The organism is Nocardioides plantarum (genome assembly GCF_006346395.1).
GTDB lineage: Bacteria > Actinomycetota > Actinomycetes > Propionibacteriales > Nocardioidaceae > Nocardioides > Nocardioides plantarum.
In genome coordinates this window covers 392477-448826 of the sequence record NZ_VDMS01000004.1, presented here as the reverse complement: position 1 = coordinate 448826, position 56350 = coordinate 392477, and the positions used below count along the sequence as shown (strand labels likewise).

At 72.0% G+C, this 56350-nt stretch carries 52 protein-coding genes (2 of these 52 cut by a window edge); 21 read left to right on the top strand and 31 right to left on the bottom strand.

The genetic code is table 11. The features are described from left to right. The 3 genes from FJQ56_RS18315 to FJQ56_RS18305 form a co-directional block, all read left to right on the top strand. On the top strand, nt 1-820 hold the 3' portion of the coding sequence (locus FJQ56_RS18315; RefSeq protein ID WP_140011020.1) for an EamA family transporter. It extends 170 nt beyond the left edge of the window; 820 of the gene's 990 nt are visible here — the last part of the coding sequence; its start codon lies beyond the left edge, outside the window; the stop codon is at nt 818-820. A gap of 75 nt (nt 821-895) precedes the next feature. Then, complete coding sequence (locus FJQ56_RS18310; protein ID WP_140011019.1) at nt 896-1453, top strand: SigE family RNA polymerase sigma factor; 558 nt, start codon at nt 896-898, stop codon at nt 1451-1453. Next, nucleotides 1453-2574 carry a hypothetical protein gene (locus FJQ56_RS18305; RefSeq protein WP_140011018.1) on the top strand — a complete coding sequence of 374 codons (1122 nt, stop codon included), beginning with the start codon at nt 1453-1455 and terminating at the stop codon, nt 2572-2574. Before FJQ56_RS18310 ends, FJQ56_RS18305 begins: the two co-directional genes overlap by 1 nt. Nucleotides 2575-2694: 120 nt before the next feature. On the opposite strand, the gene FJQ56_RS18300 is transcribed toward FJQ56_RS18305, so the two are convergent. From FJQ56_RS18300 to ccrA, 3 genes are all read right to left on the bottom strand, one after another. Then, nucleotides 2695-3867, bottom strand: a complete 1173-nt coding sequence (locus FJQ56_RS18300) for an AI-2E family transporter (protein WP_246084238.1) — start codon at nt 3865-3867, stop codon at nt 2695-2697. Beyond that, nucleotides 3864-5219: a coiled-coil domain-containing protein gene (locus tag FJQ56_RS18295; protein ID WP_140011017.1), complete on the bottom strand. Its 1356-nt coding sequence runs from the start codon at nt 5217-5219 to the stop codon at nt 3864-3866. Before FJQ56_RS18295 ends, FJQ56_RS18300 begins: the two co-directional genes overlap by 4 nt. Nucleotides 5220-5345: 126 nt before the next feature. Further along, nucleotides 5346-6698 (bottom strand): crotonyl-CoA carboxylase/reductase, encoded by a 1353-nt coding sequence (gene ccrA / locus FJQ56_RS18290; RefSeq protein ID WP_140011016.1) that lies wholly within the window; start codon nt 6696-6698, stop codon nt 5346-5348. A 204-nt stretch (nt 6699-6902) separates the two neighbouring features. Here ccrA and FJQ56_RS18285 point away from each other — a divergent pair, with 204 nt between their 5' ends. Continuing rightward, nucleotides 6903-13070: an Ig-like domain-containing protein gene (locus tag FJQ56_RS18285; RefSeq protein WP_140011015.1), complete on the top strand. Its 6168-nt coding sequence runs from the start codon at nt 6903-6905 to the stop codon at nt 13068-13070. Nucleotides 13071-13201: 131 nt separating this feature from the next. On the opposite strand, the gene FJQ56_RS18280 is transcribed toward FJQ56_RS18285, so the two are convergent. The 3 genes from FJQ56_RS18280 to FJQ56_RS18270 all read right to left on the bottom strand — a co-directional run bounded on the left by FJQ56_RS18280 (nt 13202) and on the right by FJQ56_RS18270 (nt 15063). Next, nucleotides 13202-13585: a hypothetical protein gene (locus FJQ56_RS18280; protein ID WP_140011014.1), complete on the bottom strand. Its 384-nt coding sequence runs from the start codon at nt 13583-13585 to the stop codon at nt 13202-13204. 14 nt (nt 13586-13599) lie between these two features. After that, nucleotides 13600-13989: a hypothetical protein gene (locus FJQ56_RS18275; protein WP_140011013.1), complete on the bottom strand. Its 390-nt coding sequence runs from the start codon at nt 13987-13989 to the stop codon at nt 13600-13602. A gap of 150 nt (nt 13990-14139) precedes the next feature. Further along, nucleotides 14140-15063 (bottom strand): LysR family transcriptional regulator, encoded by a 924-nt coding sequence (locus FJQ56_RS18270; RefSeq protein WP_140011012.1) that lies wholly within the window; start codon nt 15061-15063, stop codon nt 14140-14142. A gap of 75 nt (nt 15064-15138) precedes the next feature. Between FJQ56_RS18270 and FJQ56_RS18265 the strand changes: the two genes are divergently transcribed. Continuing rightward, nucleotides 15139-15402: a hypothetical protein gene (locus FJQ56_RS18265; protein WP_140011011.1), complete on the top strand. Its 264-nt coding sequence runs from the start codon at nt 15139-15141 to the stop codon at nt 15400-15402. 61 nt (nt 15403-15463) lie between these two features. Here FJQ56_RS18265 and rpmG read toward each other — a convergent pair whose 3' ends face one another. The 8 genes from rpmG to FJQ56_RS18225 are packed head-to-tail and all read right to left on the bottom strand — an operon-like array spanning nt 15464 to nt 18197. Further along, nucleotides 15464-15634 carry a 50S ribosomal protein L33 gene (gene rpmG, locus FJQ56_RS18260; protein WP_140011010.1) on the bottom strand — a complete coding sequence of 57 codons (171 nt, stop codon included), beginning with the start codon at nt 15632-15634 and terminating at the stop codon, nt 15464-15466. A 30-nt stretch (nt 15635-15664) separates the two neighbouring features. Beyond that, on the bottom strand, nt 15665-15976 hold the full coding sequence (rpsN, locus tag FJQ56_RS18255; RefSeq protein ID WP_140011009.1) for a 30S ribosomal protein S14: 312 nt from the start codon (nt 15974-15976) through the stop codon (nt 15665-15667). Further along, nucleotides 15976-16212: a 50S ribosomal protein L28 gene (rpmB, locus tag FJQ56_RS18250; RefSeq protein WP_140011008.1), complete on the bottom strand. Its 237-nt coding sequence runs from the start codon at nt 16210-16212 to the stop codon at nt 15976-15978. The genes rpsN and rpmB overlap by 1 nt, the downstream gene beginning before the upstream one ends. A gap of 1 nt (nt 16213) precedes the next feature. Then, nucleotides 16214-16336, bottom strand: a complete 123-nt coding sequence (ykgO, locus tag FJQ56_RS18245; protein WP_140011007.1) for a type B 50S ribosomal protein L36 — start codon at nt 16334-16336, stop codon at nt 16214-16216. Between the two features lie 49 nt (nt 16337-16385). Beyond that, on the bottom strand, nt 16386-16634 hold the full coding sequence (gene rpsR, locus FJQ56_RS18240; protein WP_140011006.1) for a 30S ribosomal protein S18: 249 nt from the start codon (nt 16632-16634) through the stop codon (nt 16386-16388). Continuing rightward, a complete protein-coding gene (gene rpmF / locus FJQ56_RS18235; RefSeq protein WP_140011005.1) occupies nt 16631-16813 on the bottom strand; it encodes a 50S ribosomal protein L32 in 183 nt (60 codons plus the stop codon). Before rpmF ends, rpsR begins: the two co-directional genes overlap by 4 nt. A gap of 35 nt (nt 16814-16848) precedes the next feature. Next, a complete protein-coding gene (locus FJQ56_RS18230; protein ID WP_140011004.1) occupies nt 16849-17925 on the bottom strand; it encodes a GTP-binding protein in 1077 nt (358 codons plus the stop codon). After that, complete coding sequence (locus FJQ56_RS18225) at nt 17922-18197, bottom strand: type B 50S ribosomal protein L31 (RefSeq protein WP_140011003.1); 276 nt, start codon at nt 18195-18197, stop codon at nt 17922-17924. The genes FJQ56_RS18230 and FJQ56_RS18225 overlap by 4 nt, the downstream gene beginning before the upstream one ends. Nucleotides 18198-18600: 403 nt before the next feature. Here FJQ56_RS18225 and FJQ56_RS18220 point away from each other — a divergent pair, with 403 nt between their 5' ends. After that, nucleotides 18601-19317, top strand: a complete 717-nt coding sequence (locus tag FJQ56_RS18220; RefSeq protein WP_140011002.1) for a TIGR02391 family protein — start codon at nt 18601-18603, stop codon at nt 19315-19317. Between the two features lie 250 nt (nt 19318-19567). Here FJQ56_RS18220 and mce read toward each other — a convergent pair whose 3' ends face one another. Further along, the gene (mce, locus tag FJQ56_RS18215) at nt 19568-20023 is read right to left on the bottom strand and encodes a methylmalonyl-CoA epimerase (protein ID WP_140011001.1); all 456 of its coding nucleotides are present in this window, start codon (nt 20021-20023) and stop codon (nt 19568-19570) included. A gap of 143 nt (nt 20024-20166) precedes the next feature. Between mce and FJQ56_RS18210 the strand changes: the two genes are divergently transcribed. Together FJQ56_RS18210 and meaB are read left to right on the top strand one after the other, a co-directional pair. Then, entirely contained in the window at nt 20167-21357 is a 1191-nt protein-coding gene (locus FJQ56_RS18210; protein WP_140011000.1) for an acetyl-CoA C-acetyltransferase, read from the top strand. Further along, nucleotides 21341-22309 (top strand): methylmalonyl Co-A mutase-associated GTPase MeaB, encoded by a 969-nt coding sequence (gene meaB, locus FJQ56_RS18205; protein WP_140010999.1) that lies wholly within the window; start codon nt 21341-21343, stop codon nt 22307-22309. Before FJQ56_RS18210 ends, meaB begins: the two co-directional genes overlap by 17 nt. Before the next feature lie 208 nt (nt 22310-22517). Here the strand turns inward: meaB and FJQ56_RS18200 are convergent, their stop codons facing one another. Beyond that, entirely contained in the window at nt 22518-23774 is a 1257-nt protein-coding gene (locus FJQ56_RS18200; protein ID WP_140010998.1) for an endonuclease/exonuclease/phosphatase family protein, read from the bottom strand. A 108-nt stretch (nt 23775-23882) separates the two neighbouring features. On the opposite strand from FJQ56_RS18200, the gene FJQ56_RS18195 reads away from it, so the two are divergent. Together FJQ56_RS18195 and FJQ56_RS18190 are read left to right on the top strand one after the other, a co-directional pair. Next, nucleotides 23883-24827 (top strand): tetratricopeptide repeat protein, encoded by a 945-nt coding sequence (locus FJQ56_RS18195; protein ID WP_140010997.1) that lies wholly within the window; start codon nt 23883-23885, stop codon nt 24825-24827. Between the two features lie 34 nt (nt 24828-24861). Then, entirely contained in the window at nt 24862-25626 is a 765-nt protein-coding gene (locus tag FJQ56_RS18190) for an EI24 domain-containing protein (RefSeq protein WP_170215463.1), read from the top strand. 100 nt (nt 25627-25726) lie between these two features. Here the strand turns inward: FJQ56_RS18190 and FJQ56_RS18185 are convergent, their stop codons facing one another. From FJQ56_RS18185 to FJQ56_RS18170, 4 genes are all read right to left on the bottom strand, one after another. Beyond that, nucleotides 25727-27352 carry an RCC1 domain-containing protein gene (locus tag FJQ56_RS18185; protein ID WP_140010995.1) on the bottom strand — a complete coding sequence of 542 codons (1626 nt, stop codon included), beginning with the start codon at nt 27350-27352 and terminating at the stop codon, nt 25727-25729. 258 nt (nt 27353-27610) lie between these two features. Then, nucleotides 27611-28027 carry a universal stress protein gene (locus FJQ56_RS18180; RefSeq protein ID WP_140010994.1) on the bottom strand — a complete coding sequence of 139 codons (417 nt, stop codon included), beginning with the start codon at nt 28025-28027 and terminating at the stop codon, nt 27611-27613. Between the two features lie 5 nt (nt 28028-28032). Continuing rightward, nucleotides 28033-29565 (bottom strand): APC family permease, encoded by a 1533-nt coding sequence (locus FJQ56_RS18175; RefSeq protein WP_140010993.1) that lies wholly within the window; start codon nt 29563-29565, stop codon nt 28033-28035. 79 nt (nt 29566-29644) lie between these two features. Next, the gene (locus FJQ56_RS18170; protein ID WP_140010992.1) at nt 29645-30559 is read right to left on the bottom strand and encodes a LysR family transcriptional regulator; all 915 of its coding nucleotides are present in this window, start codon (nt 30557-30559) and stop codon (nt 29645-29647) included. 73 nt (nt 30560-30632) lie between these two features. On the opposite strand from FJQ56_RS18170, the gene FJQ56_RS18165 reads away from it, so the two are divergent. Further along, nucleotides 30633-31598 carry an EamA family transporter gene (locus FJQ56_RS18165; RefSeq protein WP_140010991.1) on the top strand — a complete coding sequence of 322 codons (966 nt, stop codon included), beginning with the start codon at nt 30633-30635 and terminating at the stop codon, nt 31596-31598. A 128-nt stretch (nt 31599-31726) separates the two neighbouring features. On the opposite strand, the gene FJQ56_RS18160 is transcribed toward FJQ56_RS18165, so the two are convergent. From FJQ56_RS18160 to FJQ56_RS18135, 6 genes are all read right to left on the bottom strand, one after another. Then, nucleotides 31727-32380: a hypothetical protein gene (locus FJQ56_RS18160; RefSeq protein WP_140010990.1), complete on the bottom strand. Its 654-nt coding sequence runs from the start codon at nt 32378-32380 to the stop codon at nt 31727-31729. Nucleotides 32381-32889: 509 nt separating this feature from the next. Then, the gene (locus FJQ56_RS18155; protein ID WP_140010989.1) at nt 32890-33915 is read right to left on the bottom strand and encodes an NUDIX hydrolase; all 1026 of its coding nucleotides are present in this window, start codon (nt 33913-33915) and stop codon (nt 32890-32892) included. Further along, the gene (gene glgB / locus FJQ56_RS18150) at nt 33912-36239 is read right to left on the bottom strand and encodes a 1,4-alpha-glucan branching protein GlgB (protein WP_246084237.1); all 2328 of its coding nucleotides are present in this window, start codon (nt 36237-36239) and stop codon (nt 33912-33914) included. The genes FJQ56_RS18155 and glgB overlap by 4 nt, the downstream gene beginning before the upstream one ends. Next, a complete protein-coding gene (locus tag FJQ56_RS18145) occupies nt 36236-37621 on the bottom strand; it encodes a maltokinase N-terminal cap-like domain-containing protein (RefSeq protein ID WP_140010988.1) in 1386 nt (461 codons plus the stop codon). Before FJQ56_RS18145 ends, glgB begins: the two co-directional genes overlap by 4 nt. Continuing rightward, complete coding sequence (gene treS, locus FJQ56_RS18140; RefSeq protein WP_425464900.1) at nt 37618-39363, bottom strand: maltose alpha-D-glucosyltransferase; 1746 nt, start codon at nt 39361-39363, stop codon at nt 37618-37620. The genes FJQ56_RS18145 and treS overlap by 4 nt, the downstream gene beginning before the upstream one ends. A gap of 23 nt (nt 39364-39386) precedes the next feature. Further along, entirely contained in the window at nt 39387-41381 is a 1995-nt protein-coding gene (locus FJQ56_RS18135; RefSeq protein ID WP_140010987.1) for an alpha-1,4-glucan--maltose-1-phosphate maltosyltransferase, read from the bottom strand. Nucleotides 41382-41560: 179 nt separating this feature from the next. Here FJQ56_RS18135 and glgP point away from each other — a divergent pair, with 179 nt between their 5' ends. Continuing rightward, on the top strand, nt 41561-44161 hold the full coding sequence (glgP, locus tag FJQ56_RS18130) for an alpha-glucan family phosphorylase (protein WP_140010986.1): 2601 nt from the start codon (nt 41561-41563) through the stop codon (nt 44159-44161). A 151-nt stretch (nt 44162-44312) separates the two neighbouring features. On the opposite strand, the gene FJQ56_RS18125 is transcribed toward glgP, so the two are convergent. From FJQ56_RS18125 to glgX, 3 genes are all read right to left on the bottom strand, one after another. Continuing rightward, nucleotides 44313-45137, bottom strand: coding sequence for an N-acetylmuramoyl-L-alanine amidase (locus tag FJQ56_RS18125; protein ID WP_140010985.1), 825 nt, complete (start codon nt 45135-45137; stop codon nt 44313-44315). After that, on the bottom strand, nt 45115-45285 hold the full coding sequence (locus tag FJQ56_RS22255) for a hypothetical protein (RefSeq protein ID WP_170215461.1): 171 nt from the start codon (nt 45283-45285) through the stop codon (nt 45115-45117). Before FJQ56_RS22255 ends, FJQ56_RS18125 begins: the two co-directional genes overlap by 23 nt. Before the next feature lie 86 nt (nt 45286-45371). Further along, a complete protein-coding gene (gene glgX / locus FJQ56_RS18120) occupies nt 45372-47561 on the bottom strand; it encodes a glycogen debranching protein GlgX (protein ID WP_140010984.1) in 2190 nt (729 codons plus the stop codon). Between the two features lie 72 nt (nt 47562-47633). Here glgX and FJQ56_RS18115 point away from each other — a divergent pair, with 72 nt between their 5' ends. The 4 genes from FJQ56_RS18115 (at nt 47634) to FJQ56_RS18100 (ending at nt 50818) form a co-directional block, all read left to right on the top strand. Next, nucleotides 47634-48413 carry an enoyl-CoA hydratase/isomerase family protein gene (locus tag FJQ56_RS18115; RefSeq protein WP_140010983.1) on the top strand — a complete coding sequence of 260 codons (780 nt, stop codon included), beginning with the start codon at nt 47634-47636 and terminating at the stop codon, nt 48411-48413. A 2-nt stretch (nt 48414-48415) separates the two neighbouring features. Further along, a complete protein-coding gene (locus FJQ56_RS18110; RefSeq protein ID WP_140010982.1) occupies nt 48416-48877 on the top strand; it encodes a hypothetical protein in 462 nt (153 codons plus the stop codon). A 194-nt stretch (nt 48878-49071) separates the two neighbouring features. Next, the gene (locus FJQ56_RS18105; protein ID WP_246084235.1) at nt 49072-49845 is read left to right on the top strand and encodes an electron transfer flavoprotein subunit beta/FixA family protein; all 774 of its coding nucleotides are present in this window, start codon (nt 49072-49074) and stop codon (nt 49843-49845) included. A 19-nt stretch (nt 49846-49864) separates the two neighbouring features. Continuing rightward, nucleotides 49865-50818: an electron transfer flavoprotein subunit alpha/FixB family protein gene (locus FJQ56_RS18100; RefSeq protein WP_140010980.1), complete on the top strand. Its 954-nt coding sequence runs from the start codon at nt 49865-49867 to the stop codon at nt 50816-50818. Nucleotides 50819-50896: 78 nt separating this feature from the next. On the opposite strand, the gene FJQ56_RS18095 is transcribed toward FJQ56_RS18100, so the two are convergent. Beyond that, nucleotides 50897-52768, bottom strand: coding sequence for a sensor histidine kinase (locus FJQ56_RS18095; protein WP_140010979.1), 1872 nt, complete (start codon nt 52766-52768; stop codon nt 50897-50899). Nucleotides 52769-52910: 142 nt separating this feature from the next. Next, nucleotides 52911-53354 carry a hypothetical protein gene (locus FJQ56_RS18090; RefSeq protein ID WP_140010978.1) on the bottom strand — a complete coding sequence of 148 codons (444 nt, stop codon included), beginning with the start codon at nt 53352-53354 and terminating at the stop codon, nt 52911-52913. 79 nt (nt 53355-53433) lie between these two features. Here FJQ56_RS18090 and FJQ56_RS18085 point away from each other — a divergent pair, with 79 nt between their 5' ends. From FJQ56_RS18085 to nadD, 5 genes are all read left to right on the top strand, one after another. Then, on the top strand, nt 53434-54690 hold the full coding sequence (locus FJQ56_RS18085) for a glutamate-5-semialdehyde dehydrogenase (RefSeq protein WP_140010977.1): 1257 nt from the start codon (nt 53434-53436) through the stop codon (nt 54688-54690). A gap of 104 nt (nt 54691-54794) precedes the next feature. After that, nucleotides 54795-55415 carry a CDP-alcohol phosphatidyltransferase family protein gene (locus FJQ56_RS18080; protein ID WP_246084234.1) on the top strand — a complete coding sequence of 207 codons (621 nt, stop codon included), beginning with the start codon at nt 54795-54797 and terminating at the stop codon, nt 55413-55415. Between the two features lie 6 nt (nt 55416-55421). After that, nucleotides 55422-55901, top strand: coding sequence for a VTT domain-containing protein (locus FJQ56_RS18075; protein ID WP_140010975.1), 480 nt, complete (start codon nt 55422-55424; stop codon nt 55899-55901). Between the two features lie 22 nt (nt 55902-55923). Continuing rightward, nucleotides 55924-56088 carry a hypothetical protein gene (locus FJQ56_RS22250; RefSeq protein ID WP_170215460.1) on the top strand — a complete coding sequence of 55 codons (165 nt, stop codon included), beginning with the start codon at nt 55924-55926 and terminating at the stop codon, nt 56086-56088. A 69-nt stretch (nt 56089-56157) separates the two neighbouring features. Next, nucleotides 56158-56350, top strand: partial view of a nicotinate-nucleotide adenylyltransferase gene (gene nadD, locus FJQ56_RS18070; RefSeq protein ID WP_246084246.1) — the beginning only. It continues 398 nt past the right edge of the window; only the first 193 of its 591 coding nucleotides appear in the window; its start codon is at nt 56158-56160; its stop codon lies beyond the right edge, outside the window.

Genomic DNA, 56350 nt, shown 5'->3' with positions numbered 1-56350 from the left:
GTGCCGGATCGCCATCGGCGCCCTGGTCGTGGTGCCCTTCGGCGTGCGGGCGCTGGGCGGGCGATGGCACCTCGTGCGCGCCAACGCCGGGCTGATCGTCCTCTACGGACTGCTGGCCGTCGCCGGCGCCCAGTTCGGCTACTTCTCCGCGGTCGCGCACATGGAGGTCGGGCCCGCCCTCCTCATCGAGTACACCGCGCCCGCCGCGGTCGTCGTCTGGTTCTGGCTGCGCCACGGACAGCGCCCCGGTGCGGTCACCCTGGGCGGGGCGGCGCTCTGCGCCCTGGGTCTCGTTCTCGTGCTCGACCTGCTGTCGGGTGCCGACCTCAGCACCACCGGCGTGCTGTGGGCCCTGACGGCGATGGTCGGCTGCGCGACGTACTTCATCATCAACGGCGACGACTCCACCGGGCTGCCGCCGATCACGCTGGCCGCCGGCGGCCTGCTCGTCGGCGCCGTGGCCCTGGCCCTGCTCGGCGTCGTGGGGCTGATGCCGATGCGCGCGACGTCGGTCCAGGTCGCCTACGCCGGGACGAGCGTCGACTGGTGGCTGCCGATGCTGGCGCTCGGCCTGGTCACCGCGGCCATCGCCTACGTCACCGGGATCGCCGCCGCGCGCCGGCTGGGCTCGCGGCTGGCCTCGTTCGTGGCCCTCAGCGAGGTCGTCGCCGGGGTGCTCTGGGCGTGGCTGCTGCTCGACCAGCTGCCGGCCGCCGTCCAGCTGCTCGGGGGAGTGCTGATCCTGCTCGGGGTGGTCGGGGTCAAGCTCGGCGAGCGGGACGTGCTCGCCGGGGCGGACGAGCCCGAGGTCAGGGTCTGAGGGGTCGTCCGAGAAACCTCCGCCTGAGTGCAACACAGGCCCGCACCCGGGCGTGTGTTGTGCGTGGATGTGAGGATGACCGATCGCGGCCCCGGCTCTCCGGACGCGCGCGCCACCCTCGGCCCGGACGCGCCGACCTTCGAGGACTGGGTCGAGGTGCGGTTCGCCAGGCTGGTGCGCTTCGCCTACCTGGTCACCGGGTCGCAGCAGGCTGCTGACGACGCCGTGCAGACGGCACTCGCCCAGGCCTGCGCGAGATGGTCGAGGGTCGGGCGTACCGATGACCCGGACGTCTACGTCCGCCGGATGGTGGTCAACGCCCACGTGTCGGCCTGGCGCCGGAGCGGCCGTCGCGAGCTGAGCGTCGCGGAGGTCCGTGACGGCGCGTCGAGCGTCGGCGGAGACCCGGGCGACGACGTGGCCCGTGACGACGCCGTGTGGCGGGTCTGCCTCGCGCTGCCGCCCCGTCAGCGGGCCGCGGTGGTGCTCCGGTTCTACGAGGACCTCGACTACCCCGAGATCGCACGCGTCCTCGACGTCGCGGAGGCGACCGTGCGCTCGCACGTGCACCGCGGGCTGACGGCGATGCGCCTCGAGCTCACCCATGACCCCGACAACTCCGAGGAGCACTGATGGACGACGACGAGCTCGAGCAGGTCGTGCGGACCGACCTGGCGAAGCAGGCCGCCCGGGCGCAGGTCGACACGCTGGTGGTCTCGCGAGCCAGGGGCCAGGCACGCAGGCGGCGTACGACGAGGGTGAGTGTGCTCGGTGCCGCCGCGGCGGTCGTCGCCGTGGCGGGGGTGCTGGTGGCCGTGGTCGACCGGGACGAGACCCGCCCACCGTCGGCGACGGACTCCGCGGCGACGGACCCGACCCAGTCGCCCCCGGCCCCCGCGGACTCCGCGGCGACGGACCCGACCCAGTCGCCCCCGGCCCCCCTGACCGGACCGGTCCGCACCGAGTACTGGCGCGGGGTGCAGGTCGACGTGCCGGCCGACTGGGGTTACGGCAACCCGGTCGCGTGTGGCGACGCGCCCGTGGGTGAGTCCTACGTCGGACGCCCGATCACGACGACCGACGTCTGCGGTGTCTTCGACCCGGACACCACCCCGACGGCGCCGTACCTGTGGTTCGACGTTCCCGACGTGGCTGTCGGCACCGTCGACCTCGGCGGGGGCTGGGAGCGCACGACCATCGAGCAGGCGGGTGTGCGAGTCAGCGTGGCGGCCCACGATCCCGGCCTTGCCGCGAGCATCCTGGGCACCGCCACGGCCGGCGACCTGTGCTCTCCGACGATGGCCTCCGTGCCCGACCCTCGCTACGACAACACGGTCGAGGGCAACGGACCCTTCGTGCGTGCGCGACTGTGCGCGTACGAGGCCACGGAGGCCGGCACGTACGAGCTGCACTACGCGGCCTCCATCGGCCGGAGCGACTTCGAGACCACGTTCGACGAGGTCGACCAGGCGCCCGTCGCCGAGTCGTGCGGGCGCACCTCGTCCGAGGTCGTCGTGCTGACCGGCGGCTATGCGGATCCCTACGGCCCGGCCCATGAGGTCGCCCTCGAGCGGGACGTCGTCTACCGGCTGAGCTGCGGCGTGGTGAGCGTCGCCCACCCGTTCGACCGGGCACCCTCGAGCCGCCGGGTCACCGCGGCGACCGTGCCCTGGGCGGGCCCGGAGTTCGAGCGGCTGCTCACCGGCCCGCCGGAGGCCTGGGCCTACGACCGGTTCATCGGTGTCCAGGGGTGACGCACCCCATGGTGGGCCCGGGTGGGTCGGCTGCGGTGGTCTCGAGGCTCGTCGCTGGGGCTCCTCGCACCTCGACCGACGTGGTGTCGGGTGCGGCTCCTCGCACCTCGGCCGACGTGGCTAGCGCTCGTCCTGGCGCTTGACGACGACCTCGCGTGAGATCAGCAGGATCGCGGCGGCCGTGGGGATGGCGAGCAGGGCGCCGACGATGCCGAGCAGGGCGGTGCCGACGAGGGCGGCGATCACGGTGACCGCACCCGGGACGTCGACCGACTTCTTCATCACGCGCGGGTAGATGACGTAGTTCTCGACCTGCTGGTAGATCACGTAGAACACGATGCAGGCGATCCCGGCGTTGACGTCGGTGGCGAACGCGATCGCGGTCACCACCACGGCGCCGATGGTGGCGCCGATCATGGGGATGACGTCGAGCACGGCGACGACGAAGGCCAGCGCGACGGCGTACTCGCCCAGGCCGATGACGATCAGGAAGACCAACGACGTCAGGCCCGCGCACAGGGCCACGACGAAGGCGCCGGAGACGTAGCCGCCGATGTTGACGATCACCCGGTCGCCCAGCCGGGCGACCCGGTCGCGGCGCGAGGCGGGGGCCAGCTTGTAGAGGGCGTTCTTCGTGGTCTCCAGCGAGGCCAGGAAGTAGAGGGTCAGGACGACGATGATGAAGGCGTTGAAGAGCGCCGAGAGGATCTTGAGGCCGAAGCCGAGCGCCCCGCCGAACAGGCCCGACACGAAGTCGCCGTTGGCGACGAACTCCTTGAGCTTGGCGATGACGTCGTACTCGTCGTCGAGCTCCTGGACCTTCTTGTTGGTCTGCAGGTCGTCGAGCCAGCCCGGCACGTTGTCGGTCAGCCGGGTGACCTGCTCGGTGATCACCGGCACGATCGCGACCAGGAACAGGGCGACCGCCCCGAGGAAGGCCACGATGACCACGGCGCAGGCCCACGAGCGGCGCAGGCCGCGCCGCTCGAGGAACATCACGGCGGGGTTGAGGCCGCAGGCCAGGAACAGCGAGACGACCACCAGCATCAGCACGGAGCCGATGCCGGTGATCGCGACGAACAGGAACCAGGCCGTCAGCGCCCCGAGCGCGCCGACGAAACCGAGGTAGAACGGGCTGCGCTTGTCGAACGGCGCACCCTGCCGGCCGAACTCGCCGTCGCCGACGGGTACGCCGTCACCCTCGGCCGCCGCGTTGCTGCGGTGTGCCTCGATCAGCGGCGCACCCGGCTCGACCGGACCGGCCTGGTCGGAGCCCTCGGCGGGCTGGCTCAACTGTCGGACCCGGGGTCCTCGTCCGTGGAGTCGTCGTCACCGGCGAAGCCGGCGACCACGTCGCGCAGCGAGGCGAGCTGGGCGGTGATGGAGTCGCGGCGCCGGACCAGGCGGTCGAGCTCGGCCCGGGTCGCGGCGACCTCGCGCGCCGCGGCGTCGTCGCTGCTGGCCAGGACCGACTCGGCCTGCTGGCGGGCGGCGGCCACGATCTGCTCGGCCTCGCGCTTGGCCCGCTGGACCACGCCCTCGGCCTCACCGGCGGCGGCGGCGCGGCTCTCGGTGGACTGCTTGGTCGCAGCGGCAGCTCGCTCCTCGGCGGCCGACGCACGGCGCTCGGCCTCCTCGACCAGCCGCTTGGTCTCGGCGACGGCCGTGTTGTGGTGGTCGGTCGCCTCGCGGGCCAGCCGCTCCTTCTCGACGGCGAGGGTGCGCCGGGCCTCTTGGACCTCGCGGTCGGCAGCAGCGCGAGCCTGCTCGACCTCGCGGGTCGCGCCGGTGCGCATCTCGCTGGTCTCCTGCTGGGCCGCGAGCCGCAGCTGGTCGGCCTCACGCTGGGCGCCGGCGACGATGTCGGCGGCCTCGGCCCGCGCCAGGGTGCGCTCCTGCTCGGCGTCGGCGGCCAGTCGGGACCGCGTCTCGTCGAGCTCGCGCAGCTGCACGATCTTCATGTCCTCGACCTCGCGCGAGGCGTCGGCGCGGACCGCCCGCGCGTCGCGCTCGGCCTGGGACCGGATCTCGGCGGCGTCGCGCTGCGCGGCGCCACGGATCTCGTCGGCCTCCTCCTCGGCCAGGCGCAGCATGGTGCTGGCGCGCCCGCCGAGTCCGGCGTAGGAGGGGGACTTCTGCTCGGCGAGCTGCTCGCGCAGGTCGTTGATCTGCTTCTCGAGCTCGAGGGCCCGGCGCTCGGACTCGGTCAGGCTGGCGCTGAGACCGGCCTTCTCGCTGCTGAGCTGGCGGACGCGCGCATCGACCGCGGCGCGGTCGTAGCCGTTGCGTCGCGTCACCGGGAAGGTGCTCTGTGCCGCGGTGGTGGCCGGCGGGGCGGCCGGGGCGCCGGGGCCACCGGACGTCGGCGCGGCCGGGGGCATCACCGGCCGACCCGAGGGAGGGGTCTGCGCGGGCTGCGCGGCCGACGTACGGCCGGAGGCGCCCTGGCCGGACCGGCCCGACTGGCTGCCCCGGCCGCCCTGGCTGGTGACCGGGATGGACGGGATGGCCGGGATGACCTGTGTGTCTTGGGAATCGGGGTCGGGCGACCCTGCCGGACCCCCCTTGCGGACGGCGGAGGATCCCTCGCGGGCCTCGGTGTCGTCCGGCTCCTCGTCGAAGATGGACAGGCCTCGGTCAGTCATCCGGTGAACCTCACTGGGGGTTGGGGGTGGGGAAGACTGCCCATCCTCCCTGATCCGGCGCGCGGTTCCCAGCCCGGCACGGCGCGTCTCAGCGTGTCGTGGGCGACCCGCCCGACCGGGCGCGGCTCAGACGCCGCGGAAGCGGTTGATGGCGTCGAGGTGCTGGGCGCGCAGCTCGTGGTTGCGGACGCCGAGGCCCTCCTCGGGAGCCAGGCACAGCACGCCGACCTTGCCCTGGTGCTTGTTGTGGTGCACGTCGAGCGCGGCCTGGCCGACCTCGTCGAGGGTGTAGGTGCGCGAGAGGGTGGGGTGGATCTTGGCCTGGGCGACGAGGCGGTTGGCCTCCCACGACTCGCGGTAGTTGGCGAAGTGGGAGGAGATGATCCGCTTGAGGTTCATCCACAGGTAGCGGTTGTCGTACTCGTGCATGTAGCCCGAGGTCGAGGCGCACGTGGTGATGGTGCCGCCCTTGCGGGTCACGTAGACCGAGGCGCCGAAGGTCTCGCGGCCGGGGTGCTCGAAGACGATGTCGATGTCCTCGCCACCGGTGAGCTCACGGATCTTGGCGCCGAACCGCTTCCACTCCCGGGGGTCCTGGGTGTGCTCGTCCTTCCAGAACCGGTAGTCCTCCTCGGCGCGGTTGATGATCATCTCCGCACCCATGGAGCGGGCGATCGCGGCCTTCTCGTCGTTGGAGACCACGCAGACCGGGTTGGCGCCGCCGTTGACGGCGTACTGGGTCGCGAAGCCGCCCAGGCCGCCGGAGGCACCCCAGATCAGGACGTTGTCGCCCTGCTTCATCTGCCCGCCGTTCTTGCTCACCAGCTGGCGGTACGCCGTGCAGTTGACCAGGCCCGGCGAGGCGGCCTCCTCCCAGGTCAGGTGGGCGGGCTTGGGCATCAGCTGGTTGGACTTGACCAGCGCGATGTGGGCCAGGCCGCCGAAGTTGGTCTCGAAGCCCCAGATCCGCTGCTGGGGATCCATCATCGTGTCGTCGTGGCCGTCGGAGTCCTCGAGCTCCACCGACAGGCAGTGCGCGACGACCTCGGTGCCGGGCTTCCACTTGGTCACACCGGGCCCGGTCTTGAGCACGACGCCGGCCAGGTCGGAGCCGACCACGTGGTAGGGCAGGTCGTGTCGCTTGGTGAGCTCGGAGAGCCGGCCGTAGCGCTCGAGGAACCCGAAGGTGGAGACGGGCTCGAAGATCGAGGTCCACACGGTGTTGTAGTTGATCGCCGAGGCCATCACCGCCACGAAGGCCTCGCCGGGGCCGAGCTCGGGCAGCGCGACGTCCTCGACGTGCAGCGAGCGACGCGGGTCCTTGTCGCGCGAGGCGACACCCTCGAACATGCCGGCGTCGTCCTTGTGGACCGTCACGGCCCGGTAGTGGTCGGGGAGGGCCAGCGCGGCGAAGTCCTCACTGGAGATGCTGCTCGGATCTGCGCTGGCGGCCTGGATGGCGTCGAGGATCTGCTGCACGGTCTCAAGTCTCCTGTGGATGTCGACGAGGCGGTCGGGGCGCGACCAGCCCGCAAGATACCGGCCGGTAACCGGGTGTCGCCCCGAGTGTGCCGGACGTCACGGTCGGGCCGGGCGTGGATGTTCGGCATTCCCCCGCGCGAGGTTCCCCCGCCGGGCTACCGTCGACCGGCCCGTCCGGGCCCGGTGACTTGGGGGAACGGCATGGCACAGCGGCGCTCGGGCACGCACGGACGACGGATCGCAGCCGCGCTGGCCCTGGGGGCCGTCGCCGCGTCGCTGCTCACGGTGGCGGCTCCGCCCGTCCTCGCCGCTCCGGCGGCCGCGGCCGTGGCGACCGCTGCGGTGGAGCCAACCACGACCTTCACCGCCTCCGGCGCGTGCCAGGTGTACGCCGTGCCCGCGAACGTCGGCCAGGTCGACGTCGAGCTCGTCGGCGGCGCCGGCTTCGCCGGCGGTGGACCGGGCAGCCCCGGGGGCCGGGGCGGGAAGGTCACCGCCCGTCTCGACGTGGAGCCCGGCCAGTACCTCTACGTCGTGGCCGCGCCCGCTGCCGGTGGCTCCAGCCGCGAGCAGGTCGGCGGTGGTGCCCGCCACGTCGGCGGCGGCGGCGGAGACGCGCTCAAGGGCTGGGGACTCTGGGACTCCATCGACTACGGCGGGGGCGGCGGTGGGGCCTCCTGGGTGAGCACCGACGGCTCCTCCTGCAACGGGTCCGGCACGGCGGTCAACGGCGACGCCGTGCTTGCCGTCGCCGCCGGTGGCGGCGGTGGCGGCTCGGAGGCCAACGGGAGCAACGGTGGCGCCGGCGGCGACGCCGGGCGGCCGGGCGGCTACTCGCGCTTCTGCTGGCCGATCTTCGGCGGCTGCTCCGACGGCCAGAACGGCGGCGGTGCCGGTGGCCTGCACGGTGGCGGGCTCGGCGGCAGCCCGTTCGCGTCGAGCGGCGCCTACCTCGGCTCCGCCCCGACCGGCACCGGCGCGGCCGCGCTCTACCGCAACGGCGGCGGCGTGACGTCCGACGGCGAGTGGGGCGGCGGCGGTGGCGGCGGCTGGTTCGGCGGCGGCCAGGGCGGCAACTACCAGACGACGTACGGCGGCGGTGGCGGTGGATCCAACTACGTCGACCCCGGTCGTGCCGCGGCCGGCACCACCCCCGACCTCGCCGTCGAGACCGGCGGTCGAGCCCCGTTCGTCAGCATCACGCCCGCCGCGACGCGCAAGCTGAAGGTCGCGGTCGACGGCACGGGGTCCGGCGTGGTGACCGCCGACTCCGGCGGGATCTCCGGCGCGATCTCCTGTGGCACCAAGGCGACCGTCTGCGCGGCGACGTACGCGACCGGCGCGACGACCACGCTGACCGCCACCCCCGGCAGCCACCAGCGGTTCGCCGGCTGGGGCGGCGCCTGCTCGGGCACCACCCCCACCTGCACGGTCACCCTCGACCAGGTCCGCGCCGTGACGGCCACCTTCAACCAGCTGCGCCGGCTCACCTGGAGCATCACCGGCAACGGGTCCGGCACGATCGCCACGGATCCCGCCGGCTTCCCGTGCGGCTCCGGCTGCGTGGACGTCGACACCGGGACCAGGGTCACGCTGACCCAGACGCCCGACGCCTCGTCGGTCTTCCGGTCCTGGGACAACGGCTTCGGCACCTGCCCCGGGCTCGGCAGCTGCTCGATCACGCTGAGCGACCGTGACGTGCACTTCTACGCCAACTTCCGGCAGAACGTCCTGACCGTCCGTACCGGCGGCGCCGGCAGCGGCACCGTGACCGGCACGGTGGACGGTGTCGCGTGCGCGACCGACTGCTCCGGACGGCACCCGTACGGCGCCGAGGTGGTGCTCACCCACCATGCGGCGTCCGGGTCGACCGGCCAGTTCTGGAGCTATCCCTGCGAGCAGTCGGCCGCGACCTGCGCGTTCACCATGGAGGGCTCGCGGAGCATCACCGCCGGGTTCACCAAGAACTCGCGACGTCTCGACGTCGAGAAGCACGGCTCGGGCGGTGGGCTCATCACCAGCGACACCCCCGGCATCTCGTGCGGCGACGGTTGTGTGGACCGCTGGTTCAACGTCGAGCAGTTCACCACCGTCACCCTCACCGCCACCGGGCTGTCCGGGACCCCGTCGTACGACAGCACCTTCACCGGCTGGACCGGGGCCTGTTCCGGCACGGGCACCTGCACGGTCACCCTGGACCAGGCGCGGACCGTCGGCGCCACCTTCACGCTGGTGCCGCGACACACCCTGACCGTGCCCGGCTGGACCGGCTCCGGGACCGGCACGATCCTCACCGACGTCGACGGCCTCGTCTGCACGACGTCCTGCCAGCGCGACTTCTACACCGGCACCCAGGTCACCCTGACCGCGGTGCCCGACCCCGAGACCTCGGTCCTCGAGGGCTGGACCGGTGCCTGCGTCACGCAGGGCGCCACCTGCACGGTCACCCTCGACCAGTCCCGGACGGTGTCGCCGGTGCTCACCCTGCGTCGCCACCAGCTCAGCGTCGGCCGGACCGGCACCGGTAGTGGCTCGGTGACCAGCGAGTTCGTCCGAGCGGGCGCCTTCCCCGAGGACATCTCCCTGGACTGCGGCGGCGTGTGCGCGGCCGACTACCCGCACGGCGCGTCCGTGCTCGTCGAGGCGCACCCGGCGGCCAACGCGCTGTTCACCGGCTGGAGCGGCGCCTGCACCGGCACCGGCCAGTGCCGGGTCGAGCTGGACCGAGCCCGCGACGTGACCGCCGAGTTCACCCGCGACGTACGCCACCTGGCGGTCGCCACCGCGGGCTCCGGCACGGGCACGATCACGGGCGACGTGATCGGTGTCGGTGGCACCGACCTCGACTGCGGCACCGTGTGCGAGGCCGACTTCGACCGGTTCACCAGCGTGTCGCTCACCGCCGTCCCGCGGCAGGCCGACTCCCGGTTCGTCGGCTGGACCGGCGCCTGCGTCACCACGGCGGTGGTGTGCACGACCCAGCTCGCCGACGCGGCCACCGCGACGGCCCACTTCGAGCTCAACACCCTCCGGGTCGAGCGAGCCGGCGGCGGCACCGGAACCGTCACCAGCAGTCCGTCCGGCCTCGCGTGCGGGAGCACCTGCACGGCGTCGTACCCGGACCTCGCCCGGGTCGTGCTGACCGCGACGCCCGCGGCGGGCTCCACCTTCGCCGGCTGGTCCGCCCCGTGCGCCACCGAAGGGACCGGCACCTGCGCGGTCACCATGGCCGGCGCCCGGACCGTCACGGCCACGTTCATCACCACCCCGGGGATCACGGTGTCCATCGCCGGCACCGGTGCGGACCACGGCACCGTCGCAGCGTCGAGCGGCGGGATCTCCTGCGGCTCCGCGGGCCTCGCGGGCTGCTCGGCGACCTACTCCCCGGGGCAGACGGTCACCCTGACGGCCTTCTCGGACAGCGGCTCGAGCGTGCGCTTCGACCACTGGTCGGGCGCCTGCTCCGGCTCCGCCACGACCTGCACCCTCACCCCGGCCGACGCTCTCGAGGTGACCGCGGTGTTCGCGCACCGCACCCGCACGGTGACGGTCACCCACGCCGGCAGCGGCGACGGCGCGGTGGTGAGCACCCCCGCCGGCTTCTCGTGCACCGAGAAGGTCTGCGACGTCGAGCTCGGCATCGACGACCACCTCAGCCTCGGTGCGACCGCCGACGCGGACTCCACCTTCGCCGGCTGGTCGGGGGACTGCTCCGGCTCGGGCCAGTGCAACCTCACCGATCTGGCGGCCGACCGGGCCGTCACCGCGACCTTCACGGCGAAGCCGACATACGGCCTCGCGCTGACGCCTCGCGGCGACGGTCACGGCTACCTCACGACCGACATCGCAGGCGACAGCCAGTGTGCCGTCGGCGACACCTGCTCGACCCGACACCAGGCGGGCAGCCTGGTCTGGGTGACCGCCCACCCCGGCCCCCACACCGTCTTCGACGGCTGGACCTCGGGGGTCTGCCGCGCGACGAGCGGCAGCTCCTGCCAGGTGTCCGTCGACGACGACGTCACCGTGGGCGCGGCGTTCGGGCTCGAGACCGGCTACGTCTACGTCTCGTCGAACGCCTACGACACCGGCGCGGGCACCGTGACGAGCAGCCCGGCCGGGATCGCGGACTGCCTGGACTGCGGGGCCAGCTTCGAGGTCGGCACGACGATCACGCTCACCGCGACCCCGGCGGCTGCCTCGACCTTCACGAAATGGACGCCCGGTGTGTGCACCAACGTCGGCTCCGACCAGACCGGTGTCTGCGAGCTCGCCGTCGGCTACGTCGCCCGGGACGTGACCGCGACCTTCACCCACGACAAGGTGCGTCTGACCGGGTCGTCGTCCGGCGGGTCCGGCGCCGGCTCGCTGACCTTCTCGGGCACGTCGCCGTCCTTCGACTGCGCCGCCACCTGCACGGCGTGGTTCCCCTACCGGTCCGACACGAACGTCACGCTGACGCCCAAGCCCGCCGCCAACATGCAGTTCGTGCGCTGGGCCTCGTGCTCGGGGCGGGTCGCGGCAGGGAGCTGCTACCTCAGCATGTTCGAGACCGACCACTCCGCGGTCGCGGTCTTCGAGCCGATCCGGCGGACCCTGACGACCGTGGTGCAGGGCATCGGCACCGGTACGTCGACCGGCTCCGTCGTCGTCCCGGCCACGGGCACGTCGTGCACCTCGGGGACCTGCACGCCCGCCTTCGACCAGGGCGACCCGGTGGCCCTGGTCGCGGTGCCCGGTCCGGACAGCCGCTTCGACAGCTGGTCCGGCGCCTGCACCGGCACCGCGACGACGTGCGTGCTGACCATGGACGCGGCGAAGAACACCACGGCACGGTTCCGCGGGGTGTCGCGCGCGCTCGCCATCACCAACGACGGTCGGGGATCGATCACCTCGACGCTCAACCCCGCGAACTGCGCGGTGGCCTCGTGCGCGGCGACCTTCGACAACGGCACCACCGTGCGGCTCTACGCCAATCCGAGCCCCGCCCACCACTTCGTGCGCTGGACGGGCGCCTGCGCCGGCCAGGCCCAGGCCTGCTCGTTCGTCCTCGACCGCGACTCGACGGCGACCGCCGTCTACGCCCACGACCCCTACGCGCTGAACGTCGCGCGCGGCGGCGCGGGCTCCGGCACGGTCAGCTCCGACGTCGCCGGCATCGACTGCGGCGAGACCTGCTCGGCGTCGTACGACGCGGGCTCGACGGTGGTCCTCACGGCGACCGCGAACGCGCCCGGCTCGACGTTCGCGGGCTGGGACGGAGCCTGCTCCGGCACGGCGCCCACCTGCACGGTGACCATGGACGACGCCCGTGACGTGACGGCGTCGTTTGCCCTGACGTCGCGGCACCTCGACGTCGCCCTGCGCGGATCCGGCAAGGGCGCCGTCACGACCGACCCCGCGGGCATCGACTGCGGGGAGACCTGCGGGGCCGACTACGCGCACGGCACCTCGGTCACCCTGACCGCCACGCCGTCGGCCGGCTCGTCGTTCGGTGGCTGGGGCGGTGCGTGCGCCGATACCGCCGAGCCCGTCTGCACGGTCACCCTCGACCGGGCCACCGAGGTGGCTGCGACCTTCGACCTGCTGCCGCTGCGGACCCTGAAGGTCACCCGCACCGGCCTGGGCACCGGCTCGGTGGTCTCCGACCCGGCCGGCATCGACTGCGGCGGCACCTGCACCGTGGACCTGCCCTCGGACGCGGTCGTCACGCTGACCGCCACGCCCGGCGCGACGTCCACCTTCACCGGCTGGTCCGGCGACTGCACGGGCACCGAGCCCTGCCAGGTCACGCTGGGGGAGGCCCGCACGGTCAGCGCCGACTTCGCCGCGGTCGCCCAGGCCTCCACGACCACGCTCGCCGTCGCGGCGACGACCCCGTTCGCCAAGGCGGTCTCCGCGACGGTGACGGTCACCGGACCGACGGCGCCGAGCGGCACCGTGACGATCAAGGACGGCACCCGGGTCGTCGGCACCCGCACCCTCGTCGGGGGCCGGGCCACGCTGGCGCTGCCGGCGAGCCTGACGGTCGGCCGCCACGTCCTCACCGCGTCGTACGGCGGGTCGCCGTACCTCGGCGCCTCGCAGTCCGCGGCCCGCACCCTGACGGTGACCAAGGCGACCCCGACGGTCACCGTCAAGGCCGGCACCAGGGCCGTGACCGTGACGGTCCGGGCGACCGGGGTGGTCCCGACCGGAACCGTGCAGGTCAAGGAGGGCACCAAGGTCGTCGGCACCGGCATCCTGCGCAACGGCGTGGTGACGGTCCGGATGACCAAGCTGAAGAAGGGCACGCACAAGCTGGTCGTGCGCTACCTCGGCTCTGCCACCGTCGCTGCGGCGGCGAAGTCGATGACGCTGAAGGTGAAGTGACGCGCGCTGGCTGAGACCCCGCTGACGTGCGACGGATGGGTGTCGGCCACGGGCAACCGGGCAGGTGTCGACGACGAGGGCTCTCCAGCATGGCTGGAGAGCCCTCGTCGTGCGTGCGGTCGGCTACCGGCTCAGATGCCGGGCAGGATGCCCGAGTTGCAGTTGTTGAGAGCCCCGTTGCGGATCTCGCATGACCACAATCGCAGCTGGGCTCCTTCGCGGTTGACCCCTACCGTCTCGCCCACGCAGCTGCCGTCGGCGTTTCCGTCCACGACCCAACCGCGTCGTAGCCACGACCCGTCGGCCTGACGGACATCGAAGAACGCGACGGCTGCTTCGCCGTTCTCGGCGCGATCGCATGCCTGGAGGCGGTCGGTCTGGTCGTTGAAGTAGCTCCGGGCGTTCGCTCCGACCGAGTAGACCTCGCCGCTGGCGGCGAGAGCGGGCGATGCAGTAGTGAGGGCGAGAACGGTGGCCGAGACCACGGAACCGGTAGCCAAGATCAGTGTGCGCATGATGGATGGTCCTTTCAGCCGTCGAGCTGGATGTAGCGGCACGCGTTGAGGGTGCCGTTGATGGTGATCTCGCAGGACCAGAGTCGGAGCGCTGCCCCCTCGCGGCTGACGTTCCTGATCTCCGTGTTGCAGGTGCCGTCGGCGACGGTGTCGACGACCGAAGGTCGGCGTAGCCAGGACCCGTCGGCCTGACGGACGTCGATGAAGGCGACGGCGTACTCGTTGTTGGCCGTCCGGTCGCACGCAGAAACCGCATCGTTCTGGTCGTTGAAGATGCTCTTGGCGTTCTGGTTCAGGGACAGCACGGACCCGCTGGCAGCGAGCGCTGGTGTCGCCGAGGCGATGCTGATGACGCCGACGGCGGTGGCTGCGCCGAGGCGAGCTGCCCATTTCTTCAATGTCATGGTGTCTCCCGAGTGACGATGGATGGACTCGGATATTCACATGTGGCGTACGTCACGTCTAGTGGTCAGTGCATGACGTTCACGTGTCGTGGCGACGCGCATGGACCGTGGAGTGCTGTTGGTCGTCGTCCTGCAGTCCGACCACACGACCTAGCGCGTGCGCTCGGGTGAGACCTGTGGCCAGGCAGGACCCCCGGCTCTCATGACGTGCTCGCGGAACAGCTTCGCCGACGGGAGCAGGCGTCGGCTCCGAGACCAGGCCAGCCCGACGTCGCGGTGGGCGCCCGCATCGGTCAGTCGAATCAGTCGTCCGGTTCCGTGGGGTGCGGACTGCGACGTCGGTTCCTCGGCGGGTACGACGGCGACGCCCAGGCCGGCTGCGACGAAGCCCTGGACGACGGGAAGGTCGTGGCCCTCGAAGGCCACGCGGGGGGAGAAGCCGGCGGCGGCACACAGCGAGTCCGTGAGGGAGCGCAACTCCCAGTCCGGACGCAGCATGACGAAGTCCTCCGTCGCCACCTCAGCCAGCGAGACCTCGACGCGGCCGGACAACCGGTGCTCGGGAGGCACCGCGAGGCAGAGGGGCTGGGCGAAGAGCGGCGCCCAGCGCACGTCGGGGTTGCGGGGACGGCGTGCGGTGAACTCGAGGTCGGTCCGACCCTGGGCGACCAGGGAGGACCCGAGTGCGTCGTGGGACGACTCAAGAAGGAACTGGACCCGCGGGTGGGTGGTCCGGAAGTCGCCGATCATCCGGGGGACGAGCCAGGTGCCGAGCGACAGCTGGAACGCGATGGTGACCGTGCCCGCCTCAGGGTCGATGAGCTCGTTGACCGCCGCGAGGCCGTCGTCGAGGTCGTGGATGAGGGCGTCGACATGACGCTTGAAGACCATCCCGGCATGGGTCGCACGCAGGGCACGGCCGTTCTTGTGGAGGAGCGGCGTGCCGAGATCCTGTTGCAGCCGCGTGAGGGCTCGCGAGACGCCGGGCTGGCTGACGCCGTAGATGTCGGCGACCTCCGTGACCGTGACCCCGTCGACCACGTGCTGGAACCATCTCAGGACGTCCGTCTCCATCCCATGACGCTAGTGCATGGACCAGTGCGCTCAACGCTATTGGACGCATGGCCTGGATCTGCGGACACTGAAATCATGAACTCGCACTCGCACGCCGACACCACCACCGCTCTCGTCCCGCGCCTGGCCGGTCTCACCGACGAGCTGCGCGAGCGCCGTCGCAACCGTGCCGCCCGCGTCGCGATGCGCCGTGAGCTGGCGACGTACAGCACCCCGGCCGAGGTCAGGGACCTCCTCGGTGCGCTCCCGGAGCGCGACGACGCCGCGGCGGAGGAGATCCGCAGCATCCTCGACACCAGCGTCGCCTCACGCCCGGAGATGAGCCACCTGGCGGGTTGAGCACCTGATGGTCGCGCGGTCGAGCGACGCAGGTGCCTCGTCCGCCGGGATCGCGTCGGTCTCAGCGCTCCTCACGGAACATGACGTGTCGACGTACCCGCGGGTCGTACTTGCGCAGCACGATCCGGTCGGGGCTGTTGCGCCGGTTCTTGGTGGAGACGTAGGTGTAACCCGTCCCCTCGGTCGAGCGGAGCTTGATCTTGGGACGGACGTCGGAACTCTTCTTGGCCATGACGGCTCCTTCGGGGGCAGGTGAGGGTCCTCACCACGAGGACTTGGTGATCCCGGGCAGCTCGCCTCGGTGGGCCATCGCGCGCAGGTTGATCCGCGACACCCCGGCCTTGCGCAGGTAGCCGCGCGGTCGTCCGTCGACCTGATCGCGGTTGCGGACCCGGCTGGGGCTCGCGTCGCGGGGGAGCTTGTTCAGCGCACGTACGGCGCCGTCGCGTGCCTCGGTGTCGCCGGTGGCGACGGCGTGACGCAGGGTCTGCTTCAGCGCGGCACGGCGCTCGGCGTACCGGGCGACGGTCTGCCGACGCCGTTCGTTGGCCGCGATCTTGGACTTCTTGGCCATCAGACCCTCCCGCCCCGGGCGACGATGTCGGACACGACCCGCTCGATGCCTCGCTGGTCGACCGTCTTGACGCCGCGTGCGCTGAGGGTCAACGTGACGTGGCGCCCGAGGCTGGGCACCCAGTAGCGCTTCTTCTGCACGTTGACGTCGAACCGGCGCCGGGTGCGCCGGTGGGAGTGGGAGACGTGGTTGCCGAACTGGGGCGTGGTGCCGGTGACCTGGCAGACGCGCGCCATCTCAGCCCTGCCGCGTCTTGAGCCGGGGGTTCAGCTTGTTGATGACGTAGGTCTTGCCGCGTCGGCGTACGACCTGGGAGCCGGGTTGGTTCTTGACCGAGCGGATCGAGTTGCGGACCTTCATCTGGTTCCTCCTGGGGATGGTCGGTAGCGGGTAGTGGTCTGAGCTGTTGTCAGCGGTGGCTGGAGTAGGGGAGCAGGGCCATCTCCCGGGCGTTCTTGATCGCGCGGGTGACCATGCGCTGCTGGCGAGGCGTGACCCCCGTGATGCGGCGCGCGCGGATCCTGCCGCGGTCGGAGACGAACGTGCGCAGCAGCGCGACGTCCTTGTAGTCCACGCTGGCCACGCCCGGGTGGAGCTGGGGTGACCTGCGCTTGCGCCGGACGACGGGCGCGCGGGACCTCGTCGTGCGGTCGCTCATCGCGCGGACCCCGTGACGGGGTCGACGAGGCCGCGCTGGACGGCTCGCACGAGCCTGCGGGGGACCCGGTGGACCTCGCCGGCGACGACCACCGGCACGAGGTCGGTCGGGGTCGACTTCCACTGCGAGCGTCGGTGTCGGGTGTTGCTGCGCGACGTGCGTCGCTTGGGGACGGCCATGGGGACTCCTCTGGTGGTCGGTGCGTGGAAGTGGGTCAGGCGGCGTCGAGGACGTCGCCGAGCCACGGCTCCAGACCGTCCTCGACGACGGCCCAGGTGCGCTGGTCCTCCAGACCTTCCTGCGGGGTGAGCAGGAGGTCCTCGAACGCACGGGGCAGGTCGCTGGGCGTCGGGCCCAGGCCGGTCAGGACGATCCGGGTGAGCGGGGTACGCCGTCCCCACCTGCCCGTGGTGCCGATGCTGAGCTGTCCGCCGGCTCCCGCCCAGTGCTGGAGGGCTCCGGGCCGCGTCGGGACCCAGAAGCAGCCACGGGAGCGGTGTGGTCCTGCGCCGAGCGACTCCACGTTCTCCAGCAGGCGCTCGGGATGGAAGGGGCGGGGCGAGCACAGGTCGAGGCGCCAGGCCAGGCTCCCGGTCAACGTCGCGAGCGGGGTCTCGTCGATCGGGAACGACCAGGCCTCGGCGGCCGCGGGCGAGTGACGGCCCGCCAGCAGGGCAGTGGGGTCGAGCGAGTCGGCCCCCGAGGCGATGTGGGCGGTGGGCCGAGCCAGTGCCCGGACCAGGTCGAGCCCCTCCGGACCCGGGTCGCGGTCGAGCACCACGAGGTCGCAGGCCTCGACCAGCGCGCACGCCACCTCGCCGACGCCGCGGTCGTCGTCGGGACCGGTGTGGAGGCCACGCTCGGCCAGTGCCGCGTCGGAGAGGAGGGTGTCGACGACGTCGGCTGCCGCGACCGCGCTGACCAGCTGGGCCAGCCGGAGGCGACGGGCCAGGCGCCGGTCGCGAGACACCGCTCGGGTGACCTGCTGGGCCTCCATCGAGAGCGGCAGGCCGACCACGATGGCACTCCAGCGGTGCTCCCGTGCCAGGCGCTCGAGGGTGGGCAGCACGTCCTCCCTCAGCGCGCAGCTCGTGCAGGCGTGCTCCAGCGCGGTGGTCTCGTGCTCGATGACGCCGGTCGCGTCGCTGACCACGCGGGACAGCACCTGGTGCAGCGGGTCGATCCGGTGGCGGACCACGACGGCGTTGGCCAGGTCCCACGACAGGCTCATCAACGCGCTGTCCATGGCGGTCTCGTCCACTCCCGTCACGACGATCAAGGGCGTTCTCATCGCGACTGCTCCCCGGCGCCCGCCCGCTTGCCGTAGCGCCGTTGGAACGCCTCGACGCGACCCTCGGAGTCGAGCGTGCGCGCGGTCCCGGTCCAGAACGGGTGGCTGTCACTGCTCGTGTCGACGTCGACGACGGGGTAGGTCGCCCCCTCGAGGTCGATCGACGGCAGGTCCGCGCGCGAGGACAAGGTCGACTGGGTGAGCACGACGTGGCCCGTCGAGCGGTCGCGGAAGGCGACCGGCCCGTAGGCGGGGTGGATGGTCTTCTTCATAGATCCGCCTCCTAATAAGAATCGTTATCAGTATGCATGACGGTGGTCGGGCTGTGAAGCCGGGCTCGTCCTGTGGTCGCGCGCGGGCGGGCGAGACCGAGGGTGCAAGGGCCATCCGGGTCGTCTGGGACGTCCTGTCCGCGGTCGAGTCACCGGGAGGGCGGGGCTCAGGGCTCGAGGCGGCAGCAGGTGAGGCGTGAGCCGGGGAGGGCACGTACGCACCCAAGACAGTCGGGTCCACGTTGGGCCGTCCCGTCTGGCCAGCCCCTGCAAACGCAAGGTCGATGGTCCTCGTTGCGACAATCGCGTCCATCGGTCTTCGCAGTACGCCGAATGAAGGGCTGTAGAGCGGCGCAGTCCGGCGCTGCCGTGCGTGTCCGTGCCAGCAACTAGCGTGACCGCCATGAATGTGGAGTGGATGCGCGGGATCCTCGACGAGTACGTCCGCCTGTCCAACCTCATCAACATGGCCGAAGAGATGCAGGTCCCGGAGGAGGCCCACGAGCAACATGACGAGCTGCAACGCCTCGTCTACGCAGTGAACGCCATCTTTGCGAAGCTGAATGAGCCCCCGATCAGCGCCGGCCTCGGTGACCACGACCGCTCCGACCCGGCCTGGTACTGGGTGAGGAACGGTCAACACGCTCAGGGCGTCCTCACGCACCTCGATGCGGTCGCTGAGATGAACCGCACCGAGTCCCCGACGCTAAACGCCAAGTCGCTCCACCCCTGGGTTTGGGATGCCGCAGCCGCATTTTGGACAGCCGGACACTTCGCCGCTGGCGTCGAAACCGGTGCGAAGGCCTTGACCGCCTTTGTGCAGACGAAGTCCGGGAGCAGGCTAGCCGACCGGGAGATGGCTGCAGACCTGTTCTCGCAGAAGGCAAAGGCCGGGGCCACCCGCCTCTGGCTACCGGGCGACCGAGACCAAGACACATGGAAGTCCCGTCAGGACGGTCTGCACAACCTCGCAATGGGTGCGTACGCCGGTATCAGGAACGTCGCGGCGCATTCAGTTGAGACGGGGTGGACTGAACAAGAGGCGCTCGAGTACCTGGCGGTACTCTCGACGGTCGCTAGGTGGGCTGAGGAGACCGAGGTCGTCGTCTGCTCGGAGTAGAGCTAGAACCAGTCAATCCAGGGACGTGTATAGACCTGACCGCCCAGCGTGAGCGCCACGCCGCTCATCATCAAGGACCGGCAGTGCAAACGCGGTGGAAAGTGGCTGTCGCCCAGGAGGGATCAGCCCCGGTTGGGTCTGCTCGAGCTGATTGAGCCGGGCGGCGCCCGCCGCCGATGGGCGTTCGCGGCTGTGTCACCCGAGCCGTCGGGCGCCCCGCGCCCCAGAGACCGGCCGCACGGCCGATCCGTCAGTAAGTGGTCGGCGCCGCCGGCTCGACCAGCTCGACGAGGATGCCGCCGGCGTCCTTGGGGTGCACGAAGTTGATGCGCGAGTCGGACGTGCCGCGCTTGGGGGCGTCGTACAGCAGGCGCAGGCCGCGCTCGCGCAGGATCGCACTGACCGCCTCGACGTCGGTGACGCGGTAGGCGACCTGCTGGCAGCCGACGCCGTTGCGCCCGATGAACTTGGCGATCGTCGACTCCTCGCTGAGCGGGGCGAGCAGTTGCACGTGGGAGCCGGAGTCGCCGACGGCCATCATCGCCTCGCGGACGCCCTGCTCGTGGTTGGTCTCCTCGTGCGCGAGGCGCATGCCGAACGTGTCGCGGTAGAACGCGATCGCCTCGTCGAGGTCGGGCACGGCCATCCCGACGTGGTCGATCGCAGTGAAGAGGTGGTCGGGGATCTCGAGCGTCATGGCGGCCATTGTGCTGTTCTCCGGGCTGTCGACCTCCGGGCGTCCGTGTGACCCTCGCCTCACTCGCGGGCCGTCGTACCCTCTGCCCGGATCAGGTGAATGATCGGTAACCTCGCGGACAGACCACCCTTTCCCACCCGCGGAGGCACCTCATGTCCGGATCCGTCATCGTCGCCGGTGCGCGTACGCCGATCGGCCGCCTGCTCGGCGGCCTGAAGTCGCTCAAGGCGACCGACCTCGGTGGCGTCGCCATCGCGGGGGCGCTCGACAAGGCCGGCGTGACCGGCGAGCAGGTCGACTACGTGATCATGGGGCAGGTCATCCTGGCCGGCGCCGGCCAGAACCCCGCCCGCGAGGCGGCCGTCGCCGGTGGCGTCCCGATGGACGTCCCCTCGATCACCATCAACAAGGTCTGTCTCTCGGGGCTCAACGCGATCGCGATGGCCGACCAGCTGATCCGCGCCGGTGAGTGCGAGATCGTCGTCGCGGGGGGCATGGAGTCGATGACCAACGCGCCCCACCTGCTGATGGGCTCGCGCGAGGGCACGAAGTTCGGCGACACCAAGCTCGTCGACTCGATGGCCTACGACGCGCTGTTCGACCAGGTCACCCAGCAGGCCATGGGCCTGCTGACCGAGGAGATCAACGCGGCCGGCACCAACCTGACCCGCGAGGAGCAGGACGAGTTCTCCGCCCTGTCGCACCAGAAGGCTGCCGCTGCCTGGAAGAACGGCGTCTTCGACGACGAGGTCGTCCCGGTCTCGATCCCGCAGCGCAAGGGCGACCCGGTGGTCGTCAGCCAGGACGAGGGCGTGCGCGGCGACACCACCGCCGACTCCCTCGCCAAGCTGCGCCCCGCCTTCTCCAAGACCGGCACCGTCACCGCGGGGTCCTCCTCGCAGATCTCCGACGGCGCGGCCGCGGTGGTCGTGATGAGCAAGGCCAAGGCTGAGGAGCTCGGCCTCACCTGGCTCGCCGAGATCGGTGCCCACGGCATGGTCGCCGGGCCCGACTCCTCGCTGCAGCTGCAGCCGGCCAACGCCACCGCGCTGGCCTGCAAGAAGGAGGGCATCGAGCCCGCCGACCTCGACCTGGTCGAGTTCAACGAGGCTTTCGCCGCCGTCGGCATCTCCTCGGCCCGCGAGCTCGGCCTGCCCGACGACAAGGTCAACGTCAACGGCGGGGCCATCGCGCTCGGCCACCCGGTCGGCATGTCCGGCGCGCGCGTCGTCCTCCACCTCGCGCTCGAGCTCCAGCGTCGCGGCGGCGGCGTCGGTGCCGCTGCGCTGTGCGGTGGTGGCGGCCAGGGCGACGCGCTGATCGTGCGTGTCCCCAAGGCATAGCGGTCGGCGTCGGGTCGACGTACCCGACCTCGTCGCACGGGCCCGGGGTGGCGAGCCCCGGGCCGTCGCCCGGTTGATCTCCCTCGTCGAGGACGAGTCGCCCGCGCTGCGCGAGGTGACCGCGGCGCTGGCCCCGCACACCGGCCACGCCCAGGTCGTCGGCATCACCGGCGCCCCCGGTGTCGGCAAGTCCACGACCACCAACGCCCTGGTCGCGGCGCTGCGGGAGGCCGGCCGACGGGTCGGCGTCCTCGCGATCGACCCGTCCTCGCCGTTCTCGGGCGGCGCGCTGCTGGGCGACCGAGTACGGATGGGCGACCACGCCGACGACCCCGGCGTCTACATCCGGTCCATGGCTGCCCGCGGCCACCTCGGTGGGCTGTCCTGGTCGACGCCGCAGGCGATCCGTGTCCTGGACGCCGCGGGGTTCGACGTCGTCCTCGTCGAGACCGTCGGCGTCGGGCAGAGCGAGGTCGAGGTCGCCGGCCTCGCCGACTCCACCGTGGTGCTGTTGGCCCCCGGCATGGGTGACGGCATCCAGGCCGCCAAGGCCGGCATCCTCGAGGTCGGTGACCTGTACGTCGTCAACAAGGCCGACCGCGGCGGCGCCGACCAGGTCGTACGCGACCTGCGCTCGATGCTGGCCCTGGGTGACCGCCGCCCCGCAGCGTGGGCGCCGCCGATCCTGACGACCGCCGCGTCGTCCGGCGACGGCGTGGCCGAGGTGGTAGCGGCGCTCGACGAGCACCGCGCCTGGTCGCAGGAGTCCGGTGAGCTGCGGCGCCGGCGCGAGCGTCGCGCCCGCGCCGAGATCGAGGCGATCGCGGTCGCGGCGCTGCGCACGCGGTGGACGCAGGTGGGGGAGCGCGACGAGCTCGATGGGTTGGCGGCTGCGGTCGTCGCCGGGGTCAGTGACCCGTACGCCGCCGCGGACCGGTTGTTGGCGGACTGATCGGTCTGCGGTTGATGGGTGGGGCTGCGTGGGGTGGGTTGGGAACGTCGGCGGCGGTGGTCTCGAGGCTCGTCGCTGGGGCTCCTCGCACCTCGACCGGCGTGGGGGTGCCTCGACCGGCGTGGTGGGTTGGCAGCGGCGGCTGCGGGGGTCTCGAGGCTCGTCGCTGGGGCTCCTCGCACCTCGACCGACGTGGGGTAGGGGTGGGTTACTTGAGCTTGACGTCGACCCAGACGGTGCGGTGGTCGGAGGAGGGGAAGGGGAACTCGCCGGTCAGGCGCGACAGCGGGTCGGAGGGGACGGGCCAGAAGATGCCCGCGCCCTTGACCTGCAGCCCGCGCCGCGACGGCAGGACGTAGTCGGCGCGCAGGTTGCCCGGGGCAGGTGCGTCGCTGAAGTCGGCGGTGTCGTAGCGCGGGTCGCCGCGGTGGGTGGCGTTGGCGCCGCCCTGGCGTGCTGCGGCCTCCGGCCCTCCGGCCGAGGTCGGGCGGGGGTCGACGATGCGGGGGGAGTCGAGCAGCTGGTCGACCGCGGCCGCGACCGAGTCGCCGTCGAGGGGGTCGGCGTTCTGGTCGCCGGCGATCACGAACGACGCGTCGCGCGCCAGGCCGCCGTACTGACCGCGGTCGTCGTAGATGTACGCCGCGTCGCGGCCACCGGCGACGTAGTCGGCCCAGAACCGGATCTCGTCGTGGTTGCGCTTGCCGTTGCGGTCCTCGGGACCGTCGAAGGTCGGAGGCGTCGGGTGGGAGACGAGGAAGTGCACCGTCTTGCGGCCGATGGTCACCGGGACGTCCCAGTGCGACTTGCTCGACAGGCGCAGGACCCGCTGCTCGGCGGGGGAGTAGAAGTCGGTCGGCAGCAGCGCGCCGGGCATGTCGGCCCAGCGGAACTGCTGGAAGGTCCGGATCCCGCGGGTGTCGATGGGGTACTTGCTCAGCACGACCATGCCGTACTGGCCCTCGAAGTCACCGAAGCCGTAGGCGTCGTTGCCGCCGCCCACCGTGCCGTTGTTGTCCAGGTCGAAGCCGCTGGGCGCACCGGTGTTGGACGGGGCGACGAAGGCGTAGGGGTAGTCGATCGCCCGGGCCCCGCCCTGGGGGACCTCGAGGTAGTTGTCGCGGAACAGGTCGACGGCACGGTTGCCCGGCTCGTAGTCGAACTCGTTGACCAGCAGCACGTCGGGGCGGGTGCGCTGGATGATCTCGGCGACCGAGCGGGCCTGCGCGTTGGTGCGGGTGCTCAGGTCGCTGACCAGCGCCCCGGCCGTGGCCCGGTTGAGGGAGGCGTTGAAGGTCTGGAAGCGCACCGTCTGGCCGGTCTGACCGTGCCCGTGTCCGGACCCGTGTCCGGGCCCGGGGCCAGGGTGACGGCCGGCGTCGGCGGGGGCGGCGGCCAGCAGACCGGCCGCCAGGATCATCAGGGAGGGCAGGGCGACCAGGCGCGCCCGAGAAAGCGTCGTCATGCCGGCCACCCTGCCACGGGTCGGGGCCGGGGTGGGCCAACGCGGGGTGAACGAGTCGGTAACCGAGCCGATGAGCGGACCGCGGCCGCCCTCCCTAGGATTGGGGCCATGACGCAGCAGCCGTTCTCCCGTCCCGGGGCCTTCGACCTCTCGGCCCTCAAGCGCCCGGCGACCCCGCCGCCGTCCGCGAGCCGGGCCCCCGGCGGCGCGCCCACGAGCGGCGCCGGCTCCTACACGGTCCACGTCACGGCCCAGACGATGCAGGACGTCGTCGAGGCGTCGATGACCGCGCCGGTGCTGATGGTGGTCTTCTCGGCCTCCCGCTCGCCGGAGAGCGCGCAGTACGCCGACGACGTGTCCGCGCTCGTCGAGCAGTACGAGGGCCGCTTCCTGGCCGGGCTCGTCGACCTCGACACCGCCCCGGAGGTCGGGCAGGCGCTGCAGATCACCCAGGTCCCGGTGCTGCTGGTGCTGCTCGACGGGCGGCCGGTGACCCAGCCGATCCCGGGCGTCGTCCCGGCCGACGAGCTCAGCGCGCTGCTCAACCAGCTCGGCCAGCAGCTCACCGCACAGGGGGTGACCGGGCGCCACCAGCCGCTCGCGGCCGGCGTACCCGACGACGAGGACGGCGAGCCGGCGGCCGACCCGCGCTACGCCGCCGCCGAGGATGCCCTGGCCCGCGACGACATCGACACCGCGGTCCTCGAGTACCAGCGGCTCGTCGACGCCAACCCCGCCGACCACGAGGCCGTCGCCGGTCTCGCGATGGCCAAGGTCCTGCAGCGCACCCAGGGTGTCGACGCAGCAGCAGCGCTGGCCGCGGCCGAGGCCGCCCCGGCCGACGTCGAGGCCCAGAGCCTCGTGGCCGACCTCGACCTCGCGCACGGCCGGGTCGAGGAGGCGTTCTCCCGACTCGTCGAGCTGGTCCGGGTGACCGCCGACAAGGAGCGCGACCGCGCCCGCGAGCACCTGATCGGCCAGTTCGCCGCCGTCGGCAACGACGACCCGCGGGTGCTCGCCGCGCGCCGCAGCCTCGCGTCCGCTCTGTTCTGACGCGGTCGTCGGGACTCAGGGCTCGGTGGTCGGGGTGAGCGAGTACGCCGCCGGCGCGGCCTGCCTGGGCCGTGGCTGGCGTCTGCTGCGCCAGCGCCCGCGGCTGCTGCTGCTCGGCATGGTGCCAGCGTTCCTCGTGTGGCTGGTGCTGGCCGCCGCCTTCGTCGCCCTGGTCCTCCACCTGACCGACATCGCCGGCTGGGTCACCCCCTTCGCCGACGACTGGGCGGCGCCGGTGCGCGACGCGACACGGTTCTTCGTGGGCATCGCCCTGGTCGTCGGGTCCGTCCTGCTTTGGACGGCGACCTTCACCGCACTCACCCTGGCGGTCGGGGACCCGTTCTACGAGCGGATCTGGCGGGCCTGCGAGGACCTGATCGGCCCGGTCAAGCTCGGCGACGGGCTGGGCTTCTGGCCGTCGGTGATCGGCGGTATCAAGCTGGCGGCGGTCGGGCTCGCGACGTCGCTGCTCGTGCTGCTCAGCGGGCTCATCCCGGTCGTGGGTCCCGTGCTCGGCATCGTGCTCGGACTGGTGCTGTCGGGTCGGCTGCTGGCCCGCGAGCTCCTGGGTCGGCCGCTGGAGGCGCGCGGCCTGGACCGGGCGGCGCAGCGCACGCTGCTCGACCCGCACCGCCGCAAGGTGCTGGGCTTCGGGGTGGCGACGCAGGCGTGCTTCTTCGTGCCGCTGGGCGGCGTGCTGATCATGCCGGTGGCCGTCGCCGGGGCGACCGTGCTGGCGCGTGACGTGCTGCCGGACGAGCGGGGTCCGGCGTACGCGGGGGAGCTGCGGGCCTGGTAGGTCGTGGGCTTGTGGGTGGGTCTTCGGGTGGGTTGGGTGGGTCGGCTGCGGTGGTCTCGAGGCTCCTCGCCGGGGCTCGTCGCACCTCGACCGGCGTGGGTCAGCGAGGGGTGAGGACCTTGACCGGGACGAGGGCGTTCGGGGTGATGGTGCCGTTGCCGAGCCGACCCAGGGCTGCCTGGCCCCAGGACGCGGTGAGCCTGGTGCTGGTGAGGGCCCAGCTGGAGGAGTAGCCGGCCGTGACCGCGGTGGCACCGGCGCCGGCGAGCGGGTTGCCGGCACCGGTCGAGGTGACCACGACCGGCACCAGGGCCCGGGTCGTCGTGCCGTTGCCGAGCTGGCCGTTGCCGTTGAAGCCCCAGGCGTAGACGCTGCCGTCGGAGGCGGCGGCGACGTTGTGGCTGCTGCCGGCGCTGATGGCGACGATCGTCCTGGTCCCCATCGCGCTGCGGTCGACCAGGACCGGTACGGAGGAGCTGCCTGTGCCAGTGCCGTCCCCGAGCCTGCCGTTGCCGGCGTTCCCCCAGGCGTAGACGGTGCCGTCGGAGGTCAGGGCGAGGCTGTGGTCGAACCCGGTGGCGATGGCGGTGACGACCTTGTCGGCCATCGGGGTGCCGGCGGTGGTGACCAGGACCGGCACGGTGGAGTCGGTGCTCGCGCCGTTGCCGAGAGCGCCGGCGGCGCCGCTGCCCCAGGAGTAGACGCTGCCCTCGGAGTCCAGGGCGAGGCTGTGGCCGGCCCCGTTGGCGACGGCTGTGATCGTCTTGCCGGCCATCGGGGTGCCGGTGGTGGTGACCGCGACGGGCACGCTGGAGCTGGCGGTCCCGCCGTTGCCCAGCTGCCCGCTCCCGCCGCTACCCCAGGCGTGCACGGTGCCGTCGGTGGCGACGGCGAGGTTGTGCACCGGGCCGGCGGAGATGGCGGTGAACCTCCTCGAGGTGTTGACCCTGACCGGCTTGAGCGCGTTCGAGGTGTTGCCGGTGCCGAGCTTGCCGTAGCTGCCGCTGCCCCAGGCGTACAGGTTCCCGTCGGAGGCCAGAGCCAGGCTGTGGTAGTCGCCCGTGGCGACGGCGGTGATGGTCTTGCCGGCCATCGGGGTCCCGGTGGTGATGACCGCGACCGGCGTCGCGTAGTCGCCCTGGTTGTCGACGCCGAGCTGGCCGCCGCCGCCCGCGCCCCACGCGTAGACGGCGCCCGAGCTGATCGCGAGCACGTGGTTGGCCGTCGGGCCGGTGGAGATCGCGGTGAAGGGACGGTAGGTGATCGTCCAGGACTCGGAGAGGGCCTGGTGGCTCGCGAGGAGCGTGACGGTGTCCCCCGGCGTCGGCGCTGCCCCCGGCGCGACGGTCAGGGAGGTCGTGGCCGTGCCGTTCGCGTCGGTGGTCACCGCGGCGCTGGTGGCGCCGCCGGTGAACCGCAGCCACGAGGACGAGGAGAGGGTGAAGATCACGGTCGCGCCGACGATGGCGTTGAACTCGTCGTCGTACAACGAGACGCTCACGACCCGGGAGGCTGCGGTGTCCTCGGCGAACGCAGGCCCCGACGGGTTGGTGCGCTCCATGAGGGTCGCCCCGGACGGGGCCGATGCCGCCACGGCCGGCGACGCGGCGACGACGGTGATCGCCGGCGCCGCCCAGGCTGCTGCCCCCAGTACCGTCCTCCGGCTGGGGCGAGCCGGGTTCTGGCCGGAGGTGGTGACGTCGTCGGTGATGGTCGTGCCCGTCATCGTGGGGATGGAATGGGCGGAACGCTACGGTCCCTGCGACGTGGCCGTGGAGGAACGCGCGAACTGCGTGACGCTGCGGGGTCTCGAGGCTCAGGCCTGGCGGCCTTCGCACCTCGACCGACGTGGGGTCGGCAGTGATGGGCTGGGTTGGGTGGGTCGGCTGCGGTGGTCTCGAGGCTCAGGCCTGGCGGCCTTCGCACCTCGACCGACGTGGGTCGGGGGTCGTCGTACGTCGGCCGGCGTGGGGCGGCGTGGGTGTCAGTCGGCGAAGGGGACGCAGAGCACGGGGCGGGTGCTGAGGTGGAGCAGCTTGTGGGGTGTGGAGCCGAGCATGGCGCCCTTGAGGGGGCTCTCGCCGGCCGTGCCGACGACCAGGACGCTGGCGTCGTGCCTCTCGCCGACCTCGAGCATCGCCTGGGCGGGCTTGGCGTCCACGAGCTCGATCCGGGTGTCGACCCCGGCGGCTCGCGCGCGCTCGACCGCGTGGGAGAGCGCGGTCCGGCCGATCTCGCGCAGGGCGTCACGGTGCGCGTTGGACTCCTCGCCGAGGCCGCCCGGAGGTCCGGCGCCGTAGACGAGGACGAGCACCTCGCCGAACCGCAGGGCGACCGAGATCGCCGTGGCGAGGGCGGCGTCCGCGCCCGGGGACTCGTCGTAGCCGACCACCACTGCCATGTCGCTCAGCCTTCCAGACCGTCGGGGTCCGCCGTACCGGCCTTGATGCCGTGGACGACGTCGGGATCGGGCAGGCTCGCCCGCTCCTGCCAGTAGCGGCCGTCCTTGACCCGCCAGAAGAGCATGAACGCCACCCCGACCAGGAAGATCGCGATGCCGATCACCAGCGGTGGTCCGACGCCGAGCCACGAGACCCCGCTGTAGGAGTTCTCGGGGTCGGACATGTCGCGGACCGAGAGCACGAGCAGCCAGATCAGCAGCGCCGATCCGACGAGCGGGCCGACGCCGATCAGCAGCAGGTTCTTGGGGCTCTCGAGCAGGTGCTTGCGGTGGTAGACGGCGCAGGCGATCCCGGTCAGCGCGTAGTAGAACGCGATCAGGAGCGACAGGGCCGTGAGGGAGTCGAAGAGCGCGTTGTCGCTGATCTGGTAGATGCCGACGTACCAGGCGATCGCGATCGCGGCGACGGTCCAGGTGCTGACGTCGGGCGTGCGGTGCTGGGGGTGGATGCGACCCAAGGAGGCGGGGAGCGCGTGGCGTCGCGCCATCGACAGGGCCGTGCGCGAGGCCGGGATGATCGTCGTCTGCGTCGAGGCGATCGCGGAGGTCGCCACGGAGGCGAGCACCACCCAGCCCCAGGGGCCCATCACCAGGTCGGCGAGGTCGGCGAAGATCGCCTCCTCGGAGTCGGCGTTGTCGGTGAGCCACGTGGTGCCCGCGAAGGACACCACGGCGACCGCGACGGCGACGTAGGTGACCAGGAGGATCACGGTCGAGAGCACGGCCGCACGACCCGGCGTGCTGCTCGCGCCCTTGGTCTCCTCGCTGAGGTTGACCGCCGACTCCCAGCCCCAGTAGGCGAAGACGCCGAGCAGCAGGGCGGTCGTGAGCCCGCTGCCGCCAGCGCCGAACGGGTTGAGCCAGCTCAGCGAGGGGTCGATCGGGCTGACCGCGCCCGGCGTGTTGTCGGTGACGGCCCGAGTGATCGCGACGACGGCGAACGCCAGCAGGGAGGCGACCTGGGCGATCATCAGCGCGTTCTGCAGCTTGGCCGAGACGTCGGCTCCGAGGATGCAGACGTAGGTCAGCGCGATGATCAGCAGCACCGCGAGCGGCATCCGGATCCAGGCGTTGTCGGCCGCGGCGTCGGCACCGAACGTGCGCAGCGTGAAGCTGACGCCGACGTCGGCCAGGGACCCGACGACCAGGATCCCCGTCATGGCGATGGCCCAGCCGCCGATCCAGCCGAACCACGGGCCCATCGCCCGCGTCACCCAGCTGAACGTCGTGCCGCAGTCGGCGTCGACCCGGTTGAGGTAGAGGAACGCGGTGGCGATCAGGGCCATCGGCACGAACGAGGCCAGCAGCGCACCAGGCGCGTAGACGCCGACCGCGGCCGCGATCGCCCCGATCACCGCCGCGAGCGAGTACGCCGGGGACGTGGCGGCGAGCCCGATGACCAGGGCGTCGACGAAGCCGATCGCGCCGGCCTTGAGGGCGGGCTGCTGCTCGGGGTGCTTCTCGGTTGCCTGTGCCATGCCAACCCCTCTCGACGTGGACTACGTTTCTAGTGCATCGAGGTGGGTGCTGGCGAGGAAAAGGTCTGTGCCATTCCTGTTACGCCATCGATCCTGTCGCGCGTGAGCGAGCGATGAGCGCGGCGACGACGGCGACGACGGCGGGGGAGTCGGCCATGGTGCGGCGGTGCACCGCGACGACCTCGCGGGTCGGCACCGGGGCGCGCGCCGCGAGGGCGACCAGCCGGTCGCCGAGCGCGGCCCGGCCCAGTCGCGGGACCAGGGCGATGCCGAGACCGGCACGGACCAGGGCGAGGTGGGAGTCGAACTCCATCGCGACGTGCGCGATCCGCGGGCGCCGTCCGGTGCCGTCGTACATCCGGCTGAGCCACTGGCGGCAGATCGTCCCCTCCGGCGTGGCGACCCAGCCCTCGTCGACCAGGTCGCGCGGGGTCACCGAGCGGCGTCCCGCCAGCGGGTGGTCGCGGTGGACGATCACGTCGGCGACGTCGCGGGCCACCGTCGTACGGACCAGGTGGTCGGGGACGTCGACCGGCACGTCGCCCCAGGTGTGGAACAGGCCGAGGTCGAGCTGCCCCGACGCGACCAGGTCGACGGTGTCCCAGGGCTCGTGCTCGGCCAGGGAGACCCGCAGGTCGGGGTGGGCGTCGAGCAGGTCGCGCACCGTCTCGGCGACCAGTCCCCGCATCGCGGTCGAGAAGGCCGCGATCCTCAGGTGGCCGGCGACCAGGCCCGTACGACGGTGCAGGCCGGCCTCCACCGCCTCGAGGTCGCCGAGCAGGCGACCGCCCTCGTCGAGCAGGTGTCGGCCGCCGTCGGTGACGATGACCCCGCGACCCACCCGTTCGAGCAGCGCCACCCCGGTCTGCCGCTCCAAGCGCTTGACCTGCTGCGAGACCGCGCTCGGGGTGAAGCCCAGCGCGTCGGCCGCGGCCACGACCGAGCCGTAGGTGTCGACGGCGTGCAGGGACCGCAGTGCGGCGAGATCGATCATGAAGCAACGCTACCGCTGTTGCCGCAGTTCCCGTCGCTGGTGCTTCATGGTCAGGGCCATCAGGCTGGGCACCATGACCCGCCGTGACTGTCTCCTGGCCGCTCTCGTGGCCAGCATCTGGGGCTTCAACTTCGTCGTCATCGACTGGGGGATGGACGGGGTGCCGCCGCTGCTCTTCGTGGCGATCCGGTTCGTCGTCGTGCTCGTCCCGGCGGTGTTCCTGCTGCCGCGTCCCGACGTGTCGTGGCGCACGCTCGCCTCCGTCGGCGTCTTCATGTCCCTCGGTCAGTTCGGGTTCCTCTACGTCGCCATGGACGCCGGCATGCCGCCGGGCCTGGCCGCCCTGGTGCTGCAGGCGCAGGTGCTGCTCACCGTGCTGATCGCCGCCGGCGTGCTGCGCGAGCGCCCCACCACACGGCAGGCCGCGGGGGTCCTGATCGGCTCGTGCGGGCTGGTCGTGGTGGCGCTGGGACGCGGAGGGGCGGTGTCGGCGGTGGCCCTGGGGCTGTGCCTCCTCGGTGCGCTCTCGTGGGCCGTCGGCAACGTCGTCTCCCGGGCCTCGGGCGCCACCGGCGGTCTCGCGCTCACCGTGTGGTCGGCCGTGGTCGTACCCGTGCCGCTGCTGCTTCTCTCCCTGCTCGTCGATGGCCCGGCCGCCGTCGCCGACGGGTTCGCGGCGTTCGGTTGGCAGGCCGCCGTCTCCACGCTCTACACCGCCGGGCTGGCCTCGCTGGTCGGCTACGGCATCTTCAACACGCTGCTGTCGCGCAACCCGTCCGCGGCGGTGGTGCCCTGGGTGCTTCTCGCGCCGGTCGTCGCGATGCTGTCGGCCGCGGTGCTGCTCGACCAGCTGCCCAACGCAGCCGAGGCGGGTGGGGGACTGGTGATGGTGGTGGGGGTGCTCGTGGCGCTGCGGTCGGGTCGGGTGGTTTCGAGACGGCCGCGGGCGGCCTCCTCAACCACCGTGGGGGCGGCGGGGGCGGCCTCCTCGACCACCGTGGGGGCGGCGGGGGCGGGCTCCTCGACCACTGTCGGGTAAGCGGGCCGGGTGGTTTCGAGACGGCCGCGGGCGGCCTCCTCAACCACCGTGGGGGCCGTGGGGGGGGCTCCTCGACCACCGTCGGGTAGGCGGGTCGGGTGGTTTCGAGGCGGCCGCGGACGGCCTCCTCAACCACCGCAGGTGGGGGTGCTGGTGAGCCGGTCGAGGTGGTCGGTGAGGACCGTGCGCGCGGCGTCCGGTGAGAGGCGTCCGGTGCAGACGGCGAGGACCAGGCCGTCCGCGAGGGCGTGCACCGCGTCGGCGAGCTCCGGTCTTCCCCCGGTCAACCGGCTGACCAGGCCCGCCCGCTCGGCGGCGTGGTCGGCGAGGTAGGGCGCGAGGACCTCCCGGTCGGCCTCGCGGTCCTCGCGGCCACGGTCCGGCGGAGCAGGCAGGGAGACGCCACGGTCGTGGACCGACAGCTGGTAGCGCTCGGCGAGGTGGGGTGCGTCGGTGCTGGCCCCCACCGTGGCGTGGAGCAGGACCAGCCGCAGCCAGACCACCTCGACGTCGACCTCGGCGCCCTCGGTGACGGGGAGGAGCAGGTCGACCCCCGACCGACGGCGACCGATGCGCCTGCGCCTGGCCTCACACTCCTGGGCGGCCAGGGCCGGCAGGCGCACGTGCTCGGCGAGCACCCGGCGTGCCATCGCCTCGGACGCCCCGAGCTCTGCGGCCAGCCCCCGTCGCGAGAGGGATCCGGGCCCGTCGCGTCGCACGACCGCGAACGCGGCCTCCGCGAGCAGCTGGTGCTGGGCGGCGAGCTTCTCGAAGCGCTTCATGCGTGATGTCTACCGCGACCGCGGGGCGGCCCGCGGAGCTCATCCACAGGCGCTGATCACCCCACGGGGCGCCGGGCGTTGCTGCCGTGGGGCCGCGGCGCAGGTGACCCGGGGTGGGTCGGCTGTGGGGGTGGTCGGAGGGGGAAGTGACCCGGGCTGGGTCGGCTGTGGGGGTGGTCGGAGGGGGAAGTGACCCGGGCTGGGTCGGCTGTGGGGGTGGCCGGAGGGGGAAGTGACCCGGGCTGGGTCGGCTGTGGGGGTGGCCGGAGGGAGAAGTGACCCGGGCTGCGTCAGCCGTGGAGGTGCTCGGATCGGGAGATGACCCGGGGTGGGTCACTTGGTGATTTTGGGGGTGCGTGGAAGTGATGGGTGGTGGGTCACTTGGTGATTTTGGGGGTGCGTGGAAGTGACGGGTCGTGGGTCACTTGGTGATTTTGGGGGTGCGTGGAAGTGACGGGTCGTGGGTCACTTCCTGATTCCGAGGGTGCCGAGAAGCGACGCGGGTCGGGTCAGCGCCCGCTCTCGGTGTAGGCCGGCCCGCCGCCGAGGTTGGCCAGCGCGGCGGCGATCCGGCGAGCGGTGAAGTCGGCGCAGCGCTCGACGACCTGCTCGGTGGTCAGGAACTCGGCGGTCCGGATCTCTCGAGCCTGCGGCACGATGGCGTCCACGACCGTCGCCGGGTGCACGCCACCGTCGAAGACCAGGCAGAGCGCGTCGTCCCACCCGCCCCAGGGCGGCAGCCAGTCGGTGAGCACCAGCGGCCCCGCCGGGATGGTGAGCGCCAGCTCCTCGAGGACCTCACGGCTCACGGCGAGCTGGGGGGACTCGCCGACCTCGACGACGCCGCCGGGCAGGTCCCAGTCGGACTTGTAGGTGAGCTGGCAGCACAGCACGCGTCCGGCCTCGTCGCGGATGAGCATCTGGCTGATCGCGCGCTTGCGCGGGAGGAACGAGTTGAGCAACGAGCGGAACGCGCCGGGCTCGGTGAGCGGGGGATCGGTGGCGAGGCGGGAGAGGACGACGTACTCCTCGGTCTCGGCCCGGTCGCCGGTGCCGCGCGCGACCCGCTGCACGCCTTCGCGGCGCAGCCCGGAGCGAGTCGCGACCCGGAGGGACGACTCGTTGGCGGGCTCTACCCGTGCCTGCACGCGGCTGAAGCCCCGACCTCCCTCGGAGGCAGCAGTGAGTGCCCAGTCGGTAACGACCCGGACGGCGCGGGTGGCCGAGCCGCGTCCACGGTGGCCCGCGTAGAGCCACCACGAGAGCTCGCCGGACTGATCGTCGTGTCGACGCAGCTCCACCATGCCGGCGACCTCGCCGGCGACCTCGACGACGAAGTTGGTCCGGGTACCGGCGGCGTGCTCGCGGTGCCACCTGGCAGTGACCTCACGCCACCCGTCGGCGTCCGGGGCCTCGGTCTCGCCGAACCAGTGCATGATCTGCGCGTCGTGCCCCGCGACCGCAGGCTCGGCATCGTCGTCGCGCCAGGGTCGCAGGGTGACCGTGCCGTCGGTGAGCGTCGGCTGGTCGGTCACCCGGCCAGGTTAGTCGTCTGTCGGCGAAGCCACAGGGTCGCCAGCGGCGGGACGACGAGGTCGGCGTGGGCCGGCATGGAGCCGTGCTGGCCCTCGACGGCCAGGACCGAGCCGAGGTTGCCGACGCCGGAGCCGCCGTAGCCCTCGGCGTCGGTGTTGAGCACCTCGCTCCACAGGCCGGCCGACGGCAGACCGAGGCGGTAGCCGTCGTGGGGCACGGAGGCGAAGTTGGTGACGCAGACCAGGTCCGGTGCGTGCGACGCGGCGGGGGCGCGGCGTAGGAACGAGTAGGTGTTGCGTCCGGCGTCGTCGGCGTCGACCCACTCGAAGCCGGCGGCCGACACGTCGCCCGCCCAGGCGGCCGGGGTGTCGACGTAGGCCCGGTTGAGGTCGCGGACCAGGGCGGAGAGCCCCTGGTGCTCGGGGTGCTCCAGCAGCCACCAGTCGAGCTCGCGGGACTCGGCCCACTCGGACTCCTGGCCGATCTCGCCGCCCATGAAGAGCAGCTGCTTGCCGGGGTGGGCCCACATGAAGGCGTAGTAGGCGCGCAGGTTGGCCAGCTGCTGCCAGCGGTCGCCGGGCATCTTGCGCAGCAGGGAGCCCTTGCCGTGCACGACCTCGTCGTGGGAGAGCGGGAGGACGAAGTTCTCGGTCCAGGCGTAGGTGATGGCGAAGGTCAGGTCGTGGTGGTGCCACTGGCGGTGGATCGGCTCGCGCTCGAGGTAGTCGAGCGTGTCGTGCATCCAGCCCATGTTCCACTTGAACCCGAAGCCGAGGCCGCCGGTCGACGTGGGTGCGGTGACCCCCGGCCAGGAGGTGGACTCCTCGGCGATCGTGCACACGCCGGGGACCCGCTTGTAGACGGTGGCGTTCATCTCCTGGAGGAACTGCACGGCCTCGAGGTTCTCGCGGCCGCCGTGCTTGTTGGGCTGCCACTCGCCCGCCTCGCGGGCGTAGTCGAGGTAGAGCATCGAGGCGACGCCGTCGACCCGGAGCCCGTCGGCGTGGAACTCCTCGAGCCAGTAGAGCGCGTTGGCGTAGAGGAAGTTGCGCACCTCGGGCCGTCCGAAGTTGAAGATGTGGGAGCCCCACTCCTTGTGCCACCCGCGCTGCGGGTTGGGGTCCTCGTAGAGGGGGGTGCCGTCGAACTTGACCAGGGCCCACTCGTCGGTGGCGAAGTGGCCCGGGACCCAGTCGAGGATGACGCCGATGCCGGCCTGGTGCAGTCGGTCCACGAGCCGGCGGAAGCCGTCGGGGTCGCCGAAGCGGGAGTCGGTCGCGAAGTACGACGTGACGTGGTAGCCCCACGAGCCACCGAACGGGTGCTGCATCACGGGCATCAGCTCGACGTGGGTGAAGCCCAGGTCGGCCAGGTAGGGCACCAGGCCGTCGGCCATCTCGTCGTAGGACCAGAACCGGCCGCCCGGGTGCCGCTTCCACGAGCCCAGGTGCATCTCGTAGACCGACATCGGCTCGTCCACGGCGTTCTTGGCCGCGCGCGCGGTCATCCACTCCTGGTCGGCCCACTCGTGGGTCGACTCGAAGACCCGCGAGGCGGTGTCGGGAGCGACGTCGGAGTAGGCGGCCATCGGGTCGGCCTTCTCGCGCCACTGGTCGTCGGCGCCGAGCACCTGCAGCCGGTACGACGTACCGCTGCCGGCGCCGGGCACGAACAGCTCCCACACGCCCGAGCTGCCGAGCTGGCGCATCGGGTGCTCGCGCCCGTCCCAGCTGTTGAAGTCACCCTTGACCCGCATCGCGCGGGCCGAGGGAGCCCAGACGGCGAACGCCGTGCCGGACACGGTGCCGCCGAGCGGCTCGTCGTAGTGGTGGACCCGCGCGCCGAGGACCTGCCACAGGTTCTCGTGGCGCCCCTCGTTGACCAGGTGAAGGTCCATCTCACCCAGCGTCGGCAGGAAGCGGTAGGGGTCGTCGACGACGACCTCGCCGTCGCCGTAGTCGACGGCCAACCGGTAGCCCGGGACGTCGCCGCCCGTCGCGGCGGTCGAGACGGCGCCCGCCCAGATGCCGCCGTGCTCGTGGGTCAGCGGGACGTCGGTGTCGCCGAACCGGACCACCACGCTGCGCGCCAGTGGCTTGAGGGCACGGAAGGTGACCTGGCCGTCGTGGGCGTGCGGCCCGAGCACGGCGTGCGGGTGCCCGTGCTCGCCGCGGATGATCTGGTCGAGCTCGCCGCGCTGGACCGCGAGCGGCTCCACCTCGACCGGCGCGACCGGCGCGACCGCCGCAACAGGCTCGACCGGCTCGACCACAGACGGCTCGGTCGACTTCGAGTGGGTGGGCTTCTTCTTGGGGTTCTTCACGGGGCTCCGATCCGCGCGACGGCGGCCAGGGGGATGTCGACCCAGGTCGGTCGGTTGCGGGTCTCGTAGACGGTCTCGTAGACGGCCTTGTCGGCGGTGTAGGCGGTGACCAGGGTGCGCTGGTCCTCGGTCAGGTCGCCGCCGGCGTAGGCCGCCAGGAAGTAGCGCTGGTTGCGCTCGACCCACTCCGCACCGCGGGTGCGGAGCTCGGCCAGGGCAACCTCGTCGAGCTCGTCGTGGCTGCGCTCGACGGCGTGGGCGGCGTAGTCGAAGGAGCGCAGCATGCCGGCGACGTCGCGCCACGGCGAGTCGGGCAGGATCCGCTCGGCCAGGGTCTTGGCGGGTTCGCCCTCGAAGTCGACGATCTTCCACCCCAGGGCGGTGCGCAGCGTCTGACCCAGGTGCAGGTCGCCGTGGACCCGTTGCGCCGCCACGTCGCCCAGCCCGGCCAGCCGGTCGAAGAGCGCCCGCAGGGCGGGCTCGTGCGGCTCCAGGAGCGGTACGACGCGCAGCGCGGCATCGAGCCGGGCGTTCATCTGACCGGCCACGAAGTCGGCGCTGACCGTGGTCTGCTCGAGGCGCTCGTGCAGTACGACGTGCACCTCGCGCAGCGTGTCGCCGAGGCGACCGGCCTCCCCGGAGAAGTCGCCGCCGGCCTCGCGGGGCGCCAGCTCGGGGTCGGCGTACAGGTTGCGCACGCTGGTCAGGGCGAGGTCCCACCCGTCGGTGGCGGTGCGCAGGAACTGCTGCAGCATCCCGAGGTGGGTGTCGCCGTGCTCGACCCAGCCGTAGAGGTGCGCCACGTCGGGGGAGTCGGCGAGGGTCAGCACCTCGTGGGTGGTGATGTCGGGGTTGGGCCCCGGCGTCACCTTGCGGAACAGCTTGAGCACCGAGTCCTCACCGAAGGCGATCGAGGAGTTGGACTGCTCGCCGGTGAAGAGGGTGCCCGACGCCTCGGTGTCGATCTCCTGCCCGGGCAGGCGGTGGAACGTCAGCCCTCCCGCCTCGGCGGGGCCGTCGGCCGCGGCGCCGAACGCCTGCAGCCACAGTCGGGTGGCGGCGCGGTCGTGCAGCGCGTCGTAGGCGTGGACCCACCCGATCTCGGCGTCCTCCCACCACCCGACGAACGCGTGGTCGAGGCGGTGCTCGGGCTCGGTGTAGTAGGCCAGCGGCACCTGGTAGAGCTCGGTGGTGCCGTCGTCGGCGTAGGTCAGCTCGACCAGCAGCACGTCGACCGTCGGGTCGCCGTCACCGTCACCGAGGACCCCGAGACGACGTACGTCGGAGACCGTGAAGTCGCGTCCCTTGCCGCCGAACCAGCGGGTGCGGGTGAGGTAGGGGCCGAAGACGGCGGGGTCGATCCCCTGGGTGGGTGCGTTCACAGGAGCGGCCCTTCGTCGGAGCGCTCGCCCGGGACGAGGCGGAACCAGTAGAACCCGTAGCCGCTCAGGGTGAGCAGGTAGGGCAGCTCGCCGACCGCGGGGAACTGGACGCCGCCGAGCATCTCGTAGGGGACCATCCCCTCGAAGCGTCGCAGGTCGAGCTCGACGGGCTGCGGGAAGCGCGAGAGGTTGTTGACGCACAGGATGATGTCGCCCTGGTGCTCGCGGGTGTAGGAGAGCACGCTGGAGTTGGTGCCGCCGAGGTCGTGGAACTCGCCGAGCCCGAAGGCCGGGTGCTGACGGCGGGCGTGGATCATCCGGCGGGTCCAGTGCAGCAGGGACGACGGGTTCTCCAGCTGGGCCTCGACGTTGACGCTCTGGTAGCCGTAGACGGGGTCCTGGATGGCCGGCAGGAAGAGCTTGCCGGGGGTGGCGGCGGAGAAGCCGGCGTTGCGGTCGGGGGTCCACTGCATCGGGGTGCGGACGCCGTCGCGGTCGCCGAGCCAGATGTTGTCGCCCATGCCGATCTCGTCGCCGTAGTAGAGGACGGGGGAGCCCGGCAGCGACAGCAGCAGCGCGTTGAACAGCTCGATCTGGTCGACGTCGTTGTCGAGCAGCGGCGCCAGCCGGCGGCGGATGCCGATGTTGGCCTTCATCCGCGGGTCCTTGGCGTACTCGCCCCACATGTAGTCGCGGTCCTCGTCGCTGACCATCTCGAGGGTGAGCTCGTCGTGGTTGCGCAGGAAGATGCCCCACTGGCAGCCAGACGGGATCGGCGGGGTCTGCTCGAGGATCTCCGAGATCGGGAAGCGCGACTCGCGGCGTACGGCCATGAAGATGCGCGGCATCACCGGGAAGTGGAAGCACATGTGGCACTCGTCGCCACCGGACTCGAAGTCGCCGAAGTAGTCGACGACGTCGGCGGGCCACTGGTTGGCCTCAGCCAGCAGGACCTTGCCGGGGTACTTCTCGTCGACGAAGCGGCGGACCTTGCGCAGGAACTCGTGGGTCTGCGGGAGGTTCTCGCCGTTGGTGCCCTCCTCGACGTAGAGGTAGGGGACCGCGTCGAGACGGAAGCCGTCGAGGCCCATGTCGAACCAGAACGAGATCGCCTCGAGGATCGCGTCGTGCACCGCGGGGTTCTCGTAGTTGAGGTCGGGCTGGTGGGAGAAGAACCGGTGCCAGAAGTACTGCTGGCGCACGGGGTCCCAGGTCCAGTTCGACGGCTCGGTGTCGACGAAGATGACCCGGGCGTCCTGGTACTTCTCGTCGGTGTCGGACCACACGTAGAAGTCGCCGTAAGGACCCTCGGGGTCCTCGCGGCTGGCCTTGAACCAGGCGTGCTGGTCGCTGGTGTGGTTGGCGACGAAGTCGATGATCACCCGGATCCCGCGACTGTGGGCCTCGTCGAGGAAGTGGTGGAAGTCGTCGACCGTGCCGGCCTCGGGGAGGATGTCGGTGTAGTCGGCGACGTCGTAGCCGCCGTCGCGCAGCGGCGAGGAGAAGAACGGCGGCACCCACAGGCAGTCGACGCCCAGCCACTGCAGGTAGTCGAGCTTCTCGGTGAGTCCCTTGAAGTCGCCGGTGCCGTCACCGTTGGAGTCGCGGAAGCTGCGGACCATCACCTCGTAGAAGACCGCGGTCTTGAACCAGTCGGGGGTCTGGTTGACCGGGTCTCCCGGGTGGGCCTCGAGGACCGGCTGCTCGACCGGCTCCCCGGTCGTCGGCGGGCTGACCTCGATCTCGGTCGTGTCCTGCGGGGTGCTCAAGAAGTGCTCCTGACGGTGAGGACGTGGGCCGGCTCGTCGTGGGGGTCGAGACGCACGTAGTTGTGCTCGCCCCACGTCCAGTCGGCGCCGCTGATCTCGTCGTGGACGGCGAACGTGTCGTCCCAGTCGAGGCCGAGCGCGGGCAGGTCCAGGTGGATGGTGGTCTCTCGGGCTGCGTGCGGGTCCAGGTTGATCACGACGATGACGACGTCGTCGTCGGCCTCGTCGGTCGAGCTCGTCGAGACCGCCCGCTTGCTGAACACCAGGATGTTCTCGTCGTCGGCGGCGTGGATGGTGATGTTGCGCAGCCGCTGCAGCGCGACGTGGTCCCGCCGGATCTCGTTGAGCCGGGTGAGGTACGGCGCCAGCGAGCGGCCCTCGGCCTCGGCGGCCTCCCAGTCGCGGATCCGGATCTGGAACTTCTCGGAGTCGAGGTACTCCTCGGCGCCGGGTCTGATCGCCACGTGCTCGTAGAGCTCGTAGCCGGCATAGACCCCCCAGCTCGGCGAGCTGGTCGCGGCCAGGGCGGCACGCACCTTGAAGATCGGCGGGCCGCCGTACTGGAGGTGCTCGGGGAGGATGTCGGGGGTGTTGACGAAGAAGTTGGGCCGCATGACGTGGTCGGACTCGCTGCTGACCTCGCGCAGGTAGTCCTCGATCTCCCAGCGGGCCACGCGCCACGTGAAGTAGCTGTAGCTCTGGTGGAAGCCCACCGAGCCGAGCCCGTGCATCATCGGCGGCTTGGTGAACGCCTCGGAGAGGAAGACCACGTCGGGGTCGGTACGGCGCACCTCGCGCAGCAGCCACTCCCAGAACGCGAGCGGCTTGGTGTGCGGGTTGTCGACGCGGAAGACGCGCACGCCGTGCTTCATCCAGAGCCGGACGATCCGCAGGACCTCGCGGCAGATGCCGGTGGGGTCGTTGTCGAAGTTGACCGGGTAGATGTCCTGGTACTTCTTCGGCGGGTTCTCTGCGTAGGCGATCGTGCCGTCGGCCCGGGTCGTGAACCACTCCGGGTGGCTGGTGACCCACGGGTGGTCGGGAGCGGCCTGCAGGGCCAGGTCGAGGGCGACCTCGAGGCCGAGCTCACCGGCGCGCGCGACGAACGCGTCGAAGTCCTCGAACGTGCCGAGGTCGGGGTGGATGGCGTCGTGGCCGCCGTCCTTGCTGCCGATGGCCCACGGCGACCCGGGGTCGTCGGGCCCGGGCGTCAGCGTGTTGTTGGGCCCCTTGCGGTTGACCTCGCCGATCGGGTGGATCGGGGGCAGGTAGACGACGTCGAAGCCCATCGCGGCGACGCCCTCGAGCCGCTCGGCGGCCGTGGCGAAGGTGCCGGAGGTCAGCTTCCCGGTCTCGGGGTCCTGGACGGCCCCCTCGGAGCGCGGGAAGAACTCGTACCAGCTGCTGAACAGCGCGCGCTCGCGGTCGGCGTACGCCGGGAAGGGGCCCGACACGGTGAGCAGCTCGCGCACCGGGTGCGCTGCGAGCACCGCGACGACGTCGTCGGCCTGCAGCTGCGCCAGGCGCGCCTCGGCGGGCCGCCGGGTGTCCTTGGTCGCTGCGATCGCGGCGTCGACGACGGCCGACTCGGGGCCGGCCGGGAGGTCAGCCCGCACCTTCTCGAGCAGCAGCCGCCCCTCGGTGAAGACCAGCTCGACGTCGATGCCGGCCGGGATCTTGATCTCGGCGTGGTGCTGCCAGGTCGCGACCGGGTCGGAGAACGCATGGACCTCGAAGGACCACGCTCCCACCGTGTCGGGCGTGACCCAGGCGACGTAGCGGTCGACCGGGTCGGTCTGCTTGACCATCGGCACCGGAGGGCGCCGCTCGCCGCTCGGCGAGACCAGGACCACCTCGGCGCCGAGGCTGTCGTGACCCTCTCTGAAGATCGTTGCTGAAACGGGTAAGGGCTCGCCGACCGTCGCTTTCGCGGGGAGGCGTCCGAGGTCCACCACCGGGTGGACGTCCATGACGGGAATGCGTCCGACCATGCAAGCCACCCTTGCGGGTCGCACCGAGCCCATGCAACCTCAGCCGGGGTGAAGCGCGCGCGGGGTGAGCACGCGACGCGGCGGGTCCGACCGCTTCGGAACGGTCCGACGGACGACGTCCAGCACCGAGTTGCGGCAAGCCCTTGGATCGATCCAAAGAATGGCGCTAGCGTCGCTCCGTGCGCGCTATCCGTCGATTCACCGTCCGTCCCGTCCTGCCTGCGGCCCTGGCCGCGCTGGGGGAGCTCGCCGGCAACCTGCGCTGGTCGTGGCACCCCGAGACCCAGGACGTCTTCGCCGAGGTCGACCCCGGCCTGTGGGAGTCGACCGGGCGCGACCCGGTCAAGCTCCTGGGAGCGGTGGGGCGTGAGCGCTTCGAGGAGCTCGCCGTCGACGAGGGCTTCCTCGAGCGGCTGCGCGCCTCGCGCGCCGACCTCGAGCACTACCTGACCGCCGACCGCTGGTACCAGCGGCGGGTCGTCGCCGACGGCGGCTCGGGCGGTCCCGGCCCCCGCGCCATCGCCTACTTCAGCCCCGAGTTCGGCATCACCGCGGTGCTGCCCCAGTACTCCGGCGGCCTCGGCATCCTGGCCGGTGACCACCTCAAGGCCGCCAGCGACCTCGGCGTCCCGATCGTCGGTGTGGGCCTGCTCTACAAGCACGGCTACTTCAAGCAGTCGCTGTCCCGCGAGGGCTGGCAGCAGGAGACCTACCCGGTCCTCGACCCCGACGAGCTGCCCATCTCGCTGCTCCGCGAGGCCGACGGCACCCCCGCCTCCATCTCGATCCAGATGCCCGACGGCCCCGACCTGGTCGCCCGGGTCTGGGTCGCCAGCGTCGGCCGGGTGCCGCTGCTCATGCTCGACACCGACGTCGAGGGCAACCCCGAGCACTACGTCGACGTCACCGACCGGCTCTACGGCGGCACCTCCGAGCACCGCCTGCGCCAGGAGCTGCTGCTCGGCGTCGGCGGCGTGCGCGCCCTGCGCGTGCACTCGCGGATCACCGGTGCCCCCGAGCCCGAGGTATTCCACACCAACGAGGGCCACGCGGGGTTCCTCGGCATCGAGCGCATCCGTGAGCTCACCGTCGCCGAGAGCGGCCCGCGGCTCGACTTCGACACCGCGCTCGAGGTCGGTCGCGCCTCGACGGTCTTCACCACCCACACCCCGGTGCCCGCCGGCATCGACCGCTTCCCGCGGACCCTCGTCGAGCAGTACCTCAACGACGAGGGCGGGGCGACCCCCGGCGTGCCGACCGCGCGCATCCTCGCCCTCGGTGCCGAGGACTACGTCGGCGGCGACACCGGCGTGTTCAACATGGCGGTGATGGGCTTCCGCCTCGCCCAGCGCGCCAACGGCGTCTCGAAGCTCCACGGCGAGGTCAGCCGCGGCATGTTCCAGGGCCTGTGGCCGGCGTTCGACGAGGCCGAGGTGCCGATCGGCTCGATCACCAACGGCGTCCACGCCCCCAGCTGGGTCGCCCGCGAGGTCTTCGGCCTGGCCACGACCCAGGGTGCCGACGGCGACGCCGACGACCCCGAGAGCTTCTGGGACGCCGTCGACCGGGTGCCCGGCACCGACGTCTGGTCGGTCAAGCGCACCCTGCGCCAGCGGTTGGTCGTCGACGCCCGCGAGCGGCTCTGCAAGTCGTGGGAGAAGCGCGGCGCCGCCAAGGCCGAGCTGAAGTGGATCGACGACGCCCTCGACCCCGACGTCCTGACCATCGGCTTCGCGCGCCGCGCGGCGTCGTACAAGCGGCTCACGCTGATGATGCGCGACCCCGAGCGGCTCAAGGCGCTCCTGCTCCACCCCGAGCGGCCCGTCCAGCTGATCATCGCCGGTAAGGCCCACCCCGCCGACGACGGCGGCAAGAAGCTCATCCAGGACATCGTCCGGCTCTCCGACGACCCCGCGGTCCGCCACCGCATCGTGTTCCTGCCCAACTACGACATCGCGATGGCCAAGCCGCTCTACCCCGGCTGCGACGTCTGGCTCAACAACCCCCTGCGCCCCTACGAGGCCTGCGGCACCTCCGGCATGAAGGCCGCGCTCAACGGCGGTCTCAACCTCTCGGTCCTCGACGGCTGGTGGGACGAGTGGTACGACGGCGACAACGGCTGGGCGATCCCGACCGCCGACGGCGTCGAGGACATCGACAAGCGCGACGACCTCGAGGCCGCCGCCCTCTACGACCTCATCGAGAACGAGGTCACGCCCCGCTTCTACGACCTCGACCACGACGGCGTGCCCACCCGGTGGGTCGAGATGCTCCGCCACACGCTGAAGTCGCTCGGCCCCAAGGTCCTCGCGACCCGCATGGTCCGCGACTACGTCCGCCAGCTCTACGCCCCGGCCGCCATCAACGCGCGCGCCCTTAACAGCGACTACGCCGGCGCCCGCGACCTGGCCGCCTGGAAGACCCGCGTCAAGGCCGCCTGGCCCGAGGTGCGCGTCGAGCACGTCGAGTCCAGCGGTGTCGGCGACGCCGTCGAGGTCGGCGCCACCCTGGTCGTGCGGGCCTTCGTCTGCCTCGGCACGCTGGACCCCGCCGACGTCGAGGTCCAGCTCGTCCACGGCCGCGCCCGGTCCGACGACACCCTCACCGACACCGCCGCGGTCGCCCTCGGCCTGACCGAGTCCTACGACGGTGGCCGGCACCGCTTCGACGGCGAGATCCCGCTGTCGCGCAGCGGTCCCTTCGGCTACACGGTCCGCGTCGTCCCGAGCAACGGCCTCCTGACGTCGTACGCCGAGCTGGGGGTCGTCGCCACCGCCTGACCCCACGTCGGTCGAGGTGCGAGGCGCGCTGGCGCCGAGCCTCGAGACCCCCGCAGCCGGCGTACCCAGCCGGGTCGCACCACGCGCTGCGGCGGTCTCGAGGCTCAGGCCTGGCGGCCTTCGCACCTCGACCGGCGGGTGGCGTGCGGCCTCAGCAGCTGGCGACGGGCAGGGACGCGGGTCCCTCGATGAAGACGTTCGAGATGTAGCCCGCGACCGGGCTGGAGATCTTGGCCCATCGGTTGTTGGTGTAGCCGTTGGCCGTGACCGTCTCGCCGACGGTCTGGCACTCGACGTAGACCGTGCCGGGGGCGCCGAGGTTGCCGACGGGGGCGCCGGTGGTGGCGGGGGTCGGGCGGACGTTGACGTCGGTCTCGTAGACCTGGAACGGGGTGCCGGTCGGTCCCGTCGGAGGCGTGCCGCCCATTGCCGCGGCGACGTCGGCGCGCATGGCGTCCAGGTCGATGAACGACGGGTCGATCTTGCCGCTGGTGCTGGTCTCGCGGTGGCCGCGGGCGTACGACGCGTCCTTGCCCAGGTGGGTCAGGACGGCGGCCGTGGCCGCGACCGAGGCGGAGTACTGGGCGGGGGTCATCTCCTGGACCTGGCCGCCACCGCCGTCGCCGGCGTAGTCGATCTCCCAGCCGATCAGCTGGACGTTGCCGCTGCCGGCCGGGATCGGACCGCTGGCCCGGGCGGGGCCGGCGTGGTTGGCGTAGTTGGCCGAGACCAGGTGGAAGACGCCGTTGAAGTCGACCAGCGCGTGGCACAACGGGCCCGGGAGGTCGGAGCGGCCGTTGATCACGACGTTGAGAGCAGGGGCGGGATTGGCCGCGCTGCTGGGGGCGGCGGTGTGGTGCCAGAGCACGCCGATCGGGTCGAGGGTGCCGCTGGCGGTGCGGGTCAGCCAGCCGGACTCCTCGACGACCGTGACCCCGGCCGCACGCAGGACGTCACCGAGCCACGAGATCTGCATGGGTCACCTCCCCGCTCTCGATGAGGTCGGCCAGGCACTCCGGCTTCGCCGCCCGCGGGGCGGCGGTCTGCGCCGGCGCTGCGGGCAGCACGGCGATCGCGATCGGCGCGGACAAGGCGCCGAGCAGGAGCAGACGGCGGGACGGCACGTGTGGTCGGGTGCGGGACATGGTCCATGGCACCATCCCGACGGCCTCCCTGGCGTCCGGGAGAACCCTTGAGCCGGGTCAGGTCCTCAGCCGGCGTCGGTCTCGCGCAGCACCACGACGCACGGCCCCGACAGCGAGAGCACCCTACCGTCCTGCACCGCCCGGCCCACCTGGACCTCGGGGTCGGTCGACACGACGACCTCGCCCGAGCGGGCCCAGCCGTTCTCGGGGAGCACCAGGTCGACGGGGTCGGACCCGGCGTGGAAGTAGAGGACGAAGGAGCGGTCGGACTGCTGCTCGCCGCGCGGGCCGGGGGAGCGCAGCGGGGTGCCGAGGACGAACATGCCGAGGGTGGCCAACGACTCGTCGTGCCAGTCGTCGGTGGTCATCTCGCGACCCTCGGGGTGCAGCCAGGCGAGGTCCTTGGGACCGCCGGCGATGGTCGGGCGGCCCTCGAACCAGTGCCGCTGGCGCAGGGCCGGGTGCTCGCGGCGCAGGCGCAGCGCGGCCTTCGTGACGTCGTACACGCTCAGCCAGGCGTCGTCGGCGCTCCAGTCGACCCAGGAGACCTCGTTGTCCTGGCAGTAGGCGTTGTTGTTGCCGCGCTGGGTGCGCCCGCGCTCGTCGCCCATCGTCAGCATCGGGACGCCGTTGGACAGGCAGAGCGTGGCCATCAGGTTGGCGGCCGCACGTCGGCGCCGGGCGACGACGTCGGCGTCGTCGGTCTCGCCCTCGACGCCGTGGTTGTCGGAGCGGTTGTTGTCGGTGCCGTCGCGGTTGCCCTCGCCGTTGCCCTCGTTGTGCTTGCGGTCGTAGGTGACCAGGTCGCGCACGGTGAAGCCGTCGTGGGCGGTGACGAAGTTGACCGAGGCGTACGGCGAGCGCCCGTCGTCGGCGTACAGGTCGGAGGAGCCGGCCAACCGGGTCGCCACGTCGCGGATGCCGGCGGCGCCGCGCCAGTAGTCGCGGATGGTGTCGCGGTACTGGTCGTTCCACTCGACCCACGGCGGTGGGCAGCGGCCGACGACGTAGCCGTCCATGGTGGCGTCCCACGGCTCGGCGATGAGCTTCACGCCGCGCAGCACCGGGTCCTGGGCCACGGCGGTCATGAACCGGGAGTGCAGGTCGATCGCGCGGTCGGTGCGCGACAGTGCCGAGAGCAGGTCGAAGCGGAACCCGTCGACGTGCATCTCGTCGGCCCAGTAGCGCAGCGAGTCGAGGATGACGCGCAGCGCGAACGGGTCGTCGGTGTCGACGGTGTTGCCGCAGCCCGTGGCGTCCCAGTAGTGGTCGACCGGCTCGGGTGCGGGCGCGCCCGCAGCCATGGCGGGGGGCGTGGGGGCGGGCGCCGGGCGGCGGTAGAAGCCCCGGTCGTCGAGGCCACGGAACGACAGGGCCGGACCGTCCGGACCGGCCTCGGCGGTGTGGTTGTAGACCACGTCGAGGTAGACCTCGATGCCCGCGGCGTGGAAAGCGCGGACCATCTGCTTGAACTCCGTCACCTGGCCGCCGCGGTCGCCGCAGGAGGAGTACGCCGCGTGCGGGGCGAAGTAGCCGATGCTGTTGTAGCCCCAGTAGTTGACCAGGCCGCGCGCCGCGACGCCCGGCTCGGACACGTGGTGGTGCACGGGCAGCAGCTCGACCGCGGTGATCCCGAGGTCGAGCAGGTAGTCGATGACGGCGGGGGTGGCCAGGCCGGCGTAGGTGCCCCGCAGGTGCTCGGGCACCCGGTCGTGCAGGGCGGTCATGCCCTTGACGTGCAGCTCGTAGATCACCGTGTCGCGCCACCGCTGCCGCTTCGGGCGCTCACCGCCCCAGTCGAAGTCGTCGGGCCCCACCACGACCGACAGTGGGACCCGGCCGGCCGAGTCGAGCTCGCTGCGCTGGTCGGGACGGTCCACGTCGTGGGCGTGGACGGCGTCGTCGAGGAGCAGCTCGCCGCTGATCGACCGGGCGAAGGGGTCGAGCAGGAGCTTGGCGGGGTTGAAGCGGGCTCCGGCGGCCGGGTCCCACGGGCCGTCGACCCGGAACCCGTAGCGCGTCCCCGGAGCGACGCCCGGCAGTGCGCCGTGCCACGTGCCGAGGGTGTGCTCGGTCAGCTCGTGACGGGTCTCGACGCCGTCGTCGTCGACGAGGCACACCCAGGCGCGGGTCGCGCGCGGGGCGCGGACCGCGAAGTTGGTGGCCTCCTCGCCCCAGGTCGCACCGAGGGGCTCCAGACGTCCGGGCCACACGGGTGCACGCTCGCCGTACTCGCTCCAGACGCCGGGGGCCACGCCGGGAATGATAGGGAGGTCCCCACACGACGACTGAACCGGCAGGCGCGAGCCGCCGCAGGAGGAGCAGACATGGGTGAGTTCGTGCGGCTCGAGGTCGCGGACGGCGTCGGGACGATCCGTCTCGACCGGCCGAAGATGAACGCGATCAGCGTCCAGGTGCAGCGTGAGCTGCGCGAGGCCGCCGCCGAGGCGACCGAGCGCGACGACGTCCGCGCGGTCGTCGTCTACGGCGGCGAGCGGGTCTTCGCCGCGGGCAACGACGTCAAGGAGATGGCCGACCTCTCCTACACCGATATGGTCAAGATCTCCGCCTCGGTGCAGTCGGCCGTCACCGCGGTCGCCCGGATCCCCAAGCCGGTCGTCGCCGCGATCACCGGCTACGCGCTCGGCGGGGGCTGCGAGCTCGCGCTCGCCGCCGACATCAGGATCGCGGCCGACGACGCGACGCTCGGCCAGCCCGAGGTGCTGCTCGGCATCATCCCCGGCGCCGGCGGGACCCAGCGGCTCGCGCGCCTGGTCGGGCCCAGCAGGGCCAAGGACATCATCTTCACCGGTCGGTTCGTCAAGGCCGACGAGGCGCTGGCGATCGGGCTGGTCGACCGGCTGGTGCCCGCCGCGGAGGTCTACGACGCCGCGGTGGCGTGGGCCGGGCAGTTCACCCGCGCCGCGGCGTACGCCGTGCGGGCGGCCAAGGAGAGCATCGACCGCGGGCTCGAGGTCGACCTCGACACCGGTCTGGAGATCGAGCGGATCCAGTTCGCGGCGGCGTTCGCGACCGACGACCGCACGATCGGTATGCGATCGTTCGTCGAGAATGGTCCGGGCAAGGCTGAGTTCAGGGGGCGTTAGACATGGGTGACGACACCACGACCACGGGTGAGGGCGACTCGACCAAGACGACCACCACGACCGCGGCGACCGAGGCGACCGCGCCGAAGAGCAGGCGACGTTCGTGGGCGGGCCGGTCCGCAGGTGCCGGCGGCGGAGGGGCCGCGGCCCAGGTCGCGAAGGTCCGCGTGCTGCTGGCTCGCGTGCTGTGGGCGGTGTGCGCGGTGTTTGCGCTCATCCTGGCCGCGGCGGTCCTGCTCATCGCGGTCGACGCCAATACCGACAACGAGCTCGTCCGGTGGGTCATCGCCCGGGCCGACAACGTCGACCTGGGGTTCTTCGACCTGTCCAACCCGATCAAGGACTGGGACAAGGACGAGACCGACGTCATGCAGGACGTCAAGACCGCGCTGTTCAACTACGGCCTCGCCGCGATCGTCTGGCTGGGCATCGGCAAGCTCCTCGACAAGGTCGTGCGTCCCTGAGCGAGCGGTGTCGCGTACGTCACGTCCACGCCGGGGCGGACGGGTGACCCGAAGTCGGTGACTCGGCGGTAACCTGCCGAGGTCTGCTTCAGTCGCATCATCCGGGCTCGACCTCGGTGTCCCACCGGGTCGGCCCGCCGAGTGCATCAGGAGGGGCCCGGACGGGCCACACCACCATGAACATTGTCGTCTGTGTGAAGTACGTGCCCGACGCCACCGCCGACCGGCGGTTCGAGTCGGACAACACCGTGGACCGCGTCGGCGTCGACGGGCTCCTGTCCGAGCTCGACGAGTACGCCGTCGAGCAGGCCCTGCAGATCAAGGAGAAGCGCGAGGGTGACGACGTCACCGTCACGGCCCTCTGCATCGGCCCCGAGAAGGCGGTCGACGCCGTCCGCAAGGCCCTGCAGATGGGGGCCGACCAGGGCGTGATCGTGACCGACGAGGCGATCGCCGGGTCCGACTACCTCGCGACCTCCCTGGTGCTCGCCAAGGCCATCGAGAAGATCGGTGTCCCCGACCTGGTCGTGTGCGGCATGGCCTCGACCGATGCCTCCGGCAGCGTCGTGCCCGCCATGCTCGCCGAGCGGCTCGACCTCCCGCAGGTCACCTTCGCCTCGGTCGTCGAGACCCAGGGCGACCAGGTGCGCGTCAAGCGCGACGGCGACATCGCCACCGAGGTCATCGGCGGCACCATGCCGCTGGTCCTCTCGGTGACCGACCAGACCGGCGAGGCCCGCTACCCGTCCTTCAAGGGCATCATGGCGGCCAAGAAGAAGCCGCTCGAGACCTACTCGCTCAGCGACCTCGGCCTCGAGGCCGACCAGGTCGGGCTGGGCACCGCGTGGAGCACGGTCGAGGACACCACCGAGCGTCCCCCGCGCACCGCCGGCGAGATCGTCAAGGACGAGGACGGGTCCGGCGCCACGGCGCTGACCGACTTCCTCGTGTCCAAGAAGTTCATCTGACGGGCGAGGAGCCACACACATGTCTGAAGTCCTGGTGGTCGTCGACCACGTCGACGGCGCGGTCAAGAAGCCGACCTTCGAGCTGCTCACCATCGCCCGCCGCCTCGGCGAGCCCTCGGCCGTCTTCTTCGGCTCGCCCGACAAGGGTGCCGAGGCGGCCGAGAAGCTCGGCAAGCACGGCGCCGAGAAGGTCTACGTCGTCGACGACGCCGAGATCAAGGGCTACCTCGTGGCCCCCAAGGCCGAGGCCCTGCAGCAGCTGGTCGACAAGACCTCGCCCGCCGCGGTGCTGTTCGTGTCCGGCTACGAGGGCAAGGAGGTGGCGGCCCGGCTGGCCATCAAGATCGGCGCCGGCCTGATCACCGACGCCGTCGACGTCGACGACAGCGGCACCACCACGCAGAGCGTCTTCGCCGGCAGCTACACCGTCAAGGCCAAGGTCACCCAGGGTGTCCCGCTGATCACGGTCAAGCCCAACTCGGCCCCGGTCGAGGAGGTCGGCGCCGCCGGCACGGTCGAGGCGTTCGCCGCGACCGTCTCCGACAGCGCCAAGAAGGCCCAGATCGTGGCGTCGCAGCCGCGCAAGGCCTCCGGTCGTCCAGAGCTCACCGAGGCCGCGATCGTCGTCTCCGGCGGGCGTGGCACCGGCGGCGACTTCGCCCCCATCGAGGGCCTGGCCGATGCGCTCGGTGCCGCCGTCGGCGCCTCGCGCGCCGCCGTCGACTCCGGCTGGATGCCGCACAGCTTCCAGGTCGGCCAGACCGGCAAGGTCGTCTCGCCGCAGCTCTACGTCGCCAACGGCATCTCGGGTGCGATCCAGCACCGCGCCGGCATGCAGACCTCCAAGACGATCGTCGCTGTCAACAAGGACGAGGAGGCCCCGATCTTCGAGCTCGTCGACTTCGGTGTGGTCGGCGACCTCCACAAGGTCCTGCCCGCCGCCACCGAGGCGATCGTCAAGCACAAGGGCTGACCCGCCCGCCCGTCGTACGACGCCCCGCTGTCCCCTGGGACGGCGGGGCGTCGTCGTGTCTCGCGACCGGGGCGGGGGTCAGGCTCGGGGCAGCACGACGACGAACCGGGTCCCGCGACCCAGGGTCGAGTCGACCTCGACCCGGCCGCCGTGGCGGGTCACGACCGAGGACACGATCGACAGCCCCAGGCCGGTGCCGGGGCGGCGGTAGGCCTCGGGGTTGGTGCTGCGGAAGAACGTCTGGAAGATCCTCGTCTGGTCCTCGGCGGAGATGCCGAGGCCCTCGTCGGCGACGACGAGCGTGACGTCGTCGCCGTGGGGAGCCAGCTCGATGCCGACGGTCGTGCCGGCGTCGGAGTACTTCACCGCGTTGCTGACCAGGTTGGCGACCATCCGGTCGAGCTCGACGTGGTCGCCGGCCACGAGCAGGGGACGGTCCGGCGCACGGACGTCGAGCCGCAGGCCCTTGGCGGCCGCGGCGGTGGTGAGCGTCGCGGCGACGTCGTGCACCACCGCTGCCAGGTCGACCGGCACGCGCACGAGGGGATGTCGGGGATCGCTGACGCGGGTGAGGAGCAGCAGGTCGTCCACCACGTCCTCCATCCGCCGGCTGCTGCGTTCGAGCGCGGCGTGGAACGGGGTGACGTCGGCGCCGGGCTCGAGGTCCTGCAGCACCTCGACGTTGCCGCGGATGATCGTCAACGGGGTACGCAGCTCGTGCGAGAGGGTGGCGATCATCTGGCTGCGGTACTCGTCGGTGCGCCGCAGCTCGTCGACGATCGCCGACTCGCGCTCGAGCGCCTGGGCGGTGCGCAGGGCGGCGCCCAGGTCGTGGCCCAGCTCGAGGAGCAGTTCGCACTCGACGGCGGTCCAGGCCGGCCGGTCGGCTCCACGGGCCAGCCCGAGCAGCCCGACGCACTCCTGGCCGACGCCCAGGGGGACGACGAGGGCGACCGTCCCCGCCGCCTGCTCGAGCATGGAGTCGATCGCCTCCGCGACCGGCGGGGCGAGGTCGCTCAGGCCGCTGGTCAGGTCACCGGGGCCGCGCACCAGCACCGTCTGCTGCTGCCACAGCACGGGGGCCAGGTCGGCGGCCAGCTGGTGGAGGTGGGCGGACGACGGGGGAGTGGGTCCGTCGGAGCGTCGCAGCGCACCGCTGCCGGCGCCGTCCGGCGCGAGCACGTGGATCCAGGTCGCGTCGGCGGAGAAGCCCTCGACGAGCGGCCCGTGCACCCGGTCGAGCACCTCGGACAACGAGCCCCCGGCGGCCACGGACGCCGACCTGACGGCCCTGCGGGCGGCATCGGCGTGCGCGACGTGGAAGGCCAGGGCGTCGCGCTCGAAGGCGGTGATCACGACCCGCTCGGCGTGGGCGGCGTACCGCTCCAGCAGCGTGCGCTGGGCGTGGTCGGGACGCAGGCCCGACAGCGGCGAGTCCACCGACAAGGTGCCGCACAGGCGACCCTCGTCGTCGCGCAGGAACGCCACCAGGGCGTCCTCGGTCCGCCACGCGTCGGTCGTGACCTGCCCGGGGTGCCCGGAGTGCTCGGACAGGGAGACCCAGTGGCCGGGCAGGGCGCCCTGGCGGTCCTCGGTGGCCAGGAAGCGGAACCGCCCCCAGGTCTCGGCCTGGTCGACCAGCGGGTCGAGCACCGAGACCGGGTCGGTCTGGAAGATGAACTCCCGCATGGCCTCCGGGCCGTGGTAGCCGACGGTGACCAGGTCGTCGCCGAGGAGGACGCAGAGCACGGCCGCCTCGAACCCGACCATCTCGGCCACCGACTCGGTGAGGAGCTGCAGGACGGCGCGCGTCGAGTAGTCCGACCACCAGGCGTGGTCGGGGTGGGTGTGCACCTCGGTCCTGCTCGCGCTGCGGGTCGCGCCCTGGGACGGCGGCCCCAGCGCGCCGAGAACGACCGGGCGCGTGGGCGCCGGCGGCTCTCGGGTCATGGCCGTTCCTCCGCTGTGTCGGTCCGGGCGCCCTGTGCGGGTAGCCCGCCAGGGCATCATCGCGCACGACGTCGCCCCCGCGGGGTGGAAGTGCGAGATCGGCCGGCAGCGGTCCGGCAGCGGTCCGGCAGCGGTCCGGCGGTCAGTCGTGCCGTCGGCGCAGCCGCCACCACAGCCACGCGGCGAGCGGCACGTTGGCCACGAGGAGGAAGAAGCCACCCTGCAGGTAGGCACCCAGGTCGGAGTCGATGCTCCCGCGCCGGCTCCCGAGGCTGTCGACCTGCACCGCGAACGGGTCGGTGAGGGCGACGTAGCCGTACCAGGTCAGGGCCGCCCAGACGCCTGCGGCTCCGAGGACCCACCCCACGCGAGACGTGGCCGCGAACATCGCGAGCAGGACGCCCGTCCCGGCCACGCCGAAGAAGAGCCCCGTCAGGTCCAGGGTGAGTCGGGGGAGGTCGCCGACGCCCCGCAGGACCAGGCCCACCGTGAGCGCCGCGACCAGCAGACGCAGCAGCCACCAGCCCACCAGTCGGACCCCGCTCTTCGGCGACGGTGGTCCGGTCAGCTCGGCGACGATCCCCATGGGTCGATCATCGCGCAGGCACGCGGCCGCACGCGCCCACGCCGGGTAGGACAGTGCCGAGCACCACTAGCCTCGGGGCGTGAGCACCGACCCCGCCACCGACGTGCGTGACCTCGCCCTGCGCGCCCGTGAGGCGTCGTACGAGCTGGCCCTGGCCACCCGCGCGGCCAAGGACGCGGCCCTGCACGCGATGGCCGACGCGCTGCTCGGGCGCCGCAGCGAGGTGCTCGCGGCCAACGCCGACGACGTGGCCCGCGCCGAGGACGGCGGTACGCCGGCCAACGTGGTCGACCGGCTCCGCCTCGACGACGACCGGCTCGCCGCCATGGCCCAGGGCCTGCGCGACGTGGCGGCGCTGCCCGACCCGGTCGGTGAGGTGGTGCGGGGGAGCACCCTGGCCAACGGGCTGGAGCTGCGCCAGGTGCGGGTGCCGTTCGGGGTGGTCGGGATGATCTACGAGGCGCGGCCCAACGTGACGGCCGACGCGGCGGGGATCTGCCTGAAGTCGGGCAACGCCGTGCTGCTGCGCGGGAGCAGCAGCGCGTCGGCCTCCAACACCGCGATCGTCGCCGTCCTGCGCGACGCGATCGGCAGCGCCGGGCTGCCGGCCGACGCCGTGCTGCGCGTGCCGGCGGACACCCGCGAGACGGTGACGGCGCTGATGCGGGCCCGCGGGCTGGTCGACGTGCTGATCCCACGCGGGGGAGCCGGGCTGATCCAGAGCGTCGTGGACGGGTCGACGGTGCCCGTGATCGAGACCGGCGTCGGCAACTGCCACGTCTACGTCGACGCCGGCGCCGACCTCGACCAGGCGCTCGCCGTGGTGCTCAACGCCAAGACCCACCGCACCAGCGTCTGCAACGCCGCGGAGTCGCTGCTGGTGCACGCCGACCTCGTCGACACGTTCCTGCCCCGCGTGGTCACGGCGTTGCAGGAGGCGGGGGTCACCGTCCACGGCGACGACACCGTCGCCCGCCTTCCCGGGGTCGAGCGGGCGGACGACGACGACCACGCGCGGGAGTACCTCTCCCTCGACATCTCCGCCGCCGTCGTACCCGACCTCGACGCGGCCGTCGCCCACATCCGCCGCTTCTCCAGCGGTCACACCGAGGCGATCCTGACGCGCGACCAGGGCGCCGCCCGACGCTTCGTGGCCGCCGTCGACAGCGCGGCGGTGCTGGTCAACGCCAGCACCCGCTTCACCGACGGCGGCGAGCTCGGGTTCGGGGCCGAGATCGGCATCAGCACCCAGAAGCTGCACGCGCGCGGACCGATGGGCCTGCCCGAGATGACCTCGACCAAGTACGTCGTCACCGGCGACGGACACGTGCGCTGACACGTGCGCTGACACGTGCGCTGACACGTGCGCTGACACGTGCGCTGGCCCCGCCGCGCCCCGTGATGTGCGGGACGGACCGTCCTCCCCGGTAGGGTGCGATCGTGCCTGACGCGACCCGCGCCACCCACGCCGACCCGGCCGTGGAGCGTCTCTGGACCGGGGCCACCGTCATCACGTTCGTGCGCACGATCGCGTCGTTCGCGTTGTGCCTGGTGGGGCTGTGGCACGAGGAGCTGACCTGGCTCGTCGTCGGCCTCGGCGTCTACTGGGTCGGCGACATGGCCGACGGCGCCTACGCCCGGCTGCGCGACTGCGAGACCCGCATCGGCGGGGTCATCGACATGCTCTGCGACCGGCTCAACTGCGCGGCGTTCTACCTGTGCTTCGCGGCCCTCGAGCACGAGATGATCCTGCCCGTCGCGGTCTACCTCTTCGAGTTCCTGGTCATCGACTTCTTCCTCTCCCTGGCCTTCCTGGCCTGGCCGATCCGCAGCCCCAACTACTTCTACGAGGTCGACGAGCGCATCTACCGGTGGAACTGGTCGAAGCCGGCCAAGGCGGTCAACTCCTCGCTGTTCGCCGTGCTGCTGCTCGTGACCGGGTGGTGGTGGCTCGGCCTGGCGATCGCGATCGGTCTCGTCGTCCTCAAGTGCGTCTCGCTGCGCTGGCTGCTGCAGCTCGGGCTGCCCGTGCCCGCGCGCGTGGTGCAGCCGGCCGGGTAGCCCACCGTGCTCCTGCTCTGGCTGACCATGTTCGGGCTCAGCATCGCCTCCGCGCTGCTCCCGTTCCTGCCGATGGAGGCGATCATCGTGGGCGGGGCGGCGGCCGAGCCCGGCGTGCCCGCCGCGATCTCCCTCGGCATCGCGGCCGGCGCGGGCGCCACCATCGGCAAGATCGTCTGGTACGAGCTCGCGCGTCGCGGGTCGAGCTCGGAGTGGGCGCAGAAGAAGCTCTCCTCTCCCAAGATCCAGGCCGGTTACGAGCGCTGGACGAGCCGGATGGAGGGGCGCCCGGTGTACGCCGGCGCCGTCATGTTCGTGGCCGCGTCGGTCGGGATCCCGCCGCTGCTGCTGATGGCCGCCGTGGCCGGCGTGCTCAAGATGCCGATGTGGGTCTTCGTCCCCACCGTCTTCGTCGGACGCTCGATCAGGTTCGGGCTGCTCTTCCTGGGCGTCAACGCGTTCCTGCCCGCTTTCCTGCACTTCTGAGCCGGGGCGATAGGCTTCCCCCATGTCAGCCAGCCTCGTCACCGCCCTCGTCACGGCCGCGGCCGAGACCGAGACCACGTCCGACCCCGCCGTGCCCGCCTGGGTCTTCGGGCTGCTGGCCTTCGGCATCCTGCTGGCGCTGCTCATCGGTCTGGTGTCGTTCGGCGGGGGACGCGAGCACTCCTGACGTGACGTCGCTCAGGAGGGGTCGATGACGGCCACGACCCCGACGGCCGGCCGACGCCGGATCGGTGTCATGGGCGGCACGTTCGACCCCATCCACCACGGCCACCTCGTGGCCGCCTCCGAGGTGCAGGCCTGGTTCGACCTCGACGAGGTCGTCTTCGTGCCGACCGGTCGGCCCTGGCAGAAGCTCGACCGCCCCGGCGGAGAGGTCTCGCAGGCCGAGCACCGCTACCTGATGACGGTCGTCGCCACCGCGGCCAACC

Bases quoted from the DNA above. Each gene is read 5' to 3' on its own strand.
- FJQ56_RS18175 (WP_140010993.1), bottom strand. From the start codon at position 29,565: ATGGCACAGGCAACCGAGAAGCACCCCGAGCAGCAGCCCGCCCTCAAG.
- FJQ56_RS18220 (WP_140011002.1), top strand. From the start codon at position 18,601: ATGAATGTGGAGTGGATGCGCGGGATCCTCGACGAGTACGTCCGCCTG.
- FJQ56_RS18110 (WP_140010982.1), top strand. From the start codon at position 48,416: ATGGGTGACGACACCACGACCACGGGTGAGGGCGACTCGACCAAGACG.
- FJQ56_RS18195 (WP_140010997.1), top strand. From the start codon at position 23,883: ATGACGCAGCAGCCGTTCTCCCGTCCCGGGGCCTTCGACCTCTCGGCC.
- ykgO (WP_140011007.1), bottom strand. From the start codon at position 16,336: ATGAAGGTCCGCAACTCGATCCGCTCGGTCAAGAACCAACCCGGCTCC.
- FJQ56_RS18295 (WP_140011017.1), bottom strand. From the start codon at position 5,219: ATGACTGACCGAGGCCTGTCCATCTTCGACGAGGAGCCGGACGACACC.
- FJQ56_RS18270 (WP_140011012.1), bottom strand. From the start codon at position 15,063: ATGGAGACGGACGTCCTGAGATGGTTCCAGCACGTGGTCGACGGGGTC.
- mce (WP_140011001.1), bottom strand. From the start codon at position 20,023: ATGGCCGCCATGACGCTCGAGATCCCCGACCACCTCTTCACTGCGATC.
- FJQ56_RS18185 (WP_140010995.1), bottom strand. From the start codon at position 27,352: ATGACGGGCACGACCATCACCGACGACGTCACCACCTCCGGCCAGAAC.
- FJQ56_RS18225 (WP_140011003.1), bottom strand. From the start codon at position 18,197: ATGAAGAAGACCATCCACCCCGCCTACGGGCCGGTCGCCTTCCGCGAC.
- FJQ56_RS18230 (WP_140011004.1), bottom strand. From the start codon at position 17,925: ATGAGAACGCCCTTGATCGTCGTGACGGGAGTGGACGAGACCGCCATG.
- rpsN (WP_140011009.1), bottom strand. From the start codon at position 15,976: ATGGCCAAGAAGTCCAAGATCGCGGCCAACGAACGGCGTCGGCAGACC.
- rpmB (WP_140011008.1), bottom strand. From the start codon at position 16,212: ATGGCGCGCGTCTGCCAGGTCACCGGCACCACGCCCCAGTTCGGCAAC.
- FJQ56_RS18165 (WP_140010991.1), top strand. From the start codon at position 30,633: ATGACCCGCCGTGACTGTCTCCTGGCCGCTCTCGTGGCCAGCATCTGG.
- FJQ56_RS18280 (WP_140011014.1), bottom strand. From the start codon at position 13,585: ATGCGCACACTGATCTTGGCTACCGGTTCCGTGGTCTCGGCCACCGTT.
- FJQ56_RS18170 (WP_140010992.1), bottom strand. From the start codon at position 30,559: ATGATCGATCTCGCCGCACTGCGGTCCCTGCACGCCGTCGACACCTAC.
- FJQ56_RS18200 (WP_140010998.1), bottom strand. From the start codon at position 23,774: ATGACGACGCTTTCTCGGGCGCGCCTGGTCGCCCTGCCCTCCCTGATG.
- rpmF (WP_140011005.1), bottom strand. From the start codon at position 16,813: ATGGCCGTCCCCAAGCGACGCACGTCGCGCAGCAACACCCGACACCGA.
- FJQ56_RS18125 (WP_140010985.1), bottom strand. From the start codon at position 45,137: ATGCAGATCTCGTGGCTCGGTGACGTCCTGCGTGCGGCCGGGGTCACG.
- FJQ56_RS18160 (WP_140010990.1), bottom strand. From the start codon at position 32,380: ATGAAGCGCTTCGAGAAGCTCGCCGCCCAGCACCAGCTGCTCGCGGAG.
- FJQ56_RS18095 (WP_140010979.1), bottom strand. From the start codon at position 52,768: ATGACCCGAGAGCCGCCGGCGCCCACGCGCCCGGTCGTTCTCGGCGCG.
- FJQ56_RS18180 (WP_140010994.1), bottom strand. From the start codon at position 28,027: ATGGCAGTGGTGGTCGGCTACGACGAGTCCCCGGGCGCGGACGCCGCC.
- FJQ56_RS18135 (WP_140010987.1), bottom strand. From the start codon at position 41,381: ATGGTCGGACGCATTCCCGTCATGGACGTCCACCCGGTGGTGGACCTC.
- FJQ56_RS18115 (WP_140010983.1), top strand. From the start codon at position 47,634: ATGGGTGAGTTCGTGCGGCTCGAGGTCGCGGACGGCGTCGGGACGATC.
- FJQ56_RS18285 (WP_140011015.1), top strand. From the start codon at position 6,903: ATGGCACAGCGGCGCTCGGGCACGCACGGACGACGGATCGCAGCCGCG.
- FJQ56_RS18305 (WP_140011018.1), top strand. From the start codon at position 1,453: ATGGACGACGACGAGCTCGAGCAGGTCGTGCGGACCGACCTGGCGAAG.
- FJQ56_RS18210 (WP_140011000.1), top strand. From the start codon at position 20,167: ATGTCCGGATCCGTCATCGTCGCCGGTGCGCGTACGCCGATCGGCCGC.
- FJQ56_RS18310 (WP_140011019.1), top strand. From the start codon at position 896: ATGACCGATCGCGGCCCCGGCTCTCCGGACGCGCGCGCCACCCTCGGC.
- FJQ56_RS18275 (WP_140011013.1), bottom strand. From the start codon at position 13,989: ATGACATTGAAGAAATGGGCAGCTCGCCTCGGCGCAGCCACCGCCGTC.
- FJQ56_RS22250 (WP_170215460.1), top strand. From the start codon at position 55,924: ATGTCAGCCAGCCTCGTCACCGCCCTCGTCACGGCCGCGGCCGAGACC.
- FJQ56_RS18090 (WP_140010978.1), bottom strand. From the start codon at position 53,354: ATGGGGATCGTCGCCGAGCTGACCGGACCACCGTCGCCGAAGAGCGGG.
- FJQ56_RS18100 (WP_140010980.1), top strand. From the start codon at position 49,865: ATGTCTGAAGTCCTGGTGGTCGTCGACCACGTCGACGGCGCGGTCAAG.
- rpsR (WP_140011006.1), bottom strand. From the start codon at position 16,634: ATGAGCGACCGCACGACGAGGTCCCGCGCGCCCGTCGTCCGGCGCAAG.
- rpmG (WP_140011010.1), bottom strand. From the start codon at position 15,634: ATGGCCAAGAAGAGTTCCGACGTCCGTCCCAAGATCAAGCTCCGCTCG.
- FJQ56_RS18265 (WP_140011011.1), top strand. From the start codon at position 15,139: ATGAACTCGCACTCGCACGCCGACACCACCACCGCTCTCGTCCCGCGC.